This window comes from Halorubrum coriense DSM 10284, from assembly GCF_000337035.1.
Classification (GTDB): Archaea; Halobacteriota; Halobacteria; order Halobacteriales; family Haloferacaceae; genus Halorubrum; species Halorubrum coriense.
On the sequence record NZ_AOJL01000035.1, the window covers coordinates 1 to 54,038 of the forward strand.

Below are 54,038 nucleotides of genomic sequence, written 5' to 3' on the forward strand. Positions count from 1 at the left end.
TTTAGCTCTCGCGGCGAGCGAACGCGAGGTTACCGGAGACGTTCTTGATGTAGGCGGTCACGGTCTCGCCCTCCTGCGCGCCGGGAACGAAGATCGTGTACTCGCCGCGCTCGGCGACGCCGTCGCCCTTGCGACCGGTGCCGACGATCTCGAGTTCGTACGTGTTGCCCGACTCGACGGCGTCCTCCTGTCGCTGGGTGTTCGAGGTGTTCTGCTTCGCCACCGGGCGGAAGGCCCCGCAGGCCTCACAGCGGAGCATCGGCGTGCGGTTCTCGGTCTCCAGCCGGGTGTCGGGGAGGCCGCACTCCGAGCAGGTGACGAACGACTCGATGTACGAGTCGATGGCGGCCTGGAAGTCGCGCTCGCGGAAGTTCCCGCTGTAGCGCGCGCGGCCGTCCTCGTACTGGCCCGCGGTGCCGAGTTCCTGCTGGATCTTCGAGTGGACGTGTTCGGGGTCGCGGCTCAGCGCGTCCGCGATTCCGGAGAGGTTCGTCAGACGGGTGAACGCTCCGTCCTTCTGCGCTTCGGGGTCGGGGACCGACAGTCGCTCGTCGGAACCGCCGAGGTCCGGTACCTCCTCCATCGCGCGGTCGAGGCTCGATTCGTAATCCATACCGGGGAGAACGACAGCGCGACGGAAATCGCTTCCGGGTTCGATGGCGGCGGATCCGGAAGACGGAGACGGTGCTAGAAGAATAGCGGTCAGCCAGAAGTAGCGGGAGGTAGATTTGAACTACCGATCTCCGGGTTATGAGCCCGGCGGAATCTCCTGGCTATCCCATCCCGCTATCGTAGCACAATCGCGTGTGACTGTTAAGGGTTCTGATCCCGCCGCCGGTGTGCGATTCGTCCACGCGTCGACAGCGGCGAAGCTCCCCCGTGCGGCCGGCCGAATCGACCGTCCGCACGTCCGAGTCACGCCTCTTCCTCGTCGCCCTCCGAGCGCGCCGCGACGGCCTTGGTCCGTATCCGCAGCGCGAGGACCGCCACGGCGGCGAAGCCGACCGTCACGGCGACGTCGGCCGGACCGCCGGAGAGCGCCCGCTGCGCGGTGAGCCCGGCCATCAGCGCGAAGGCGAACGCCAGCAGCCCCGCGATCGGAATCACGTACCCCTCGCCGAACGCCGACCCGCCGGACTCGTCGCTCATTCTCCGCATCTCTGCGGGCGACCGACAAAAGCGTCCCGCGACCGCCCCTCCCTTGCGTCGGCCGCAAAGGATATTACACATCATCGATAGTGACAGACGATGTACAAGCCGCTGTTGACGACCGACTTTCTGGACCGGGCGCGGCGACACTACGCCGACGAGGAGGCGGTTCTCGCCGTCGACGGGACGCGGTACACCTACGCGGAACTCGGCGAGCGCGCCGACCGCTTCTCCGCCGCGCTTCAGGCGCGCGGCGTCGAGAAGGGCGACCGGGTCGCGGTGTTGGACCCGAACACGCACTACCACCTGGAGGCCGCCTACGGCGCGATGCAGGTCGGCGCGATCCACGCGCCGCTGAACTACCGGCTCACGCCGAGCGACTTCTCGTACATGCTCTCCGACGCGGGCGTCGACGCCATCTACGCCGACGCCGAGTACGCCGCGAACGTCGAGGCGATCCGCGACGAGGTGCCCACCGAGACGTTCCTCACGAACGACGCCGACGCCGTCGAGGGCGACTGGGAGTCGTTCGACGCGGCGCTCGACGACGCGGACCCCGACGCCTACGAACGCCCGGAGATGGACGAGGACGAGGTGATCACGATCAACTACACCTCGGGGACAACCGGCGACCCGAAGGGCGTCTGCCGCACCCATCGCGCCGAGACGCTCCACGCCTACCTCATCTCGATCCATCAGGAGATCACCGACGACGACGTCTACCTCTGGACGCTCCCGATGTTCCACGTCAACGGGTGGGGACACATCTACGCGATCACGGGGGCCGGCGCTCGCCACGTCTGTACCCGCGGGGTCGACGTCGCCGAGACGTTCGACCGGATCCGCGGCGAGGACGTGTCGTACTTCTGTGCGGCCCCGACGGTCCTCAACATGCTCGGCGACCACTACGCCGACCGCGGCGGCGCGACGGCCGGCGACAACGACGTGCGGGTCGCCACCGCGGGCGCGGCGCCGCCGGAGGCGACCATCCGCACCGTCGAGGAGGAGTTCGGCTGGGACCTCAAACACGTGTACGGGGCGACCGAGACGGGCCCGCTGATCACCACCTCGGACGCGAAGCGCCACTTCGAGGCGGACTCGGACGACCGCTTCGCGGTGAAGAAGACGCAGGGGATCGGCTACCTCGGCACCGACGTGCGCGTCGTCGACGAGAACGGGGAGGACGTGGCCGCCGACGGCGAGACGATCGGCGAGATCGTCGTGCGCGGCAACCAGGTGATGGACCGCTACTGGAACAAGCCGGAGGCCACCGAGCAGGCGTTCTCCGAGCGCTTGGAGGGGTACTACCACATGGGCGACCTGGCCGTCGTCGACGAGGACGGGTTCGTCTCGATCCAGGACCGGAAGAAGGACATCATCATCTCCGGCGGGGAGAACATCTCCTCGATCGAGTTAGAGGACACCCTCTTCGAACACGACGTCGTCTCCGACGTGGCCGTCATCCCCGCGCCCGACGAGCGCTGGGGCGAGACGCCGAAGGCGTTCGTCGTCCCCGAGAGCGGCGACCCCGACGACGCGGGCGCGACGCCGGAGGAGCTCAGGGCGTTCGTCCGCGAGCGCGTCGCCGACTACAAGACGCCCGGCGAGGTGGAGTTCGTCGCCAAGCTCCCGACGACCGCGACCGGGAAGATCCAGAAGTACGAGCTGCGCGAGCGCGAGTGGGACGAGGAGGACCGGATGGTCGGGGAGGGGTAGCCGACGCGAGTCGCACCGCGAAGCGTCCGCGTCCGTCGGCGCGCCGCTCAGGCCTGGTCGGCGTCCGCCTCGTCTCCTCCCTCCGGCTCGCCGCTCCCGCCGTTGCGTTCGATGTCGCCGCCGTCGCCGGAGTCGTCGCCGTCGCCGCGTTCGTCTCCGTCGCCGTCGCCGCCGAGCCGGTCGGTGTCGATGCTCACGCCCGGCGGCGTGACGACGAGGAAGCCGCGGAAGTGCATCAGATCGCCGTCCATGTCCTTCACGTCGCGGGCGAAGCCGGCGGCGAGCTCGTTGAGGTCGCCATCGATCGACAACACCAGCGTGTTCCCGTAGTCGACGCTGCGGACCCACTCCTCCGGGTCGGTCGTGCCGTCCAAGACGCCGAGGACGACGTCGCCGGCCGCCGCGAACGCCTCATCCATCTTCGCCTCGGCGTCCCGCAGGTCGAGGTCCCAGTCGCTCATACGTGGGCGTCGACAGGGGACGGCAAAAGGGTTCGGGAGCGGCGTCACCGTCGGTCGCGGGCCGCGCGAGTCCCGGCGCGTCCCGCGCTCGGTGCCCCCGCTGCGTTCCCGGTCCGGTCTCCCGGCGAACCGGGCGGGTCACGGTGCGGTTAAGTGCGTCCCACCCCCACCGGCGGACATGGAACGCACGCGGCGGTCCCTGCTCGCGGCCGGTGCGACGGTCGGCGTCGTCGGCGCGACCGGCTGTCTCGGCGGCGGCGGTACCAGCCTCGACCTCAGCGGCGTCGAACTCGACACGGGCGAGTACGACTGCGAGTTGGAGGAGTCGTCGGACCCGGACATCGACTACCGACCGACGCTCGGTAACCCCGAGTCGGACGTGGTCGTCCAGGTGTTCGAGGACTTTACCTGTGGCCACTGCGCGAACTACACGCTCAACCACTTCCCGGCGATTCGCGAGGAGTACGTCGAATCCGGCGACGTTCGGTACGAACACTGGGACTGGCCGATTCCGGTCGACGAGATGTGGGCGGTCCCTGTCGCGAGCGCAGCACGCGGTGTCGGCGTCCGCAACGGTGACGAGGCGTTCTTCGAGTTCGCTTCGGCCGCCTACGAGTCGCAGGCAAGCTACAGCGGAGAGGCGGTCGGTGCCGCCGCGGAGGCCGCGGGCGCAGACCCCTGTGCGGCGATGTCGGACGCGCGGTTCGCGTCCTACGGTGAGGCGTCGGCAGCCGACCGCTCGGAGGGCGAGTCGATGGGCGTCGAGGGGACGCCGACCATCTTCGTGAACGGGAGCCCGGTCGAGGGTGGGTACGAGGCCGCGACGATCGCGTCGGCGATCGACGCCGAGCTCTGAGCCGCAGCGCCGTCCTCGCCCGTCCGAGTCGCCACCCCGATCGCGCCGTCCGGAGCGCCGGCCTTTTGCCCGTTCGCGGCCTTTTATAAACTGATGAGCGACGACGAGCGCGCCGAGGCGACCGGCGTCGCCTCGGCGCGGTCGTCCTCGCGGTGCTGATCTCGCAGGTCCTCCTCTACCCCGGCGTGCCGGCCCTCGTCGTCGCGCTCGGCGCGCCCGCGGGCATCGACGCCGGCATGTGGTTCCTCGTCGCGGAGTTCGGCGCGTTCGTCGCGTTCGCGGTCGTCTGGGGCGCGCTCTCGGACGCGCTCGGCAGGCGGACCCCGCTGATCGTGGTCGGCGCGCTCGGCGGCGCGGCCTCGTACATCGCGCTCGCATCGCTGCCCGGGCTCGGGCTCGGCTTCGAGGCCGCGCTCCTCGTCAGGGCCGTCGGGGGCGCGCTCACCATCGGCGCGTTCTCGCTCTCGATCACGCTGTTGATGGACCTCCGCGGCGGCAACGGGCGCAACATGGGGACCGCGGGGCTCGCCATCGGGCTCGGCGCGGCCGTCGGCTCGGTCGTCGGCGGCTCGCTCGCGGACCTCGGCGCGCTCTACCCGGTGTACGCCGGCGCGGTCGTGCTGGCCGTCGCGGGGCTGCTCGCCGCGACCGTCGACGACCGCGCGGGCACGACGAGTGCGAGCAGTTCGGCGACCGAGTCCGCTGACGCCGGCTTCCGCGACGTGCTCGCCCGCGCCCGGACGACCCCCGGCCTCCTCGTGCCGCTCGCGTTCGGCTTCGTCGACCGGCTGACGGCCGGCTTCTTCGCGCTCGTCGGCGTGTACTACTTCCAGGACCCGGCGACGTTCGGGCTGTCGGCGGCCGGCGCGGGCGCGACGCTCGCGCTCTTCTTCGTCCCCTTCGCGCTGCTCCAGTCGCCGTTCGGCGCGCTCTCGGACCGGATCGGGCGCTTCCTCCCGGTGGTGGCTGGGTCGCTGGCGTACGGCGTCGTCACGGTCGGCGTCGGCGTCGCGCCCGTATATCCGCTCGCCGCGGGCCTGATGGTGTGCGTCGGCGTCTGCGGCGCGCTGATGGCCCCGGCGACGATGGCGCTCGTCACCGACCTCGTCGAGCCGGAGGTCCGCGGCGCGGCGATGGGACTGTTCAACGTGTTCGGCTCGCTGGGCTTCCTGACCGGGTTCCTCGTCGGCGGGAGCGCCACGGAGACGTTCGGCTACACGCCCGCGTTCCTCGCCGTCGGCGGGCTGGAGCTGGCCATCGCCCTCGCGCTGTTGCCGGCGGTCCGGTCGATCTCGCCCGGGGCCGGCGTGGTCGGTCGGGTCGGCGCGGATGGGTGAGACGCCGGTCGCGCGTCGTCGCGCCCGAGACCTCGCCGCGTGCGACCGGCCGTCCGCCCCGAGGCGAGTCCTTTTAACCGGCGCGTCACCTGCGTTCGCGTAACTGATGGACCTCCTCGTGGTCGGTGCCGGCGAGATCGGACGCTGGGTCGCCGACACCGTCGTGGCCGACGCCGCGCCGGTCGACGCGAGCGTCGCGTTCGCCGACCGCGACCCCGCCGTCGCGGCCGACGCCGCCGCGGACCGCGACGCGCGGACGGTCGACGCCGACGGGGACAGCACCCACGACGCGGTCTGTCTCGCGGTGCCGATGTCGGCGGTCCCCGCGGCGGTCGAGGCGTACGCCCCCCGCGCTGCGGAGGCGATCGTCGACGTCTCCGGCGAGATGACCGACGCGCTCGCGGCGATGCGCGAGCACGCCGCCGACCTCGAACGCGCGAGCTACCACCCCTTGTTCGCCCCGCCGCGCGTCCCGGGGAACGTCGCGGTCGTCGTCGACGAGGGCGGCCCGACGGTCGACGGCCTCACCGCTTCGATCGAGGCCGGCGGCAACGACGTCTTCGAGACGACCGCGGACGAACACGACGCGGCCATGGAGACGGTCCAGGCGGGCGCGCACGCCGCGGTGCTCGCGTGGCGGCTCGCCGCGGACCCGGTCCGCGAGGAGTTCCACACGCCGGTCTCGGCCGCGCTGGAGGAGGTCGCCGACACGGTCACAGAGGGGTCGCCCGCGGTGTACGCGGAGATCCAGCGCGCCTTCGACGGCGCGGACGGGGTGGCCGACGCCGCGGCCGAGATCGCCGCGGCCGACGACGAGGCGTTCGCCGCCCTCTACGAGCGCGCCCGCGGCGACCGCGAGGGGCGGAAGCGACACGAGTGAACACATGATCGACAGAACCGCGGTCCGGAACAACGCGAACTACCTGCGCAACGTCAGACCGATCGACCCCGAAGAGATCGCCGAGTACATCGAGGGGACGCCGCACCCGGCGGTCGTCCGCGAGACGCTCCGCGAGGAGGCGTTCGACCTCCGGCTCCGGGAGCGCGACGACGGGGCGTTCGTCCCCGTCGAGGAGACATCGGTCGACCCGCCGGGCTGGGGGCCCGAGGCGCTGCCGGAGGCGTACTCGTTCGCGCTTGAGGACCTGCTGGTCCGCGAGTACGGCGCGAACTGGCACCGCGGCGAGTCCGGCGACGAGCTCCGCGACCGAGTCCGCCGGATGAAGACCGACTACCTCTACGAGAACGAGGTCGAGTACAACCGCGTCGCGGCGCTCGGCTACGCGATCTACCACCTCCCCGCGTACTACGCGACGGTCGGCCACGTGCTCGACGACCTGACCCAGAACGGCCTGCTCGACCGGGCGCTCCGCGTGCTCGACGTGGGCGCGGGCGTGGGCGGCCCGGCGCTCGGCCTCCACGACTACCTCCCCGACGACGCGGTCGTCGACTACCACGCCGTCGAGCCGAGCGCCGCCACCGACGTGCTCGACCGGCTCTTGGAAGAGACCGGTCGCAACTTCCGGACGACGGTCCACGAGACGACCGCCGAGGCCTTCCTCGGTACCGACGGGGGCGGCGAGGGAGCCGGCTCCGACGCCGCCGACCCCGCCACCGACGACCCGTTCGACCTCGTTCTCTTCGGCAACGTGCTCTCGGAGCTGGCCGATCCGGTGGCGGTCGCGGACGCCGCGCTCGACGCGCTCGCGTCCGACGGGAGCCTCGTGGCGTTCGCGCCCGCCGACCGGAACACCGCGATCGGGCTCCGACGGGTCGAGCGCGCCCTCGTCGCGGGCGACGGAGACGGCGTCGGACCGGGACGCGACGCCGAGATATACTCGCCGGCGCTCCGGCTGTGGCCCGACGCGGTCCCGACGGATCCCGGCTGGTCGTTCGACGTGGCCCCGGACCTCGCGGTCCCGCCGTTCCAGCGCCGGCTCGACGAGGCCGCGGCGCGCGGCGAGACCGACGAGCCGGGCGAGTTCGTCAACGTCGACGTCCAGTTCGCCTACTCGATCCTGCGTCCCGACGGGCGGCGGCGCGTCGATGTCGAGGCGAGCGCGGAGCGATGCGCGCGCATGGCCGAGTCCGAGCGCCACGTCACCGACCGAGTGAACCTGCTCGCGGTGAAGCTGAGCCACGACCTGAGCGAGGGGGACAACGCGCTGTACCGCGTGGGCGACGGCTCGCAGGCGACCGACCACTACCTCGTCTGTACCCGCGAGACGGCGCTGAACCGCGACCTCCGCGAGGCCGACTACGGGTCGGTCGTCTTCGTCGAGAACGGGCTGGTCCTCTGGAACGAGGACGAGGGCGCGTACAACGTCGTCGTCGACGACGAGACGGTCGTCGACCTCGTGGCGCGCTGACCGACCCCAGCGGTGAACCCGTCGGCGTTCGATTCGCCCCGTCCCCGGTCAACACTTATGACAGTGATCTGAGTACCCGGTAGGCGATGGCGCTCGAACTCACCGAGGCGTTCGTCCGGGTTGCCGGAACGTCCCCGCTGACGCAGGCGCTCCTCGGGGGCGTCGTTATCGCCGCGATGAATCTCCTCGGCGCGTCGCTCGTCCTCGTCTGGAGGCACCCGTCCCGGCGGGCTCTCAACGGGATGCTCGGCTTCGCGGCCGGCGTCATGCTCGCGGCCGCGTTCACCAGTCTCATCCTCCCCGGCATCGAGGAGTACTCGGGAGGGAACCCGGTACCGACGCTCGTCGGCGTGGGGCTCGGCGCGTTGTTCCTCGACCGCGCCGACGCGCTGGTCCCGCACGCGCACTACCTCCTGACCGGCGGCCGCCGACGGGACGCGGCCGACCCGGACGAGACGCTTCCGATCGACGACGAGCGCGTGGCCGGGGTCGTCCTGTTCATCCTCGCCATCACCCTCCACAACATGCCCGAGGGGTTGGCCGTGGGCGTCGGGTTCGGCGCGGCCGCCGCGGACCCGGCACAGCTCGGGAGCGCGCTGTCCCTGATGCTCGCGATCGGTATCCAGAACGTCCCCGAGGGGTTGGCCGTCTCCGTGGCGGCGATAAACGCCGGCCTCGACCGGCGGCTGTACGCCGCGGTCGCCGGGATCCGGGCCGGGGTCGTCGAGATCCCGCTGGCGATACTCGGGGCCGTCGCCGTCACGGTGGTCGAGCCGCTGTTGCCGTACGCGATGGGGTTCGCCGCCGGGGCGATGCTGTTCGTCATCTCCGACGAGATCATCCCCGAGACGCACCGGAGCGGTTACGAGCGCGTGGCGACGCTCGGACTCATGGTCGGTGTCGTCGTCATGCTGTACTTGGACATCTCGCTGGCGGCCTGACGGCGCTTCCGTCGCCCGTCGTTCCGGACGTCGCGTCCGCACCCGACAGGTCAACTCCGGCGGACGCGGCCGCTCAACCGACCGGCTCGATCAGTTCCGGCGCGTCGACCGCGGGGGAGTTCACCCGGGTCGACACCGGAAACGCGCTCAGCTCGTCGGCCGGGTACGGGTCCAACAGCGCGGCGGCCTCGTCGGCGTCGCCGCGGAGCCACGTCTCCTCCTCGCCCGCGTCGGGATCGAGTATCACCGCCATCCGGTGGTGGAGGTCCCCGACGAGGTCGTTCGGCTCGGTGGTCACGATCGCGAACGTCTCCGTCGCGCCCGGGTCGTCGTCCGGGTCGCCGTCCTCGGTCCCGCCGCCGAACGCGCCGAGACCCGTTTGGGTGGTCTCCGGCGTGGGCGGCTCCCAGCGCTCGTATATCCCGGCCATCGCGAACGGTCTGTCGTCGTCGAACGCGACGCGGTAGGGCGTCTTCCCGGAGCCCCGGTCGCCGCCGACCCACTCGTAGAAGCCGTCGGCGGGGACGAGACAGCGTCGGCGCTCGAAGGCGTCGGCGAAGCTCCGCTTCTCGCGGACCGTCTCCGCGCGGGCGTTGATGAGGTCGAACGACTCGTCCGCCCACGACGGGGTCAGCCCCCACTCCATCCGGGTCGCTTCGCCGGGGTCCTCGTCCGCGATCACCGGCAGCGACTGCCCCGGCGCGCAGTTGTAGCTCGGCTCGCGCTCGCCGAAGTCCGCGTCGAACCGGGCTTCGAGGTCGGCGGTCGGCGTGAAGAGGGTGTAGCGGCCGCACATACCGCAACGTTGTGGCGGGAGGTACTTAGTCCCGCGACGATCGCTCCGTCCCCGGGAGCAGGTCCCAGCGGTCGGCGACGATTCCGTCGACCCCGGCGGCGAGGAGTCGCTCGGCGTCGTCCCGGTCGGCCGCGGTCCACGCGTTCACTCGCAGTCCGGCCTCGTGCGCCGCCGCGACGAACCCCGGCTCGGTCGCGAGATCGATCGGCGGATGGAGCGCGACGCAGTCGAGGTCGGTCGCCGCGCCGACCGCGCGCTCGGCGTCTCCGTCCGCGACGAGCAGGGCGCGCGCCGCCTCGGGGGCGCGGTTCCGCAGCGTCGCCATCGCCTCGGGGTGAAACGACGAGAACAGCACGTCGTTCGCCGCTCCCCGGGCCGCGTCGAGCGCGTCGCTCGCGACGGCCGGCTCCTTGATCTCGACGTTGACGGCGAGGTCGTCGGGGGCGGCGTCGAGCGCCTCGTCGAGCCGCGGAATCGGCGCCGCGGAGTCGAGGACCGTCAGGTCGCGGAGCTCGTCCCAGTCGGCGTCCGCGACGGGGCCGGCGGCGTCGGTGAGTCGGCCGAGGTCCGCGTCGTGGACGACGACGACCTCGCCGCTCGCGCACCGCCGCACGTCTATCTCGACGGCGTCGACGTGCGGGGACGCGCGTTCGATCGCTCCGACCGTGTTCTCCGGGTACTGGCCGGCGCAGGCGCGATGCCCGATCAGCGTGACGTCGTCCGGGTCGGTCCGGCTCATCGCGTCGCTCGCACCTCGCGCTCCCGTCGGTTCGTTCGCTCGCTCACGCGCTGCTCTCGGGCCCGGACCGTGTTAGCTCTTCGTCGGCCGCGGCCGTGCGGCCGCTCCCGTCGGCTTTTTCACCGCGCGTCGCTCCGGGACGGACATGCGCATCGAGAACAGCTTCATCCCCGTCAAGGGGGTGGGCGAGACGACCGAACGACGCCTCTGGGAGCGGGGCGTCACCACGTGGGAGGCGTTCGACCCCGGCGTCGACGTCGCGGGCGTCGGCGCGACCACCGCCGACCGGATCGAGTCGTTCATCGCGGAGGCGCTGGCGCGGCTCGACGACGGCGATTCAGCCTACTTCGACCGCGAGTTCCCCTCCGGCGAGCGCTGGCGACTGTACGAGAACTTCCGCGAGGAGACCTGCTTCTTTGACATCGAGACGACCGGGCTCGACGAGCGCCGGGACCGGGTGACCACGGTCAGCTTCCATCAGGGCGGCGAGACGACGACGCTCGTCGCCGGCGACGACCTCACCGCGCGCCGGCTCCGGGAGCAGTTCGCGGACGCGAGCCTGCTCGCGACGTTCAACGGCGCGCGCTTCGACGTTCCCTTCCTCGAGACCTCCTTCAACGTCGACATCGATACGCCGCACCTCGACCTGATGTATCCCGCGAAGCGGATCGGTCTCTCCGGCGGGCTGAAACCGATCGAAAAGCAGCTCGGGATCGACCGCGACCGGCCGGACATCTCCGGCCGCGACGCGGTCCGTCTCTGGCGCGAGTACGAGCGCGGGGACGAAGCGGCGTTGGAGACGCTCGTCTCGTACAACCGCGAGGACACGGTGAACCTCCGGGCGCTCGCGGACGCCGTCTGCGACGCGCTCGATGAGGAGGTGTTCGTCGCCGCCCCGGACGGAGACGGCGACTGAGAGGTATCAGACGGGTCGGAGCGTGTACGTTCCGCTCTGGCGGGGTCTGGACCGCCAGAGTAGTCGCCGCCGAGCCGCTACCGACGCGGGACCGTTCCGCTGGCCTCGACGACGCCCCCGTCGACGTCGACCGCGTTCAGGTTCTCCCCGGTCGGCCTGTCGAGGACCCCGGACGTCCGGTGCGCGCCGTCGTACACGTCGGAGCGATCCCGAATGTCGACGCGCTCAGGTCTCGTCTTCCGAGGCGGACGCCTCCGCCGTCGACGCCGAATCGGCCTTCATCGCCGCGGTCTCCCCTGTATCCTCCTCGTCGGCGCGCTCTCCTTCGGCGGCCTCGTCTTCGTCGCCGTCGACACCATCGGCCTCGGTCTCCGCCGCGTCGTCGGCGGTGACCTCGTCCCCGTTGCCGCCGCCCTCTTCGTCGGCCTCCCGCTCCGTCTCTTGGACCAACTTCATTTCGCCGCGCGCTCTCAGGGTCCCCTGAATCTCCGCGCCGTCGTACACCACGAGATCGCCGGCGGAGACGTCGCCGAGGACGCGCGCGCCGCCCTCGACGGTCACGGTCCCGCCGCGGGTCGTCACGTCGCCGTGGATCACCGTGTCCGCGCCCACGGTGACGTCCTCGCGGGCGCGCAGCGAGCCGAACACCTCGTTGCGCTCGCCGACGCGGATCGACGCCGCGCGGAGGTTCCCGTGGAGCCGACAGTCGTCGCCGACGGTCGCCGGCGTCGACACGCGCCACGCGTCGTCGGCGATCTCGGCGCTCCGCGGGACCAAGAGGGGGTCGCGGACATCGTCGCCGTCGGCGAGCGCCTCGGCCAGTTCGTCGGCCGCGTCGGTCTCGCCGACGCGCAGCAGCTGCGAGAGGACGATGAAGTAGAAGACGATCGTCGGGACCGGGTTGCGGATGACGATCCAGCCGTTGGCCTCGAACCCCTCCTCGATCGTCACGTCGTCGCCGATGTCGAGGTCGCCGGACACCATCAGGCGGCCGGTGACCGTCACTCGCTCGCCGAGGTACGCGTCCTCGCCGACCAACACGTTTCCGTCGACGGAACACCAGGTGTCGAGCCGGCAGTCGCCCTCGGCCTCGATGTCGTTGGCGACGCGCACGCGCTCGCCGATCGCGACGTTGCGGCCGCGGACGCCGAGCTCGACGGTCGACTGGCCGCCCACGAGCACGTCGCCGTCGACGACGAGGTCGTGCTCCTCGACGGTCGTTCCCGAGGGGATCGCGAGCTCCTCTATCGGGCCGTCTCCTCGCAGCGACACACCGGGAGCAGTCGCCCCGCGGGTATAAACGGTACGGGGCGTCGGACGGGCGTCGGACGCGATCGCGAGACCGCGTCGCGCGCGCCGGGCGCTTCGGGGGCCGCGAGTGAATCGCACTCGCACCGAACCGCGGTCGCGGTGCTTTTCAGTGCCCCGCCGAACTGGCAGGCATGGGATTCGGATCGTACGACGAGAGCGAACAGAAGGACCAGGATGTCGACACCGACGAGGATGACGCGGTGAACGTCCACGAGAACGACCACGACGGCGAGGTGTCCATCGAGGGCGACGCCGACACCGACGACCTCGTCGGCCGCCTCTCCGAGATGCGCGACGACGACGACTGAGGCGTCTCTCTCCTGCGGCCCCCTGCCGGCGTAGCGCGACCCGCCACCGCCGGGCCGTTCCGGCCGGTGTGCGTACCGTTCGCACACCCGATTCGGATTTATCCGTTTCCACGGCGTGTAATAATTTATGCCACGGAGGCACAAAATCTCGAACCGATCCAGCCGCTCGACGCGAAGCAGCCGTCGAAAACGGACGCGCGGTCTCGGCCGGCTCGCTGCCGCCGACTCGGAAAGTAGCGACCCCGAGGACTCGGACGGCGAGTCCACCTCGGCCGCGACGGTCGCGCTCGCTCGACGCCTCTGCGCGAACGGGAACGAACAGGCCTGCGAGACGCTCGAACGACTCTGCGAGTCCGGACACGACGCCGCCTGTAACGCCATCTGACCGGGACCGGCGGTCGACCGCCGCGGGTGGTCCGCGGTGACACGTCTCGGAACCGTCGTCTCCCGGTGTTCGTGCCGCTTATCCCCTCACGTCGAGTATCCGAGCGCATGACCACGGAGCTGACGTTCACCGACCGCGGGGTCGACGTCGTCTACGAGGGGACCGAGTTCGAACTGGAGAAGACGCTGATCGAGGAGGCGACCGGGAAGTCGTACCGGGACGTCACCGACCACGAAGTCCTGACCATCGTCGCGGAGGACCCGGAACTCGACGGCGAGCCGGTCCGGATCGGCGACGTGTTGTGACCGGCGGCGACTCGCAGTTCTCTCACTCCGCCGCGACGAGCTTGTAGCCGCCGCCGTCCGTCTCGCCGCCGTCCGGGTCCGGTGCGCGCTCGGCGTAGTAGACGTCGCCGTCGACGACGCGGGGCGCGCTCGTTATCCACCCGTCGTGTTCGACTCGCCACACCTCGTCGCCGGAGTCGGCCTCCAGCGCGTAGAGGGTGCTGTCCTTCGACCCCGTCAGCACGCGGTCGCCGACGACCGTCGCACACCCGGTCAGGGGGCTGCCGGTCCGGAAGCGCCACTCCACCTCGCCGGTCGACGCGTCGAGCGCGTACAGGTGGTAGTCGTGGCTCCCCATGTACACCACGTCGCGCTCGGGGTCGATCGCGGGCCCCGTCATCGAGAGGTTGCCCGTCTCGAAGTGCCAGTCCTCCTCGCCGGTCTCGAGGTCCACCCGGTACACGTTGAAGTCCCACGACCCGAAGAAGGCCGCGCCGTCGTACGTCGCGATCGGCCCCTTGATCTCGCCGTTGTTCTCGCTCGGGGGATCGGTCGCGAACCGCCACTGGAACTCCAGGTCCGGGAAGCTCCAGCAGTAGAGGAACCCGTCGTTCGACCCGCACACCATCCGGCCGGCGTCGAGCGAGATGGCGGGCGAGGAGTGCGGGTGGTCGGTGGGGCGGTGCTCCGGCTCCTCCCACGTCACGTCGCCGGTCTCCGCGTCGACCGCGAACATCCGCCCCTCCGGGTCGTAGAACTCGACGGAGACGTACAGCTCGCCGCCGTAGTACAGCGGGCTCGACCCGATGGCGTCGCCGAGGTCCGTCGACCACTCCAGCTCCCCGGAGTCGAGCGCGAACGCGTAGAGGACGCCGTCGTACGCGCCGATGTACGCGCGACCGTCCGCGACCGCCGGCGTCCCGTGGATCCCGCGGCCGTCCGCCTCGGTCTCCCCGCGCCACCGCACGTCACCGTCGGCCGTTATCGACAGCAGGTCGCCGGTGTCGCCCGGCAGGAGGACGCCCCCGTCGGGGTGCGGAACCGCGCTCGCCTTCGCCGCGCGGTGTTCCCCGGTGTTCACCTCCGGGATCCGCCACGCCTCCTCGACCGCGTCGGGCACCGTCTCCTCGGGGTAGTACCCCCACCGCTCCAGCGATCCGCGGAACTGCGCCACCCCTGGCGGGATCGTCTGCGCGGTCGAGCCGCCGGTTCCGGAGTCGGCCCCGCCGCGGTCGACGTCGGCGTCCACGGGCGGGCCGCTCCGCGAAGCGCAGCCGGCCGCCGCGCCGGTCGTCGCCGCGCCGACCGCAGCGAGCCATTCGCGTCGAGAGAAGGCGTCGGTCATCGGAATAGCGGTCGGACCGGGGTCGCTTTAGTGTGACGACCGCGCCGATCGCGGACGCGGTCGTGCGACCCGACCGGACGACTTTTTCCGACGGTCCGCGAAGCGAGAGTATGGAGATCGGATTCGAACTCGGAGCCAACGCCCCGTCGGGCGTGCTCGCGCTCCACACAGCCGTCGCTGTCGTGTTCCTGGTTCTCGCGGGGTTGAACGGGATGAACGGCGAAGTGATCGGGTTGGCGCTGTACCTCGCGATGGCGGGGATGATCGCGCTCGTCGGCGTGGTGGCCGGCCGGATCGTCTCGCGCCGCTGATCCCGCCGGCCCGGTGCCGGTCGCGATACCGCGGTGGCTCGGACGCGTCACCGAGGTGGCCGTGCGCTCGCGGACCGGTCACCGTGTGCGGCCGCGGCGGGCCGCTCGTCGCTCTCTTCGCGCGCGAACACCCGCGTGACCCGCCAGCCGTCCCCGCGACACCGGACCGGTTCGAGGGCGACCTCGACGGTGTCGCCCGCCCGCAGCTCCGCGACGCGCTCGCGCGCCGCCTCCGCCGCATCGATCGCGTGATACGTCCGCCCGTCCGGACCGCGCAGCGTCACGGCCCGACCGCCGTGCGGTTCCGCCGCGACTCGACACCGCAGCCGAACGTCACTGTTCGCTCCCATCGGTCGGCGGTACGCGCCCGCCGATCATAAAACGAACTATGAGCCCGATAGACGGCCGTTGAGGGCTATAGACCGGTACCGAGACGGCGGGCTCGGGGCCGCGCCACCGACGCGAGCGCACGGTCGCGGAAGACGGCGAAGGGGGTCATCCGCCACGCCGCGTCGAAACGCTCGCGCCGGCGCTCGGTGACCGGTCCGCCGCTCACGGACTCGCGGATCTTCGGCTCTGGATTTACCTCTGGCTCAGGACGGTCTCATGGTGAAGTCGGGCCGGAGAGATTGTGAACCGCGAGGACTTCGCTCCGGTCGTCCTCTGGGGCCAAATCACTCCTCAGCACGTCACCGTCGCTCGCGGTGTTGATCGCGACGGAAGGAAGTGGGGCCGGAGGGATTTGAACCCCCGATCGACTGATATCTCCGGTGCGCCTCGGAACTCCAGAGGGTCGTCAACGCGACCGATGATCAGTCGGCCGCTCGGTATATCAGTCTGGAGTGTCGTCCCGGGCGCAAGCCTCTGGAGTCAGTCGCCATGCCTGGCTTGGCCACAGCCCCGCGTGATCTCGCATCAGACGATTGCCGAAACGCGGATAAAGGGGTTTCGATCGAAGGCGATCGAGGGACGGCGACGCGCTCGTCGCTCCGAGGCGAACGGCTCGTTCGGCGGCTCGCCGGAGCAATCAGCGACCGGCGCTACTCCCGGTCGTCGTCGCTCCAGTCGCAGTCCTGGCATTTGAACCCGGTGACGAACTCGGTCACGCTCGGCATGTAGCCGACCGAGATGACGTCGCCGCCGCACTCCGGGCAGTCGCGGTCGGCGTCCGCGATCGATTCGGCCTCCAGCACGGATTCTCCTTCGACCAGCTCTGCGAGCTTCTCGGGCGTCACCATCCGCCCCTGAACGACGCGGTTAGACATACCGGTCGTTCGGCGTCGAGTGCCTAAACCCCGGCGACACGCGCGGTGAGGGTGAGGGGGTCTCGCGAGCGACGCTCCGGCGACTGTCCCCGAGCTACAGCCACGGCGCGCGGGAGTCGTCGTCGGCGAAGGGGTCCGACCCCTCGTCGTCGGTCTCCCGGCCCTCCCCGCCGTTCGCGAGGACGGCCACGTCGTCGTCGACGACGGGCGACGGCCCCTCTGGCGGCGCGTCGAGAGGGGGTTCGCTCGGCGACGCGTCGTCCGCCTCGCCGGCGTCGGTCGGGCCGTCGTCCGACGGGTCTGGGTCGTCGCCGGACCCGTCCGCCGCTGCGTCGTCCGGCGAGTCGCCGTCCGGTCCGTCGTCGACGTCGGTAACGCCCTCCAGCCCGCCCGCGTCCGGGTCGTAGGCGAAGAGGGTCGTCACCGCGAGCACCGCGAGCGCGACCGGCGCTTCCGTCTGCATGAGGTCGAACGGGCCGAGCAGGATGGGCAGGGCGAGCACGCCCAGCGCGACCGCGGAGCCGAATCGGAACCGGTCGATGTCGACGCGGCCGCGGAGGTGCGGCGACAGCAGCGCGATCGACAGCGCGAACGCGACGCCGACGCCGGCGGCCGCGGTGCCGTTGACGACGTACTCGGTCGACGTCTCTAACGCGAAGCCGGACGGGTTGAAGCTCGCGACGAGCCCGAGCCCGATGATGACGCCCGGGCTCGGCAGGTACTCGCCGATCTCCGAGCTGGCGGTCTTGGCGGCGATGGTCAGGATGACCAGCCCGGCGAACCGCTCGAAGACGGCCAGATCGAGGAGCCCCCTGAGCGTCGGCGCGAGGGCGGCCTCCACGGCGGCGACCGGGATGATGACCGCGCCGATCAGCAGCACGGAGGCGACCATCTCCCGGCGGGAGCCGTCCATCTCCGCGAGGATCACCGCGGCGGTCGCGGAGCCGCCGAAGATCAGGATACCCGTCTCGACGACGCCGGTGGCGGATCCGAGAACGCCGGCGACGACCAACGCGGGGAAGATGCCGTCGACGAGCGGCAGCACCATCACGGTCGCGAGCAGCTTCGTCGCGCTCCCGACCTGCCGTTCTAATCGCAGGGCGACGGGGTGGCGTGACGTGCTCATTTAGGGACGATAGCCCTGACCGTCGGGGTGGCGGTGGGACGCGTGCGACTCGCGGTGGTCGGGTGACCACCACGCGGAGTCCACGCCGAGGGATTTCCGACGGGCCCATGTAAAGAGATTGCGCGGATTGCCGGCTGTAAAGCGGACGCCGAGGTCGGCGTTCGACTGGCCGGCGATGCGCGCGTTCACGGGACTGTCGGAGTCCATACCCAGTATACGTGTTTCGGTCGCGTTAAAGGTTGTGTGAGACGTGTACCCACGACACGAATAATCGGCGGCGAGCGGCCGATTCCGACGACGATACGTCGACGACGGAACCGTATACCTGACTATCTCTCGACTTTCGACCCCGACTACTGCCGATCGATCCCGGCTCGGCGGACGCGCTCGCTCGCTCTCGCCCCGGTCGCGTTCTGCCCAACGACTGAGCACGAACGTGTATACAACAGGCATCCGGATGTGACCAACACACACGTCTGTGCCGTCTCGCAACGCTTTTTATTGGCCGTTCACGACGGTTTATATGGAGACAAATTCTGGCCGGTTCTCGGCGAAACTCGAGGTTCCGGAAGCGCTGACGTTCGACGACGTACTGCTCCGTCCGAAGGAGAGCCGGGTGGAGCCCGACGACGCGGACCTGACCACCCGCGTGTCGAAGAACGTCGAACTCACCGTCCCCGTGCTGTCGGCGGCGATGGACACCGTCACCGAGAGCGACCTCGCCATCGCGATGGCCCGCGAGGGCGGCCTCGGCGTCCTCCACCGCAACATGACCGTCGAGGAGACGGCCGCGGAGGTCGAGCGCGTCAAACGGGCGCACGAACTCGTCATCCGCCGCGAGAACGTCGTCACGGTCTCGCCCGACGACACCGTCCGCGAGGCCGACTCCGTGATGGAGCGGCAGGGCGTCTCCGGCGCTCCCGTCGTCGCCGACGACGACACGGTCCTCGGCATCATCTCGGGGACCGACATCCGTCCGTACCTCGAGGTCGGTGAGGACGACGCCGTCCGCGAGGCGATGACCGATGAGGTCATCACCGCCACCGAGGACGTCGAGGCGCGCGAGGCGCTCGAACTGATGTACGACCACAAGATCGAGCGCGTCCCCATCGTGGACGGCGACGAGCGGCTCGTCGGACTGGTGACGATGCAGGGAATCCTCCAGCGCCGCGAACACGAGGAGGCCGCCCGCGACGACCGCGGCCGCCTGCTGGCCGGCGTCGCGGTCGGCCCCTTCGAGGAGGAGCGCGCCGTCGCCGCCGACGAGGCCGGCGTCGACATCATCTTCATCGACTGCGCGCACGCTCACAACCTCAACGTGCTCGACTCCGCGGAGGCGATCAAGGCGACCGTCGACGCCGACGTCGTCGTCGGCAACGTCGGCACGCGCGAGGCCGCCGAGGCCGCCGTCGACTTCGCCGACGGGCTGAAGGTCGGCATCGGTCCGGGCTCCATCTGTACCACGCGGGTCGTCAGCGGCGCGGGGATGCCCCAGATGACGGCGGTCGCGGAGGTCGCGGACGTCGCGGCCGAACACGGCGTGCCCGTGATCGCCGACGGCGGGATCCGGTACTCCGGCGACGCGATCAAGGCGCTCGCGGCCGGCGCGGACGCGGTGATGCTCGGGTCGTACTTCGCCGGCACGGACGAGGCCCCCGGCCGCGTCATCACGATGCAGGGGAAGAAGTACAAGCAGTACCGCGGCATGGGCTCCGTCGGCGCGATGAAGTCCGGCGGCGGCGACCGCTACCTCAAGGAGGAACAGGAGGACGAGGAGTTCGTCCCCGAGGGCGTCGAGGCGGCCACCCCGTACAAGGGGAGCCTCGCGTCGGAGCTCCACCAGCTCACCGGCGGGATGCGCTCCGGGATGGGGTACGTCGGCGCGGAGACCGTCCCCGACCTCCACGAGCGCGCGGAGTTCGTCCGGGTGTCGTCGGCGGGCCAGAGCGAGAGCCACCCGCACGACGTGATGATCACGGACGAAGCGCCGAACTACAGCCCGGACGAGTAACCGCAGACGGTCGCTCGGGCGGACGCGTCCCGTATCGACCGTCGACCGGACGCCCGTCGGGGCGCGCGTCGAAGAGGTATTTTAATATAGCCAGCGGAGAGACGAAACGTGTGAGCGAACACCCCCTCGCTCCCGTCATCCATGAGTGAGCAACCGCCGCTGGTCCTCGTGGTCGAGGACGAACCCGACTTGGCCGACCTGTACGCCGCCTGGCTCGGCGACGAGTACCGCGTCCGAACCGCGTACGGCGGCCGCGAGGCGCTCGACGAACTCGACGAGGCGGACAACCAGGTCGACGCGATCCTCCTCGACCGACGGATGCCCGGCCTCTCGGGCGACGAGGTCCTCACCGCCGTCCGCGAACGGGGTATCGACTGTCGGGTCGCGATGGTCACCGCCGTCGAGCCCGACTTCGACATTCTGGAGATGGGGTTCGACGACTACCTCGTCAAGCCCGTCACGAGCGACACGCTGCGAGAGACCGTCGAGGGGCTGTTGCGGCGCGGCGAGTACGACACGGAGGTCCAGGAGCTGTTCTCGTTGACCTCGAAGAAGGCGATGCTGGAGTCCGAGAAGAGCGCCACCGACCTCGCCGACAACGACGAGTATCAGCGCCTCACCGAGCGCATCGACGAGCTCCGCGACCGCGCGGACGAGTCGCGCGACGCGGTCGCGACCGACGACGAGGACTACGAGAAGCTCTTCCAAGACTTCGACACCGACGCGTAGCCGACGCCGACCGAGGGGGTGCCGCCGACTCTTTATCACCGGGCGAGCCGAACGACCGGCGTATGCGCGTCCGGGACCTGCCGCTGTCGCCGTCCGTCGTCGACCACTTCGCCGAGCGGGGCGTGCGCGAGCTGTACCCGCCGCAGCGCGCGGCGGTCGACGCGGGCGTCTGCGAGGGGGCCGACGTCGTCGCCGCGGTGCCGACCGCGTCGGGCAAGACGTTCGTCGCGCAGCTCGCGCTGTTGACCGCGGACGGCCCCGGGCTGTACGTCTGTCCGCTCCGCGCGCTCGCCCGCGAGAAGTACGAGACGTTCGCGGCGCTGCCCGGGGTCGACGTCGGAATCTCCACCGGCGACTTCGACGCGACGGGCGAGGCGCTCGCCGGCAACGACGTGGTGGTCGCCACGAGCGAGAAGGTCGACTCGGCGATCCGCAACGGGGCCTCGTGGGTCGACGAACTCGCCTGCGTCGTCGTCGATGAGGTCCACCTGCTCGGCGCGAAGCGGCGCGGGCCGACCCTCGAAGTGACGCTCGCGACGCTCCGCCGCCGGAACCCTGACCTCCAGACGGTGGCGCTGTCGGCGACCGTCGACAACCCCGACGCGATCGCCGACTGGCTCGACGCCGCCCTCGTCGAGTCCGAGTGGCGTCCGGTCGACCTCCGGACCGGCGTCGCCGTCGGCGGGGCGGTCGACTTCGACGACGGCACGAACATCTCCGTCGACGTCGACCGCGACGAGGCGAAGGCGGACGACGAGGGCGGCGGAGACGGCGAGGGCGACGAGGCCGACGAGCCCGATCCGACCGACGTCACGGCCGCGCTCGTCGCCGACGCCGTCGCGGACGGCGGCCAGTGCCTCGCGTTCGTCCGCTCCCGCCGCGAGGCGGTCGACCTCGCGGAGCGGCTGGCCGAGGACGGCCTCGCGGCGGAGCTGGGGATCGGAGACGCGGCCGCCGCGGCGGCCGAGGAGGCGACCGACGTGGACGGCACCCTCACCGGCCGACAGCTCGCGGACTGCCTGCGCGCCGGCGTCGCGTTCCACCACGCCGGGCTCCGGTCCGGCCACCGCGGCGTCGTCGAGTCGGCCTTCCGCGAGCGCGACGTCGCCTGTATCTGCGCCACGCCGACCCTGGCCGCGGGCGTCAACGTGCCCGCGCGCCGCGTCGTCGTCCGCGACCAGCGCCGGTACGGCGAGGGCGGCATGGCGTGGATCCCGACGCTCGAGGTCCACCAGATGTGCGGGCGCGCCGGCCGCCCCGGCCTCGACCCGCACGGGGAGGCGGTCCTCGTCGCCGACGCCGACACCCGGGAGGCGGTCCGCGAGCGGTACGTCGAGGGCGAGCCAGAGGCCGTCGAGTCGCAGCTCGCTGACCCGGGCTCGCTCCGCACGCACGTCCTCGCGGCGGTCGCGACGGACTTCGCCGCGACCGAATCCGAGATCCTCGACGTGTTCGAGGGTACCTTCTACGCGCGGGAGGCGGGCGCGGGCGGCCTCGCGGACGCTGTCGCCGTCGCGGTCGACGACCTCGTCGCGGCCGGGATGGTCGCCCGGGAGACGGGCGGCGTCGAAGACTACCGCCTCGTCGCGACCGCGGTCGGCGAGACCACGTCGAAGCAGTACGTCCGGCCGGAGACCGGCGAGCGCATCGTCGCCGGCCTGCGTGCGGCGGCCGACCTCCCGGAGGCGACGACGCTCACCGCCTTCGAGGTGATCTGCGACACGCCGGACATGCAGGACACGTACCTCGGGAACGCCGAGCGCGCGGAGATCTACCGGTTCGCGCGGACCAACGCCGCGCACCTCACCACGGACATGACCGAGCCGGACGACTTCGAGGGGTGGCTGGAGTCGGTGAAGACGGCGCGGATCTTAAACGAGTGGATCGGCGGGGCGACCGTGGAGGAGCTGGTCGAGGAGTACCGGATCGGTCCCGGCGACCTCGACTCGCGGGTCGAGCGCGCGGAGTGGCTGTTGAGCGCCGCCGAGGCGCTCGGGGAGACGATCGGGGTGCGCGTTCCCGCGGTGTCGCGGGCCCGGTCGCGGCTGTGAAGCAGTGGAGTTGAAAACCGGCGGCGGCGGCGCGGGTCGGCTCAGTCGGCCGACCCGACGGCGCGGTGGAACGGGGTCCGGGCGATCGTCTGCCGCAGCTCCGCGAGGGAGTCGCGGCCCACGTCGCTCGCGGCGGACATCACCGCGAACACCTCCTGTCTGGACACCTTCACGCCGGTCTCGGTGAGCGCGTCCTCCGGGCGGCTCCCGAGCTCGCGGAGGGTGCCGACCGCGAGCAGGTACGGCACGGTCCACGCCTCCATCGTGTTGCCGTTCGAGAGCGGCATCGTCTCCAGGTACGCCTGCGCGTCGTCGAGGAACGAGCGGGCGTAGTCCGCGGTTCGACCGACCACGCGCGCGGACGACTCGCGGTTCTCGGGGTGGACGACGCGATCCTGCTCGACGCCCTCGGCCTCGAGCCACTCGGCGGGGAGGTAGACGTTGTTCTCCTCGGTGTAGTCGTCGTAGACGTCCTTCGAGACGTTGACGAGCTGGAGGAGGAGGCCGAACTCCTCGGCGGTCTCGCGCAGTCGCGTCGCGCGCTCCTCGCCGATGTCGCCGCGTGTGAGCAGGTTCGTGATGAGGTTGCCGACGGTGCCGGCCGCGTAGTAGCAGTACTGCTCCAGCTCGTCGCGGTCGTCGATCCGGAGCCCGCCCTCGGTGGCGTGGCGGTCCACGAACATCGCCATCCCGTCGACCATCTCCAACACCGGGGGGACGATCGCGGCCTGCGCCTCCGGGTCGAGCTCCTCGAACGTCGCGGCGATCGTGGGCGCTTCGGCGACGACCGTCCAGTCGTCGTCGCGCTCCGCGGGCAGCCACTCGTCGACCGCCGAGCGGAACGCGACGATGTCGGTGTCGTCGTCCGGATCGATCGCTCGCCGATACGTCCGCAGCACGTCGCTCTGTGCCTCCGGCGGGATGTGCCCGGCGTCTTCGACCGTGTCGGCGACGCGACAGAGGAGGTAGCCGACGCAGATCTGTGACGACATCGGTTCCTCTAACACGTCGACAGTCAGCGCGAAGGTCCGCGAGACCCCTTGGACCGCCTCGTAACACCACGCGAGGTCGGCCTCAGCGGAGCCGTATTCTCGTCCGCTCATTCAGTTGCTCGACGTTACGTCACAACGCATAAAAAGCCTCGTGGAACGCCGCCCGGGCGCTACTCGCCCCCGGCCCCGGCCAAATCGCACGACGATACCCACCTCGGGCGCGCCCAACGGTCGACCCGTGTACAACCGTGTGGAAACGGCTAAGTCCGCCCGGCCGCACGGGCCCACATGGAGTTCACGCTCACCGAAGAGCAGCGCCAGATCCGCGACACCGTCGCGGAGTTCGTCGACGAGGAGGTCGTCCCGCGCGCGGCGGAGATCGACGAGACCGACGAGTACCCCGCCGATCTGGTCGACGAGATGGCCGACCTCGGGCTCATGGGGATGCCCTTCCCGGTCGAGTACGAGGGCGCGGGCCTCGACTACCACAGCTACGCGATCGGACTCGAAGAGATCTCCCGCGGCTCCGGCGGGCTCGGGACGGTCGTCGCGGCTCACACCTCGCTGGCCGGCAACATGCTCTACGAGTTCGGCGACGAGGCCCAGAAGCAGGAGTACCTCACCGCGTTGAACACCGCCGACGACATCGGCGCGTTCGCGCTCTCGGAGGCCGAGGCGGGCTCGGACGTGCCGGCGATGTCGACCACCGCGGAGCGCGACGGCGACGGCTACGTGGTGAACGGTGGGAAGCTCTGGATCTCGAACGGCTCCGTCGCGGACACGGTCACCCTGTTCGCGAAGACCGACCCCGACGCCGGCCGGAACGGGATCTCGTCGTTCGTCGTGCGCCCCGAGGAGGACGACGGGTTCATCGTCGAGGGGACGGAGGACAAGCTCGGCGACAAGGGGTGTCCGACCGCGGAGCTGCGGTTCGACGACATGTGGATCCCCGAGGACCGGTTGCTCGGCGAGGAGGGCGACGGGTTCGTCCACGCGCTGAAGACGCTCAACGGCGGGCGCATCACCATCGCGGCCCGGTCGGTCGGGATCGCTCGCGCGGCGCTTAACGAGGCGAAGTCCTACGCGCAGCAGCGCGAGCAGTTCGACCGGCCCATCTCCGACTTCCAAGCGATCCAGCACAAGCTCGCCGACATGGACACGAAGGCGCGCGCCGCGGAACTCCTGATGCACGAGGCGGCCGACCTGAAGATGCGCGACGAGGACTACATCAAGGAGGCCGCGCAGGCGAAGCTGTACGCCTCGGAGATCGCCCGCGAGGTCGCCAACGAGGGGATCCAGATCCACGGCGGCTACGGCTACACCAAGGACTTCCCCGCGGAGCGATTCTACCGCGACGCGAAGCTCTCGGAGATCTACGAGGGAACGAGCGAAGTGTTGCGCAACACGATCGCGCAGCAGTTACTCGACGAGTGAGCCGGCGAGGCCGCGCCGGCCACGCCCCTTAGCGGTCGTCGTCGCCCGCGGTGTCGCCGCCGGCGTCGTCGTCTTCGTCGCGGCCGCCGTCCGTGGTGTCGCCCTCTCCGTCGCGCTCCTCGCCGGATCGCGGCCCGTGCGCGACGTCGGCGTCCGACGGGTGCCGGTCGACCGCGTACCCGCCCGTGTCGATCCGCTCCGCGGGCTCCGAGTAGTCGCGGTCGCTCGGCGAGAAGTCCGGGCGGACGACGCCGTCGTCCGGGACGTCGAGGTCTCCCTCGGGCGACGACTCGTCTGCGACGTCGTCGGTCTCCCCGTCGACGGACTCGTCGCCGCCGACTCCGTTCTCCGCGACGGTCGCGTCGTCTGCGCGGTCCCCGTCGGCTCCTTCGTCGATTCCTTCGTCGCCGTCGATCCACTCGAAGGAGTCGCTCCCGGCGCTTCGACGCTCGGCGACGGCGGTCGCGAGGCGCTCCGTGAGCGTCTCCTTCAGCGCCTCCGCCTCGTCGACCTCGAAGTCGACCGCGGCGGCGTCGCTGCCGGTCAGCGACCCGGTCCCCGCCGTGTCGGCGACGACGGTCGCGACGCCCCACCGCCGCTGGAACACGGTCCGGCTGTCGATCACGTTCTGGATCCGGTAGTACGGGACGACGGCGACGGTCCGGCTCCAGAACCCGTTCCGGGTGAGCAGGTGGTCCTCGCCGACCCAGTAGCCGCGGTGTTTCCACTTCAGGTGCGCCGCGGGCGGGACGGCGAGGAGGAGCGCGGCGACGCCGTACCAGGGGATCGACGGCGACACGTACCAGTTCACGCCGTACGCGATCCCGGTGAGGACGCCGACGATCAGCGCGTACCGGATGACGTACCGCCACCGGATCCGCTTCGGCGGGCGGCTGAACTCGGGCGTACCGAACGACTCGATCTCGTGCGCGAGCCGGTAGACGCGGTCGGTCGCGGCGATCGGGACGGCCGACTGGTTGCCGGACTCGGACCCCTGCCCGGGCGCGTATCCCGCGGTCTCGATCGACAGGCTCGCGTAGCCGAGCGCGCGCTTGGCCGGGTTGTCGGTGACCCGCAGCGTCTGGACCTTCTCGGTCGGGATCGACCCGCTGTACCGTCGGAACAGCCCGCGCTCGTAGCGCAGTTCGTCGCCGGCGCGCGAGAGCCGGAAGCCGTAGTAGTTCGAGAAGGCGACGCCCGCGCCGATGAGCCACGACGCGATGAACAGCGCGGCGATCCCGACGAACGCCGTGGCGGTGAGCGCGGCGGCCGAGGTCTCCGGCAGGAAGCTCGACAGCACCGGGAACGAGCCGGAGCTCAGGAACGCCAGGAGCCCGATCAGCCGCCCGTCGAACGACAGCGCCCCGACCAACGCGAGCTCGCTCGGAGAGATGGCGAACAGGTCCTCCTCGTCCGGCGCGAACGCGTCGTCGCGCTCGCCGCCGACGGCGTCGGCGTCCGCGGTCCCCTCCGTGGCGTCCGCCGGTCGATCGGCTCCGGACTTCCGGCGCTGGACCTCGCGCCGGAGCCGCGTCGCCTCGTCCGGCGTGACGAACCGGATCGACCCCTCTGTGCTTGACCCCCCGGCGGTCTCTAAGTCGACCGCGGCGACGCCGATGGCGCGCTGGACCACGCCCCGGCTCACGTCGACGTTCTGGATGCGCCGGTAGGGGATCTCGCGCTCGCGGCGGGAGATGACGCCGGAGGAGATGTCGAGCGTGTCCTCGGTGAGGACGTACTCGAACCGGCGGTAGTACGCGACCTCGTAGGCGAACACCACGAGGAGGATGACCGCGCCGCCGGCGACCGCCAGCGGGAGACCGAACCCGCCGCTGTTCACGATCACGAACAGGGCGACGGCGGTCCCGGCCGCCTTCTGGAGCGCGCGGTACGGGACCGACTGCGGCGCGAGCTTCACACCGCGTCCTCCCCGTCGGCGCGGATCGCCAGTCGCTTCAGCTCCTCGCGGAGGTCGCTCGCGCCGTCCGGCGTGAGTCCCGGGATACGCACGTCCGCGCCGCGCGATCCGGCGGTGTACACGACGCAGGAGGCGAGCCCGACGGTCCGCTCGATCGGCCCGCGGCGGGAGTCGACGTGCTGGATCCGCACCAGCGGCACCGTCGTCCGCACCTGCGTGACCACGCCGCGGTCGAGGTAGATCGCGTCCTCGCGGATCTCGTAGCTCCAGCGTCGGTAGCGGAGCAGCGCGTGCGTGACGGTGAGCGTCAGCGCGACCGCGCCCACGGCGATGGGTACCCACCGCGGGAGGTACTCGAGGGACGCGCCGCCGACGAACGGGGCGGTGACGAGCGCCGAGAGGAGCACCGCGCGGAGGACCCACACGACTTGGATCCGGGGATGAAGCGTCTGCGCCGTCATCGGCGGTCCCCCGTCGCGTGTCCGTGTATCATGGTCGGCGGTTGTCGGCCCCGACGTATAAGTCCGGCCGGAAACGGCCGGAGAAAACGGAGGAAAAACCGTGATACATATTCTCTTGCGATGGCGATACTTGCCGAAACCGATATCAGGGGTGATCGAGTCGTGCCAGCCATGGCCGACGACCCCTTCGAGAACATGCTCGCCCAGATGGACCGCGCCGAGGAGTACGCGGACGTGGACCACGGGGTGTTCGAGCGGCTCAAGAACCCCGAACGAACGCTGAAGGTGACGCTCCCGGTCGAACTCGAGTCCGGGGAGGTCGAGGTGTTCGAAGGGTACCGCTGTCAGTTCGACAGCGCACGCGGGCCGTTCAAAGGCGGCGTCCGCTTCCACCCCTCGGTCACCCAGCGCGAGGTCGAGGCGCTCGCCGGGTGGATGACCTGGAAGACCGCCTTAGTCGACCTCCCGTACGGCGGCGCGAAGGGCGGTGTGATCTGCGAGCCGAAAGAGCTCACGGAGCGCGACCTCGAACGACTCACCCGGCGCTACACCGAGGGGATCCGCCGGATGATCGGTCCCGAGGTCGACGTGCCGGCACCGGACATGAACACGAACCCGCAGACGATGGCGTGGATGATGGACACCTACTCGATGTACGAGGGGTACTCCGTGCCGCAGGTCGTCACCGGGAAGCCGCTGGAGATCGGCGGGACGCCCGGCCGCGTGGAGGCGACCGGCCGCGGGGTCTCGCTCGTCACCGAGCGCCTCTTCGAGTACCTGGACCGCGACCTCTCCGACGCGTCGGTCGCGATCCAGGGGTTCGGGAACGTCGGGTCGAACGCGGCTCGGCTCCTCGACGAGGCGGGCGCCAACGTGGTCGCCACCTCCGACGTGACGGGCGCGGCGTACGACCCGGACGGCCTCGACGTCGCCGCGCTCGCCGCGCACGTCGAGGCCGGGGGGCTGATCGAGGAGTACGTCGCGGGCGAGTACCGCGGGAACGCGGGCGGATCCACTTGGGACGACCCGGACCAGATCACCAACGCGGAGCTGCTCACGCTCGACGTCGACGTGCTCATCCCCGCCGCCGTCGAGGGCGTGATCACTGCGGACAACGTCGACGACCTCCGGGCGTCGGCGATCGTCGAGGCCGCGAACGGGCCGACGACCGTCGCGGCCGACAAGGCGCTCACCGAGCGCGACATTCAGGTCGTGCCCGACATCCTCGCGAACGCGGGTGGCGTCATCGTCTCCTACCTGGAATGGGTCCAGAACGCCCAGGAGTTCTCGTGGCCGCTGGAGACGGTCAACGCCGAGCTGGAGCGGCGCATCGGCGGCGCCTTCGACAAGACCGTCGAACAGTACGACACGAAGGGGCTCCCCGACCTGCGGACCGCCGCGTACACGCTCGCGCTGGAGCGAACGGCGAAGGCTCACGAGTACCGCGGACTGTTCCCGTGAGTCCGGTTCGGGCGAGTTGAGCCCGCCGCCGTCAAGCCCGCCTGATCCGGTCGGCGGTGACCGCGATCGGCTCGGCGTAGTGGAGTATCGGCTCGCCGTCGGGCGCGTCGAAGCCGTTCGCGGCGAACAGCGTGTTCGCCCGGATCTCCGCCTCGGCCGGGCGCAGCGTCCACGGCTCGTGTTCGATCGCGCCGACGTACAGCCGCCCGCTCTCTCCCGCGGTGTAGAACCGGTAGTTCTCCAGTAAAAACGCCGGCAGCGACCCCGGCTCCGGCGTGAACGCCTCGCCGGCCGGCGCGTAGGTCGCGTCGAACCGGGCGTGCGGGACGCCCTCGTGGACGCGGCGGCTCGCGAACCGCACGCCGTCGCCGGCGTCCGCGTCGATATCCACCTGCTCCGCGTCGGCGCCGCCGCTATCGGGGTCGTCGCTCGCCGCGGTGCCCCGGACGTCGGTCTCGGCGCGGTAGTACGGGAGCCGGAACAGGCCGCGGGCGACCGCCACGCCGAGCCGGTCGTCGGCGTCGAGGCTGTGGAAGTAGACGCCCGGGCCGTTCGGCCCCTCGACGTAGGTCCGGAGGTTGAGCTCGGGGAACGACAGCCCCCGCGGGACCCCGCGCGGGCGGATGTCGTCCATCACGAACGGGACGACGCCGAGGTAGGCGTCGCCGTCGTGGGTCGCGACCGTGAGCCCGTCGGGCAGCGCCGCGGCGACTGTCGCCGGGTCGACGGGCCAGTGGGCGAACAGTCCGTCCCGCCACGTCATCTCCAGCCAGCGGCGACCGAGCATATCCGTCGTAAGGGCCGGAGGGGCAAAACCCGCACGACACCGGCGGTCTCGGGCCGCTGTCCGCGGTCGCTCTGGGGGTGTCGCCCGCGTTCACTCCCGAGGACCGGCGTCGCTCCCGAGCGCGGTCGAGGAGTCGGTCGCCTCCGGCGCGTCCTTCCACTCTCCCAGCCCGGAGGGGTCGAGGTGGACGTGGACGTCGCCGACGTCGTCCAGCGCGCGGAGGCTCGTGACGAGGTCCGTCTCCACGTCGTGGGCCTCGCGGAGGGTCATCTCCCCGTCGACCTCGACGTGGACCTCGACCTCCAGGTCCGTCCCGTCGTAGAACACCGTGAGGTCGTGGACCCCCTCGACCGCGGGGTGGTCGCGGAGCGCGGCGACGACGCGGTCCCGGTCGCCCGGCGGCGGGGCACCGCCGACGAGGTAGGTGACGTTCTCGCGACCGATCTCGATCCCTTGGTACACGACGAGGACGCTCACGAACGCGCCGGCGAGAGGGTCGAGAACGGGAACGTCGAGGAACACCCCGACGACGCCCACCAGGGCGGCGACCGTGGTGTAGATGTCGTTGAGACAGTCGACCGCGAGGGCGGTGAGCGCCGTCGAGCCGAGGTCGGCGTTCACCAGTTCCGTGTACCGGTACAGCAGGTACATGTCCGCCATCGCGAACAGCAGCGCCCCGACGAGCAGGGGGCTCGCCCGCACCTCGACCGGACCGACGAACCCGAGCACCGACTCGCGCAACAGGAGCAGCCCGAGGACCGCCACCGTCGCACCGACGAACAGCGCGGTCAGCGGTTCGATCCGCTGGTGGCCGTGCGGGTGCGTCTCGTCGGCGCTCTCGTACCGCGAGCCCCCCCAGACGAACACGACCGCGCTGGCGACGAGGTCGGCGACGGAGTGGGCGGCGTCGGCCAGCAGCGCGACGCTGTTGAACGCGAGTCCCGTCGCGCCCACGACCGCGATCTTCACGGCGTTGCCGGCGACGTTGACCGCCGCCGCCCGCTGGAACCGAGCGCGGTCGTCGTTCCCGAAGGGACTCAACATATCAGCCCGTGTGCCCGCGACCCTGTTAAGCGTCCCGCGTCGCGGCACGACTCGACTCGCCGCGCGCCGCCGTATCGCGTCGCGCCACCGCCCGACCCGTCGCCGGACGCCGCCGTCACCCCGGTGGTCTCCGGCCGAAGACTCCGTCGTAACGCCTAAGACCGAAACGCTCCTCGCCTACGGTAATGAATCACGATCTTTTCTCCCGAGGTGGTCCTCGTGGGCGTCGAAATTAAAGAGACGGAGGTGAGCGACGAGGATTTCGCGGAGATGAAGGGCTTCGTTCGCGACTATCTCGCGGCCAGCGTCGAGAGCGAGGACGACGGCGGCCGCATGCGCTGGTACCCGTGGCACTCGGCGTCGTACCGGTTCAACCACATCCTCAACGTCGTCGATCTGGCGACCGACATCGCCGAGGCCGAGGGGGCCGACGTCGACGTCGTCCGAGTCGCCGCCGTCTTCCACGACGTCGCCAAGCTGGAGGCCGAACAGGACGTCCACGCCGAGGCCGGCGCGCGCGTCACCCGCGAGTACCTCCAGAGCCGCGGTAACTACCCCGAGTCGTTCATCGAGGAGGTGTGCGGCGCGGTCGTCGACCACTCGTACACCGGCGACCTCGACGACGTGTCCCTGGAGAGCCGGTGTCTGATCGAGGCCGACGTGCTCGACAAGGTCGGTGCCAACGGGGCCGTCCTGATGCTGCTGCGGATGGGGTACGAGTCGCGCACGCACATGGACGCCGCGAAGATGGTCGACCGCGTGCTCCAGCGCGCGCACGACCACACCGAGCGCGTCGTCTCCGACACGGCCGAGAGCATCGCGCACCAGCGGATCAAGCGCGTGAAGTGGCTCCGCGAGTGGCTCGAAGAGGAGGTCTCGCAGATGGACGCCGAGGGCGTCACCGACCGCTGACGGAGCGTCCCCTCCGGGTGTGGGCCCGGGACGAGACCGACCGGACCGGCGGTCGATTCAGCTCTCTCCGCCGGAGTCGTCCGTCTCGACGAGCGGCAGCACCGACTCCAGGTACCGGTCGATCCCCGCGCGGGAGTCCGCGACCCACGTCCCCTCGTTCGTCGTCGCCCACCGGAACATCCCGCCGGTCGCGAACGTCTGGAGCGTCGACGCGACCTGCGCCGCGGTGACGGGTTCCTCGTCGCCCGCCGTCCCGGTGCCGTCGCGAGAGGTGCCCGCGGCCGCCTCGCGGACGAGCCGTTCGAGGTACTCGCCGAAGACGCGGTCGCTGCGGTCGAAGTGGTCGCGGTACGCCTCGTCGTTCGCGGCCTGCGAGCGGAGCTCCGTCATCACCGTCACGAACCGCGCGTCGGGCGCGTGCGTCTGATCGAGTGCGGCGGGTTCGACCGCCGCCGTGAGGTAGTCGTCGAGCTGGTCACGCGCCGAGCGGTCGAACGCCGCCTCGGGAGCCATCTCGGTCGCGGCCTCGGCCTCCGGGGTATCTTCGGGAGGGCCGCCGGCGACCGACGCCTCGAACTCGTCGAGCAGGAACTCCAAGAGGTCGATCAGGAGGTCGTCTTTCCCGTCGTAGTGATGGTACACGAGCGACGGGCTCTTGTCGAACTCGTCGCCGATCCGCGCGATCGTGACGTTCGCGTACCCGTGCTCGCAGAGCGCGCGAAACGCCGCGCCGAGGATGGCCTGTCGGGTGTCCGACGGCTCCGCGAACGGGTCGTTCATACGTCGCGTAGACGGGTGGGGTATATAGCGCCCTTGATTGAACGTTCATTCAACACGCTTATTCATCGGGAGGGAAATAGGACCGTATGACTCGACCCGACGCGTCACGGTACGATCGGTCGCACCGCGCGACCAGCCCCTCCGACCGCCCCGCCGGAGGGAGTCGATGAGTCGGCCGACGCGGTTCGCCGCGACCGCCGTCGCCGTCGTCGCGCTGACCGCGCTCCTCGTCGGCGTCTCGCTCGCCGGCGCCGCGGCACCCACCGCGGGCGCGGCCTCGGCCGGCGACGCCGCCGCGCTCTCGGGCGTCGACGGGCCGATCGCCGACGGCGCGGTCGCCCAGACGGGTTCCGAGCCGACGGACAGACAGATCCGCGGATCGCCGGTCTTGGAGCTCTTCGCTTCCCAACGGTCGGTGCCGAGCGGCGCGGAGTCGACCGTGACGGTCGACATCGTCAACACGGGCGAGATGGAGATCGGCAACCAGCTCGACCCCGACGTGACCACCGCGCGCGGGCTCACGCTCGAAATCGACGACGGCGACGTGCCGATCGACGTGGAGGACGGTGAGATCCCGGTCGGCGACGTCGCGACCGCGGCGAGCCCGGTCTCCGTGCCGCTCGACGTGACCGTGCCCGACGACGTGCCGGACGGCAGGTACGAGGTGGAGGCGACCGCCCGCTACCAGTACACCTTCGAGATCATCCCCGAGTTTAACGACCACAAGGACCGACCCGGAGTCGACCGGTTCGACCTGACCATCGTCGTCGACGACGGCGCGCGGTTCGCGGTCCTCGAGACCGACACTGACGCGCAGGTCGGCGGGGGCGGCGACGTGACCGTCACGCTGGCGAACATCGGCGACGAGACCGCCCGCGACGCGGTCGTCTCCGGGAGCACGACCGCGCCGGGCGTCCGCCTCGGCGAGGGCGGCGGCCAGTCGTTCGTCGGCGACTGGGCCCCCGGCGAGAACCGGACCGTCACCTTCGACTCGACGGTCGGCGAGGCGTTCGGCGGCGGCGCGTACGCGCTCTCGTCGACGATCGACTACCGGGACCCGAACGGCGTCGACGCGACCGCGGCGGCCGCGCGCGCCGGCGTCGTCCCGATCCGCGAGCAGTCGTTCTCGCTGGACGACGTCTCCGGCACGCTCGAAGTCGGCTACTCCGGGACGGTCACCGGCACGCTCACGAACGAGGGGCCGCTCCCCGTCGAGGACGCGGTCCTCGTCGCCGACTCCGGGAGCAACCGCGTGAGCCTCGGCGAGAGCCGCTACGCGCTGCCGCGGATTCCGCCGGGCGAGTCGGCCGAGTTCTCCTTCGACGCCGACGTGAGCGGGAGCGCCGACCCCGGCCCGCGGCAGTTCCGCTTCACCACCGAGTACGACAGCGGCGACGCGACGGTGGCGGTCGAGGAGACGCGCCGCGTCGAGGTGGCCCCCCGCCAGCCCGAGTTCGAACTCGCCGTCGAGAACGCCACCGTCTCGGCGGGCGAGACCCGACGGATCAACGCCACGATCACGAACCGGCGGCCGGAGACGCTCTCGTCGATCAACGCCGGGCTCTACGCGGACAACCCGCTGACGGCGGTCAACGACGAGGCGTTCGTCGACGAGCTCGAGCCCGGCGAGTCCGCGAGGATCTGGTTCGAGGTGGCCGCCGCCTCGGGCGCGAGCATCGAGGACCACCCGATCGAGCTCGACTTCCGGTACGAGGACGAGCGCGGCAACGACCGTATCTCGGACGTCACGCAGGTCCCGGTCACGGTGACCGCCGCCGTCGACGACGGCGGGCGACCGATCGGACTGATCGCCGCGGGCGTCCTGCTCGTCGTCGTCGCGATCGGCGGCGCGGTCTGGTACCGACGGCGGTGATCCGATGAGGAGACATCTCACCCCGCCCGCGGCGGACCGTCGCCTTCGCTCGCCGCCGACCGCTCCGCGGCGGACAGCGGGGCGACCGTGACCGCGGCCGATCGCCTGATCGAGGAGATCGACCGCGTCGTCACCGAGCGACCGCTGGCGGTCATCGCGGTCTTCGTGCTCCTCACGGCCGCGTTCGCCGGCGGGCTGACCGGCATCGAGACGAGCGCGGGCGCGGACCAGTTCACGCAGGACATCCCCGCCCAGCGGGCGCTCGACGACATCGACGAGGAGTTCGAGACGTCGATCGGCGGCTCCGCGACGTCGGCGCAGGTGATCGTCTCCGACGACAACGTCCTCTCCCGCGACGCGCTGATCCGGACCCTAGAGACCCAACACCGGTTGGAATCCCGGTCGACGCTCCGGGTCGCGTCGACGTCGAGCCACGCCGACGCGATCGCCCGGCAGCTGGACCCGACCGCCGAGAGCGCGGCCGAGCGACGCGACGCCGTGGCCGAGGCGACGCCCGCCGAGCTCCGGACCGCCATCGCCGACGCCGACGCGACGGGCGCGATCGCGGCGCAGGTGTCCGTCGATTACAATCCCACCGCGCAGGCCGCCGACACCGCCATCGTGGGGATCACCTACGACCTGCCGGACGCCGCGACGACGGCGCGGGTGACGGAGCTCCAGACGCGCAGCGTCGATATCGTCGACTCCGTCCCGGGCAACGAGGCCGGCGAGAACGCGATCCTCTTCGGCGACGGCGTCCTCCAGTCGGAGATCACCGCGCTGTTGACCGACACCGCGATCATCGTCTTCCCGGCGGCGCTGATCCTGATCGTCGGGTTCCTGATCTTCTCGTACCGCGACCCGTTCGACATGGCGATCGGGATCTCCGCCCTGTTGATATCGCTTCTCTGGACCTTCGGCTTCATGGGCTACGCCGGGATCCCGTTCTCGGACTCGCTCGTGACGGTGTTCCCGCTCCTGCTCGCGGTCGGGATCGACTTCGGCATCCACATCGTCAACCGCTACCGCGAGGAGCGGGCGACCGGGGCCGGGATCGAGCGGTCGATGCGGACCACGACCGACCAGCTGCTCATCGCGTTCCTGCTCGTGACGATCACCACCGTGTTCGGGCTCGTCTCCAACGTCGCGAGTCCGTTCGAACCCAACCGCGACTTCGGGATCGTCGCGGCCGCGGGGATCACGTTCACGCTGATCATCTTCGGCGTCTACCTCCCCGCGGCGAAGGTGCTCGCCGACCGGTGGCGCGAACGCCTCCCGATCCCGGAGTTCGGCACGAGCGCGCTCGGCGCGGGCGGATCGCGGATCGCGCGCGTCCTCCGCGTCGGCGTCGACCTCTCGCGGGTCGCCCCGGTCGCGGTCGTCGCGCTCCTCCTCGTCGGCGGCGCGGTCGGCGGGGCGTACGGGACCGGCGTGAACACGGAGTTCTCGGAGGAGGCGTTCTTCCCTGACCAGGACCGCTTGGAGACGTACGCCGACCTCCCGGAGCCGTTCGCGCCGACGGAGTACACGTTCCTCGACGTGCTGACGCTCTTCGAGGAGGAGTTCGAACAGGGCTTCGTCGGGTCGGTGACGCTGTACGTCGACCAGTCGGTCAGGGACGACGACGCCCTGGAGCTGATCGACCGGACCACGCGGAACCCGCCGGACACCTTCGCGACGACCGACGAGCGCCGCGCGCAGGCGACGAGCGTCGTCACCGTGATTGAGGACCGCGCGTCGCGCGACCCCGAGTTCGCGGCGTTAGTCGAGCGCAACGACCGCCTCGGCAACGGCGTGCCGGACCGGAACGTCGACGAGGTGTACGACGCGCTCCTCGACTCCTCGGCGGCGGGGCAGGCGCGCGGCTACGTGGCGGCCGACCGCGGCAGCGCCCGGGTCGACTACACGATACGGCCGGGCGTCGACAACTCCGAGGTGGTCGCGGACGTGCGCGACCTCGCTGATCGCACGCCGCTCGAAGCCGTGCCGACCGGCTCCCTCGTGGTCAACGAGGCCGTGATCGACCTGCTGACCGAGTCGGCCATCCGGAGCCTGTTCGCCGCCTTCGGGCTGACGGCGCTGTTCCTGGCGCTGTCGTACGCGTACCTCGAAGGGAAGGCCGTCTACGGTCTTCTGAACCTCGTCCCCGTCCTCGTCACGGTCGGACTGCTCGTCGGGTCGATGCGGCTGTTCGACATCCCGCTGACGCCGATCAACGCTCCCATCCTCTCCGTCTCGATCGGGCTCGGCGTGGACTACACCGTCCACTTCGTCCACCGGTTCGTCGACGAGTACCAGACGGGGCTCCCGATCGACGAGGCCCTCGACGTCACCATCGCGGGGACGGGCGGCGCGCTCACCGGCAGCATGCTCACCACGGTGTCCGGGCTCGGCGTCCTGTGGCTCGCGGTGATCCCCCTGCTCCGCGACTTCGGCGTCCTGCTCGCGCTGGGCGTGTTCTACGCGTACCTCTGTTCGATCCCTGTCTCTTATACACATCTCTGATGGCGCGAGNGGCGGCCTGATCGGTCTCGGGCTCGACGACGGACTCAGGGAAGCTGGCGCGGACGGCGGTCGCTGACCGGCGGAGCGCTCGTTTTACTGTCCGCGGAAGGAGAGAGGGACGGTCGAGTCAGCCGATGACGCCGACGACCAGCTGGACGGTGACGAGCACGAGGAACGCGGCCCCGGTCGCCAGGGTCCCGGCCGCGACGCCGTGGGCGTTACCGAGGCCGCGGCTCCGCGTCGCGAAGTACGCGCCGAGGAAGACGAATCCGACGAGGAGCAGCCCGACGGCGAGGTACGCGACGTTCACCAGCGTTCCGGCGAGCCCCTCCGGGATCCCGAAACTCCCGACGCCGAGGAGGATGCTCCCGCCGACGAGGACGGTGATTCCGACGAACGAGACCGCCCACACGACCGGGGTCCGGGCGATCTCGCCGAGCGTTTCGACGATCGCCTCGTAGCGGCCGTCCCCCTCGTCGCCGCCGGGAGCGGTCCGCTTCGTTCCGATTCCCGCGACCGCGACGAAGGTGGCGACGACGAGGAGGCCCATCAGGGCCGTACTCAAGAGGGTGAGTGATGTCATGGATATCCGTTGTTAGGGGCTCCGTTCGCGCGTACAAATACCCTTCGACGCGTACGCTTCACCCCGCTCGTTCACCCTTCGACGCGCTCCGTGTCTCCGACGATCGGTCGGGCGACGCGGCACCGATCGGCCGGGATGCGGGGCGTATCGATCCCCAGATCGGCCGCCCCGCTACACAAGAGATAAGTGTGCCATCGCTAAGGGTGATACAAGAGCAGACAGACGAACATGATAGATCCAGTTATCCTACAACAGGGGAGTGACTGGCGCGCACAGGCGGAGATCTTCGACGAGATCTTCTTCGTCTTCCTCGCGCTCGGTACCCTCGTCGGCACTATCGTCGTGGCGTACACGCTGTGGAACGTGTACAAGTACCGCGACGACGGGAACCGGTCGGACGAAGAGTTCGACGCGCCGGTCGTCGGCGAGCTCCCAACGGGACAGGGCGGTCCGAAAGCGAAGAAGCTCTTCCTCTCGTTCGGGCTGAGCGCGATCGTCGTCATCAGCCTCGTCGTGTACGCGTACGGGCTGCTCCTCTACGTGGAGCAGGGGCCCGACGACGGTACCGAGGGAGACATCGAGATCATGGTCGAAGGCTACCAGTACGGTTGGGCGTACGAGTACCCGAACGGCCACACCGAACGGGGTGAACTGATCGTGCCGGCCGACCAGCGGATCGACCTCAACATCACGTCGAGGGACGTCTGGCACAACTTCGGCTCGTCGGACTTACGGATAAAGTCCGACGCCATCCCCGGAGACCACAGCGAGACGTGGTTCGCGGTGAGCTCCGAGGACGTCGAGGCGCAAGGCGGGGAGGCGACTTACCGCGTCGAGTGCTTCGAACTGTGCGGTCCGGGTCACTCACAGATGAAGAGTCAGGTCACTGTCATTCCGCAAGACGAGTGGGAAGAGTGGTACGCTAACACCGGCAACAGCTCCGAGAGCGCGAGCGTTCGGCCCGCCGGAGCCGGCGTGACCGCGCAGAGCGGGGTGGGCGCATGAGCGGACTCCCGCCGACGACGTCCGTGAAGCGGTGGTTCGTCACGACCAATCACAAGGACGTCGGCATCCTGTACACGATCACCGCGCTGTTCTTCCTGCTGTTCGGCGGCGTGATGGCGCTGCTCATCCGCCTCCAGCTGTGGGACCCGACGAGCCAGATCCTCTCCGGACTGGCGTACAACGAGGCCGTCACCGCCCACGGGCTGATAATGGTGTTCTGGTTCCTCTCGCCGTTCGCGTTCGGGTTCGCGAACTACTTCGTGCCGCTCCAGATCGGCGCGGACGACCTCGCGTTCCCGCGGCTCAACGCGTTGTCCTACTGGCTGTACCTAGGCTCGGGCCTCCTGCTCGCGATCAGCTTCTTCCAAGGCGGCACGCTGTCGGCGGGGTGGACGATATACGCACCACTGAACGTGCCGATGTACACGCCGAGTATCGGATCGACCGGCGCGGTGCTCGCGCTCGCGATGTTCGTCACCGGCACCACGGCGTCGACGGTGAACTTCCTCACGTCCATCCACCACTCCCGCGCGGAGGGGATGGGGATCATGGACATGCCGATGTTCACCTGGTCGATGCTCGCGACCGTGTGGATGATGCTGTTCGCGTTCGCCGCGCTGCTCGCGGTCGGCCTCATCCTCGCGGCCGACCGCGTCCTCGGGAGCGTCTACTTCTCGGCCACCGAAGGCGGCTCCCTGCTGTGGGGCCACCTGTTCTGGTTCTTCGGACACCCCGAGGTGTACATCGTCTTCTTCCCGGCGCTCGGCGTCATGCTGGAGCTGTTCCAGACGTTCTCCGGGCGTCGCCTCGTCGGTCGGAAGTGGGTGATCATCTCCATCTGTCTGATCTCCGTCCAGTCGTTCCTCGTGTGGATGCACCACATGTTCCTGACGACGATCAACCTGGAGATCAAGACGCTGATGATGGCGACGACCATCGGGATCTCCCTCCCGTTCGACCTCGTCGTCTTCTCGCTGATCTACACGCTGATCAAGGGGCGGATCCAGTTCACGACGCCGTTCCTGTTCGCGTTCGGCGCGCTGCTGCTGTTCATCCTCGGCGGCATCACGGGCGTCTTCCTCGGTGCCATCGTGCTCGACTACGAGTTCCGCGGCACCTACTGGGTGGTCGCGCACTTCCACTACGTGATGTTCGGCGGCGCGACGGCGCTGTTCGGCGGGGCCTACTACTGGTTCCCGAAGATAACGGGGAAGATGTACGACGAGTTCCTCGGGAAGCTCCACTTCGTGATCTTCTTCATCGGGTTCAACGCCGTCTACTTCTCGATGTTCCTCGGCTGGGAGACCCCCCGCCGGGTGTTCGAGTACAACCCCGAGTTCCAGATCTACCACCAGTTCGGGACGATCGGCGCGTTCGTCCTCGGGTTCTCGTTCTTCATCATGTTCTACAACTTCGCGAAGTCCTACGTCTCCGGCGACCCCGCCGGCGACAATCCGTGGGACTACTCGCGGACGGCCGAGTGGGCAGTCTCCTCGCCGCCGCCGCTGGAGAACTGGCCCGACCGGCCGTCGTACGCCTCCGGGAAACTGGAGTTCGTGAAGGACTTCGTCCCGGACGGCGGGCCCGCGATGAAGACCGACGACAACGGCGATGTCGCCACCGACGGCGGCGACAGCCACTCGACGCACATCTCCGAGTACCCGTACTGGGACAAGCACGCGAGCCACGCCAGCATCTGGCCGTTCGCGCTCTCGCTGGCGCTCGGCGTCACGCTGTTCGGCTTCTCCGGGTTCGCGGACGCGGTCACCGTCGAGCTGGGTGAGACGGCGCTACAGAGCGACGTCGTCATCTCCAACACGATGTACCCGATCGCCATCGTGCTCGGGCTCGTCGGGCTCCTCTACACCGGCGTGAAGTGGGGGCTCGAAGACTTCTACGCGCCGCCGAGCGAGTTCGCGGAGCGCTGGCCGTTCAACGGCGTCGAGAAGGTGAAGCTCGGGATGTGGTTCTTCCTGGCCTCCGACGTGATCGTCTTCGGCGCGTTCCTCTCCGCGGCCATCTTCGTCCGCTACAACGCGGGCTGGATGACGTGGTCGCCGCTCACGGAGTCGCTGCCGGGGCTCATCAACACCTTCGTGTTGATCACGTCCTCGTTCACCGTGATTCTCGCGCTGGTCGCCGCTCGCCGCAAGAGTCGGAAGGGACTGCTGGCGACGCTCGGGTCGACCATCCTGCTCGGGTTCACCTTCATGGCCATCAAGCTGTGGGAGTGGAACCACGAGATCTTCGACCGCGGCGTGACGATCTCCGCGAACGCCCACGGCGACCCGATTCAGGCGTCGATCTACTACGTCACGACCGGGCTCCACGGGATCCACGTGCTGCTCGGCTTAGTGATCGCCATCTTCCTGTTCGTCAGGGCGTACCAGGGTCACTACCTCGACGACGAGCGGCCGATCGAGTACTTCGGCCTCTACTGGCACTTCGTGGACATCGTCTGGGTGTTCATCTTCCCGCTGTTCTACCTCTTCTGAGGCGGTCCGCGGCTCGTTTTTTTGCTCCGGTTCACGCGGTCTCGTTCGCTTCGAGCGGTTCCGCACACCACTGACAGAAGTCGAACGCGGGATCGGTCTCCCTGCCGCACTCCGGACAGCGGACGGTCCCGTCGCCGTCCGTCGACTCCGCGGACGGCGCTTCCGTGGCGGTCGTCGCCGCGTCGCCGGTCGTCACCGCGTCGCCGGTCGACTCCGAGGTGGCGGCCGCGCGGGCCGCGTCGCGCTCCCGCTCGTACGCCCGGTTGTTTCGCCGGGCGACGACGTACGCGTCGATCACGCTCGCGGCGACGACCGCGGCGGCGGGCGCGATATCGCCGATCGCCGGCGGGTCTCCGGTGAACGCGGCGGTGATGGCGGACTCGGGGACGAACACGAACACCGTCGCGGTGACCGCGACGTACCAGCCGAACGCGCGCGCCCACCGGCGCAGGTACGCGTGGCCGAGTCCGGAGACGACGAGCGCGAGCAGGGCGGCGAGCCAGGGTCGCCGGGGAGAGTGGTCCGTCATGGCCGGCCGTACGGCCCCCCGCCCCGAGAACCTACCTCTCTCGGAGCGTTTATGTGCGGGACGCGCCGAACTCCGGTATGTTCGGCGTTCCGCTCGGCGAGTTCCTCTCCGGGGCCGCGTTCGCGGTGTTCGGCGTCGCGACGTGGGGAATCGGCCTCGGTATCGCGTACCTGCTGTACCGCCGGTGGCGCGGCGACGGCCCGCGCGGCGACGACTGAGCCGACGCGCTTAGCGCCGCGCGCGCTCCCGTCCGGACGGTCGGAACGCGTTCCGGTTCGGCCACGCTTATCACGTCGCTCGTTCGATCTCGGGTATGACAGACACGGCGCTCGTCGTCGGCGGCACGCGCTTCATCGGGCGACACACCGTCGAGGAACTGCTGGCACACGACTACGAGGTCGCGATCTTCAACCGGGGGAACCACGAGAACCCCTTCGCGGACGACGACCGCGTGACGCACGTCGAGGGCGACCGCAAGGACGAGACCGCGCTGCGCGCGGCGAAGCTCTCGGTCGAGCCCAACGTCGTCGTCGACTGCGTCGCCTACCAGCCGGCCGACGTGGAGACCGCGACGGAGATATTCGCCGACGTCGACGGCTACGTCTACATCTCCTCGGGCTCCAGCTACGCGGCCGAGGAGATCCCCAAGCGGGAGGGCGAGACGCCGCTGGAGCCGTGTACCGACGAGCAGGCGGTCGACGACTCCCACGAGACGTACGGCAACCGGAAGGCCGAGGGCGACCGCGCGGTGTTCGCGGCCGCCGAGGAGGGCGTGGCCGCGACGGCGGTCCGCCCGTGTATCGTCTACGGGCCCCACGACTACACGGAGCGGCTCGACTACTGGATCGACCGCGTGCTGACGCACGACCGCGTGGTCGTCCCCGGGGACGGACAGAACCTCTGGCACCGGGCGTACGTCGAGGACGTCGCGAGCGCGCTGCGGATCGCCGCGGAGCGCGGGGAGCCGGGCGCGGCGTACAACGTCGGCGACCGTCGCGCGCTCACGCTTCGGGAGACCTTGGAGACGATCGCCGACGCCGCGGACGTCGAGTGCGAGGTCGTCCCCGCGAGCGACGACGCCCTCGCCGCCGCCGGGCTCGAACCCGACGACTTCGTCCTCTACCGGGAGTACCCGCACCTGCTCGACACCTGCGCGCTCGCCGACCTCGGCTGGGAGTCGACGCCGGTAGACGAGGCGATGGAACGGACCGTGGAAGAGCACCGCGAGTCCGACCGCGACGGAGGCGAGTGGGACCCCGGTCGCGAGGCCGAGGAACGGGTCATCGGCGTGAAGGAGACGCTCTGAGGCGGCGCTACCGCCGCGGCGGGAGTCGGCGTCAGTACGCGGCGTCCCAGCGCGTCGGCTTCCGACGGTTCCCGCAGTCCCGGCACTCCATCCGGTCCATCGTGTCGATCGCCACGTCGGTCCCCTCGCAGTTGCCACAGAGGTAGCCGTACCGCCGCTCGTGGTTCGGGTCGGCGTACGCGACGTAGAACGGGGCCCGCGACCCGCGGTCGCTCTCGTCGAAGGCGACGTGGACCCGCTCGCCATCCTCCGTCTCGTAGATCGCCTCGGAGATGCCGGTGAGGCTCCCGACCTGCTTCCGGTACTCCCGCTCCGCGAACAGCTCGCCACCGATGTCGACGTCGCGCTCGCCGGCGAGCTCGTACCCCTCGCGCTGGTAGAACGTCGTGCCGGCCTCGTTGTCGGCGAGGACGCGCGCCTCGATCCGGTCGACCTCCGCCGACCGGAGGGCGGACTCGACCCGTTCGAGGAGCGCGGAGCCGATGCCGGACTCCCTGTGGTCGGGGCGGACGTGAAGCCAGTCGATCTCGCCGACGCGCTCGCGGCGGCCGACGACGTAGCTCTCCGCGAACCCAACCACGTCGCCGTCGACGACGGCCACCGGGAACACCGCGTCGTCGTCGTCGACGTCGTCCCCGAGGTCGGCGGCGTCGTACCACTCTTCGACCGCTTCGTCCAGCAGCTGCTCGCCGACGGCGTGTCCGTACGATGCCACGAGCGATTCGCGGGCGACCGACCGGACCGCGTCGACGTCGTCGGCGGTTGCGTCGCGTAATTCCATGCGGGTAGATCACACCCCGTGTACAAAAAACTCGGTCGGAATTCCGCGCCCCCGGCACCACCTCACTGCGAGGCGGCGGCCCGCACGCCGACGAGGTCACCGAGACGAAGCGGATCTCGATCCACCACGAGCCGCGCGAGTACCCGTCCTGAACGCGCGGAGTCGCCCCGTCGGGTCGCGCGGTCTCACCCCGGCTCAGACATCCCACGTCTCCCGGGTGTAACACATCTCCCAGAAGGCGTGTTCGAGGCGGGCGCTCCGGAGGAACGCCGCCCGCATCGCGTCGCGCTCGCCCGGATACGCCTCGCCGTACCGGTCCACGAGGTCGCGCATCCACGCCACCGTCTCGCGGAAGGCGTCGCTCGTGTACTTCTCGATGAACGGCGTGTACCGGTGCGTCTCGGTCGCGAGGGTCGCCATGTGGTCGGCGACGTCGAGGTAGCCCTGTCCGCAGGGGTAGACGGCGGCGGCGATCTCCGCGATCGACCCCTCGTGCGCCGTGCGGACGAGGAAGTCCGTGTACGCGGCGCAGGTCGGCGACTGCTCGACCGCTTCGAGGTCCGCCGGCGAGAGCCCGTAGTCGGCGGCGAACGAGCGGTGGAGCTCCATCTCGTCGTCGAGCGTCGCGTGTGCGGTCCCCGTCAGCCGCCGCGTCGTCGCCTCGTCGTCGGCCTTCGCCCCGGCGAGCGAGAAGACGCGCGCGTAGTCGAGCAGGTACCGGTAGTCCTGTTTCACCCAGTGGCGGAACGCGGCCTCGTCGAGATCCCCCGCCGCGAGTTCGACGACGAACGGGTGTTCCTTCTGGGCGTCCCAGATATCCGATCCGGCGTCGAGGAGCGTGTCGCTGAAACCCATTTCGTCGGCCGGTCGTTCCGCACCCGGATATAACTAACTAATATTACCTAGTAATCCTCTGAGAGTACGATCGAGGACGCGGACTCCGGACGAACGGAAGAGAAATCGGGGCGGCGACGACGGAACGGCACACTTCGAGAGAGCGTCGGACGGAACGACCGCGGGTCGTTACGAGATGGAGTACGTCGCGGCCGCCATCAGCAGCATGGTGAGCGCGAGCGCGAGCCCCATCAGGTAGGTCAGCGAGCGGTTCTCCCACTTGAGGTGCTGGAAGTACGCGACGATGAGCAGCGTCTTGACCGTCGCGATCACCAGCGTGCCGCCGAGCGCCTGCGCGTACGTGAACTCGACGAACGACGTCTCGAAGAGCGCGAAGTTCAGGGTCGCCGCGACCAGGAGGGCGACGTATATCGCCGAATACAGTTTCACGGAGTCGTGCGCCATCTTACACTCCACTTCGTCCCTGCGCTTAAAGAATTAACCATCCGGGGGTACTCCGCGTCGGGGCGGAGGCGAGGGGCGACCGGCCGCTCGAATCCCGAAACGCCTATCCGCGCGACGGTCGGACCTGTCTCCAGTCGCAGCCCGCGACCGGCACCTCCCGTGACTCCGCTCGAACCGACGGACGACCTGCTCGAATCGCTGTACGTCGTCAACAAGGTCGCGAAGCAGTTCGCCGACGAGGCCACCGCCGCCTACGAGCGCGGCGACGTCACCGAGAGCAACGTCCGCTCCGCGCGTAAGGACGCGCTCTACCGCCTCAAGACCGCCGTCCTCACGCGGGTCGTCGCGTACGACGCCGACGGGGTCACGGGCGAGTACCACGCCATCAACGGCGACGTGTGGCTGTTCCTCACGGTCGGCGACTGGCACTTCCACCAGCCGCCGCACGCGATCGGCGGCGACCTCACCGACGCGATCGCCATCTCGAACTCGCGGGCGGACCCGATCGACGCCCCCTACGTGCGCGACGCCGCCGTCGAGCGCTCGGACCGCACGCTCGAAGAGGCGCTGTCGCGACTCGCCGAGGTCGGTGCCAACGCCAACGACCACCTCGCGCGGCCGACGGTCACCAGCGAGCACGACCGGATCGTCGACGTCCGCTGGTCGTTCCTCTCGTGAGCGCTACGCATTTCAAAAAACCGCGTTCGCGGCCGAGCTGGCCGCCGTGAACCGCTTACGCTTCGACGACTTCGATCGCGGCGAGCATCCCGTTCGCCTGGTGGGGCGTACACTGGTACAGCTGGATCCCGGCGCTGTCGAACGACTGCTCGAAGGTGTACCCCTCCTCGGAGACGGACTCGCCGTTGTCGAACTCCGACGCGGACCCCTCGACGGAGGCCACGTTGTGCGCGCCGCCCTCACCGGTCCACTCCCAGACGACGGTCGTCCCGGCGTCGATGCGGATCGCCGCCGGCGAGAAGGCGAACCCGACGTCGCCGGCACCGACATCGACGGTCACCTCGTCCTGCCCCGTGAAGTCCATGATGGTCCCCTCGTACATCCGGGCCTCGGAGAGGTAGTCGTCGATCTCGCTCGGCACGTCGTCGGCGGCTGCGCCGCCACCGCCGCTGGAGCCGTCAGAGCCGTCGGAGCCGTCGGAACCGTCGGACCCGTCGGAACCGTCACCGCCGTCACCGCCGCCGGAACAGCCGGCGAGCGTTCCGATGGTCAGCGCGGCTCCGGTTCCGGCGAGATACCGCCGTCTGGACAGATTATCAGACATCACCTGACGTAGGAGGTGAAGCCTTACAAACCCCGTGATAGCTCCCGATTATCGGGAACGTTCCGGACCGCTCTCCGTCGCCCCGACACCGGGGGTCGGCGCGACGCCGAGAGTCGGGTTTATCGCCCTCCGCCACCTTGCGGGACGCATGCGCGAAGACGCGCTGGCGACGCGGCTCGTCGAACACTACGAGGCGACGGCCGACGACCCGGCGATCCGGCTCGAAGAGCCGTACGACGCCGACGGACGAGAGGGGGTCGTCGACCTCTTCGTCCGGACGCGGACGCCCGAGCCGGTCGACCGCGTGATCGAGCTCAAGGCCGACGCCGCGGTCCGCCGCGCCACCGGCGCGAACGAGGTCCTCCGGCAGTACCGTCGGATGGAGCGGTACTTCCACGCGGACGCCCGCCACGCCCTCCGACCGAAACTGGGCCGAACCGAGCCGGGCGCTCGGTATCTCCTGTGTTTCGCGCCGACGCCGACCTGCGTCTACCACGTCGCGACCAACCGCACGCTGTACGGCTCCGTCGACCCCGCGGGACGGGCGGGCGACGTGCCCGCGGTCCGCACCGTCGCGTTCCTGACCGGGCTCGACGGCGACCCCGCGGCCCTCGGGCTCGTCTCGGTGAACGGCGACGCCGCGTTCGGCTCTGCGGCCTTCAAGCGGGCGGTCCCCGGGGACTCACGGCTCGCGGAGAGCCTGCGCGCCGTCGACGACGACCTCGTCGAGTTCCCCTGACGGCCCGAGGAGACGGATGGCTGCGGCTGCGGGCGTCGAAACGACCGATTAGAGGCCGAGCTCGCGCCCGATGACGACGTGTTGGATCTCGCTCGTCCCCTCGCCGATCTCCATCAGCTTCGCGTCGCGGTAGAACCGCTGCGGGGCGAAGTCGGTGGTGTAGCCGTAGCCGCCGAGCGTCTGGACCGCCTCTTCCGCCACCTCGCGGGCCGCCTCGCTGGCGTCGAGCTTCGCCAGCGCCGACTCCCGCGTGACCGACTCGCCGGCGTCGTACTTCGCGGCCGCCTTGTGCGTCAGGAGGCGGGCGCGCTCGGTCTGGCGGTGCATGTGGACCACCTTGTCGCGGACCGCGTCGAACTTCGCGATCGGTCTCCCGAACTGCTCGCGCTCGCCCGCGTACTCCTTCGCGGCCTCGTACGCGCCCTGCGCGAGCCCGACGGAGAGCGCGGCGATGGATATCCGCCCGCCGTCGAGCGTCTTCATCGTCTGTGTCCACCCCTCGCCCTCCTCGCCGAGCAGGCGATCCTCGGGGATGCGAACGTCGTCGAAGGCGATCTCGCAGGTCGGCGAGCTGTTGAGGCCCATCTTGTCCCAGACGGTCGTCACCTCGAAGCCGTCGTCGTTCTCGGGGTCGACGATGAACGTCGAGATCCCGTCGTAGCCGGCCCCCGGGTCCGTCACCGCCTTCACGAGCACCGAGTTCGCGACGTTCGCGTTCGTGATGAACTGCTTGGTTCCGTTCAGCACGTACTCGCCCGCGTCGGCGTCGTACTCGGCGGTCGTGTCCATGTCGGAGGCGTCCGAGCCGCTCCCCGGCTCCGTGAGCGCCCACGCGCCGAGCCCTTCGCCCTCCGCGAGCGGGCGGAGCCACTCCTCCTTCTGTTCGTCGGTGCCGAACAGGTCGATCGGCTTCGCGCCCAGCGAGGTGTGCGCGGCGTACGAGAGGCCGATCCCGCCGGAGACGCGCCCGAGCTCCTCCGTGACTAGGGCGTACATCAGCTGGTCGCCGCCGAGTCCGCCGTACCCCTCCGCGACCGGGATCCCCATCATGTCGAGCTCCGCGAGGGAGTCGAACACCTCCGCGGGGAACCGGTGTTCGTCCTCGATCTCTTGGGCGACGGGCGCGATCTCCTCCTCGCAGAACTCCCGGACGGTGTCGCGTATCATCCGGTGTTCGGCGGGTACCTCGAAGTCCATGGGCAAGAATTGCGACGCGCGGACATAAACGATGCGAACGACCGTGACAGACCGTGGCGGGCTGAGCCGACGACTTATGAGGCGTCGTCGCGTGCCGCCGGTATGGAGTTCCGGGAGCTCGTCCGCGGTCGCGTCGACTGGCCCGACGTCGAGCGGGTCGCGCGCGAGCTCGCGACCCGCTACGACCGCGACGGGGTCCGCGTGCGGTTCCTCGACGCCGACAACTGGCTGTCGACGCCGATGGTCGTCGACGGCGACCTCTTCGTGAAGGTCATCACCAGACAGAACACGCTCGTCCACGCGCTGTTCACCACCGGGCGGAACCTCGGGGCCGTCTCCGCCGGCACCGAGGGGTTCTTCGAGCGCCACGAGACGCCCTACGAGATGGCGCGCCACGAGCTCGAAGCGACGCGGCGGGTCCGCGAGCTCGGCGTCAACGCCCCCGAGCCCGTCGAGGCGTTCGAGGTCGGCGACCTCGGCGTGCTCGTGTTGGAGTACCTCCCCGAGTTCCCCACCCTCGGCGAGCTCGACGGCGGCGCGGTGGCCCGGTTCGCGCCCGACCTGTTCGGGACGCTCCGGACGGTCCACGACGCCGGGCTCGCGCACGGGGACCTCCGCGCCGAGAACGTCCTCGTCGCGGACGGGGAGCTGTACGTCATCGACGCGACCCGCGTGAGCGAGGACGGCCGCGAGGCGGCGCGCGCCTACGACCTCGCGAGCGCGCTCGCGGCGCTGGAGCCGCTGATCGGCGCGGCCGACGCGGTCGACGCCGCGCTCACGAGCTACTCGACCGACGAGCTCCTCGCGGCGCGTCGGTTCCTCGACTTCGTCGCGATCCGGCCGGACCACGACTTCGCCGCCGCCGAGCTCATCGGCGAACTGGAAAAGCGGACCGCGTGAGACGCGGCGGAAAGAGGATCGGTCGAGTCGCGTCCGACTCAGCCGCCGAGGTACAGCTGTGAGACCTCCTCGTCGTTCAACAGCTCCTCGGGCGTCCCCTCGAACCGGACGGTCCCCTGGTCGAGCACGTAGCCGCGGTCGGAGATGCCGAGCCCCTTCGTCACGTTCTGCTCGACCATGAGGATCGCCGTCTCCATGTCGTTGACCTCCTCGACGTCCTCGAACACGTCGTCGGCCGTGTTCGGCGCGAGCCCCGCCGAAGGCTCGTCGATCAGGAGCACGTCGGGCTCCATCACCAGCGCCCGGGCGAACGCCAGCACCTGCCGCTGGCCGCCGGAGAGCGTCTTCGCCTTCGCGCTCCGCTTCTCCTCGATGATCGGGAACCGGTCGTACAGGGTCTCGATGACCGCTTCGAGGCCGCTGTCCCGGGCGACGCCACCCATCCGGAGGTTCTCGTCGATCGTCAGCGAGCCGAACACGTTGTCGGTCTGCGGGACGTAGCCGATCCCCTCGCGGACGATCTCCTCGGGCGCCATCCCGCCGATGTCGCGGCCGTGGTAGGAGACGGTCCCCGTCCACGGGGTCAACATCCCGAACGCGGTCTTGAGAACCGTCGACTTCCCGGCCCCGTTCGGCCCGACGAGACAGACGATCTCGCCCGGATCGAGCCGGACCGAACAGTCGTCGAGCACCTGTACCTCGCCGTACCCGCTGTCGACGCCCGACAGCGAGAGCACCGGATCGGCTCCGTCGGTGGCCCCCGCGGGCCGGGTCGTGTCGTGGCTCATGCGCCGCCTCCGAGGTACGCGTCGATGACGCGGTCGTCGTTCCGGACCCCTTCGGGCGTCCCCTCGGTCAGGACGTGCCCCTGGTCTAAGACGACGATCGGGTCCGCCAGGTCCATCACGAACTCCATGTCGTGCTCGATGAGCAGGAACGTCGTCCCCTGCTCGTTGAGCCGCCGGATCTGCGATTTCAACTTCTTCGCGAGCGTCGGGTTCACGCCCGCCACCGGCTCGTCGAGCAGCAGCACCTCCGGCTCGGCGAGCATCGCCCGCGCGAGCTCGACCAGCTTCATCTGCCCGCCCGAGATGTCGGTCGCGGGCTGCGTCGCGAGGTGGTCGATCTCGAACTCCGCCAGGATCCGCTCCGCCTCGGCGAGGTTCGCGGACTCGCTCTCGGCGACCGTGCCGGGCGAGGTGAACAGCCTGTGGAACGACTCACCGGGCTGCTCGCGCGGTCCGACCAGCATCGCCTCGCGGACCGTCATCCCCTCCAGCTTGCGCGGCGTCTGGAACGTCCGGATGAGGCCGTGTTCGGCGACCTCGTACGGCTCCATGCCGGTCACGTCGGTCCCGTTCACCTCGACGGTCCCGCCGTCCGGCTCGTAGAAGCCGGAGATGAGGTTGAACAGCGTGGACTTCCCGGCCCCGTTGGGGCCGATGAGCCCGGTGATCGTGCCGCGCTCGACGCCGAACGTCGCGTGGTCGGTCGCGGCGAGCCCGCCGAACGACTTCTGGAGGTCGTCGACGGCGAGGACCGGGTCCTGCTTGGCGAGCGCGCCCTCACTCATCGCCCCCACCTCCCTTCCGCTCGCGGACGCCGCTGTCGGGCGACTCCGGCGCGCCGCCGCCGTCGACCGCGCTCGGCCAGATCAGTTCGCGCTGCGGCGGCAGGACTCCCTGCGGCCGGTAGCGCATCACGGCGATTATCACGACCCCGATCAGCAGCAGCCGCAGCGGCGCGGGGTCGATCGGCAGCGCCACGTCGTTGAGGAACCGCGTCCCCTCCCGGATCGTGACGATGACGATGCCGCCGAACAGCGCCCCGCGGTTGGAGCCGCTGCCGCCGAGGATCACGGCGACCCACGCGTAGAACGTCGTGATCGGGTCCAGATCGCCCGGCCCGACGTAGAGGTTCAGGTGCGTGTAGAACACGCCCGCCAGCGCCATGACCAGGCTGCCGAGGACGAACGACTGCATCTTGAACGAGTAGGTGTCCTTCCCCAGCGCCCGCGCGAGGTCCTCGTCGGAGCGGATCGTCCGGAGGACGCGCCCCCACGGCGACCGGTGCGCGCGCCGGAGGACGAAGTAGACGCCGCCCGCGAACGCCAACACCAGCAGGACGTTCAGCGACGCGCGCCAGAACGCCGTCTCCAGCAGCACCGGCGACCCCGGAATGACCTCCAGGCGGAGCCCGGGCATCGCCTCCGGGAACGTCCCCAACACCGGCCACCCGGCGAAGAAGCCGGGGATGCCGCGGACCCCGGCGCTCCCGTTCGTCAGCCACCGCTCGTTCAACACGATCAGTCGAACGACCTCCGCCAGTCCCAGCGACGCGATGGCGAGGTAGTCCGCCCGGAGCCGGAGCGTCGGGATGCCGATCAGTATCGCCAAGACGAACGCCACGGCGAGCCCGACGACGAGCCCGACGACCGGGAGCCCGAGCAGGGAGGGGATGAGCGGGACCCCCTCGAACAGCTCCGCGAGCGGCGACCCGCTCGCGGTGAACAGCGCCGCGCCGTACGCGCCGACTCCGAAGAACGCGGCGACGCTGAAGTTGATCAGCCCGGCGAACCCCCACTGCGAGTTCAGCCCGAACGACAGCAGGGCGTACATCCCCGCGAGGCCGACGAGGAACAGGAAGTACGTCGGCCCGAGCGCGCCGGTGAGCAGCGCGACGAAGAGGAAGAGCAGGAACGCGACGCTGACGCCCAGCACCCACCCCTCCGGGCGGGTCAGCTCCTCGACCGCGCCCCTCGGGTCGGTGAGGGCGCTCACGTCGCCCCCTCCCCGGCGATCCCGTTCGGCCGGACGAGCAGCACGGCGACCATGATCACGAACGCGATCGCGTTCGCGTACTCGATGCTGACCAGGCTCTCGAGGAGGCTCGCGAGCCACCCCGGCCAGATCGGCAGCGCCTCGACGACGTCGGAGAAGAACGGTGTGAGCTGATTTATCATGCCGATGAGGAAGCCGCCCGCCATCGCGCCGTAGACGGAGCCGATCCCGCCGAGGATCACCGCCGCGAAGATTACCAAGAGCAGGTTGAATCCCATCCGCGGCGAGAGTTGGTTGAACAGCCCGAGGAACACGCCGCCGGCCCCGGCGAGGCCCGCGCCGATGACCCACGTCCAGAGCTTGACCCGCCGCGTCCGGATGCCGCTGACCCGCGCGAGGTCCGGGTTGTCCGCCATCGCGCGCATCTTCCGGCCGAGGTCGGTGTACTGGAGCAGCACGTGGAGCCCGACGACGAGCACCGCGGCCGAGGCGACGATCGCGACGTCGTGGAGCGTCACCCGGACGCCGTACGGTACCAGCGACTCGATCGGCCGGAGCGGCTGGATGTCGAACCGCGTGAAGTCGGAGCCGAACCGGATCTGGATCAGCGCCCGGTAGACGAACGCGATCCCGATCGACGTGATCAACAGGCCGATCGAGTCGACGTCGAGCGGCTCGTAGATCACCCGCTCGGTGACGACCGCGACGACGGCGGCCGCGGCGATCCCGACGACGAGCGCGAGGAAGAACCCGTACGGGAGCCCCAGCACCGCGCCGCCGAGTCCGCCGACGACGCCGAAGGTCACGAGCGCCGTGTAGGCCCCGATCGTCATCGTGTCGCCGTGGGCGAAGTTCGCGAAGTCGGCGATGCTGTACACCAGCGACAGCCCGATGCTGCCGAGGACGATGATACTACTGAAGACCAGCCCGTTGGCCAGGTATCCGATGACGGTCATCGACCCGGGTTAGCCTTCGACGAAGTCGATGCCTTCGTACTCGTGGTCCTGTACCTCGAGGACTTGGAGGAAGCCGACCGGGTCGCCGTCCTCGTTGAAGTCGATGGGACCGCTGACCCCCTGGTAGTCGACGTCGTCGGGACCGCCGCCGTCCGCGAGGATTTCGCTCGCGGCCGCGAACGACGTCACGGTCTCGCCCTCCGGTCCGGAGACGCGCCGGACGGTGTCCTGAAGCGCCGCGCCGGCGAACTCGTCGGCCGCCTGGATCGCGAGCGCGGCGTTGATCACGCAGTCGTACGCGTACGCCGCCCACGAGGTGGGCTGGCGGTCGTACTCGGCCTCGAAGTCGGACGCGAACGACTGGTAGTTCTCCTCCTCGACCGGGGCGGACGGGACGACGATGTTCATCCCGTCGATGCTCCCCTCGGGAGTGTTCTCCAAGACGTTGTCACCGGAGACGGAGTCGGCCCCGTAGAACTGCGCGTCGTAGCCCGAGGAGAACACCTCGTTGACCATCGTGGCGAACTCGGCCTGGTAGGTGACGAACAGCCACGCGTCCGCGCCGGAGCCGTTCATCTCCGAGATGACGCCGGAGTACGACTGCTGGTCCTGGTCGTGGGGCGTGTTGTAGACGACCTCGCCGTCGTACGCGTCGACGAACGCGTCGGTGAGGCTCTGCCCGTAGTCGTTGTTGACGTAGGTGACCGCCACCTCGTCGTAACCGTCGTCGGCGATGATGTTCGAGAGCGCGAGCGACTGGCTGCGCCCGGACGGCGACATCCGGAGCAGCCCCGGGAACTCGGTGAGGTTGAGCCCGGTGGAGTTCTGACTCAGCTGGACGACGTCGGTCCCCTCGACGACGCTCTCGTAGATGGCCAGCGAGACGCCGGACCCGACCGCGCCGATGAGGAACGGGACGCCGTCTTGGTTGACGAGCTTCTGGGCGGCCGCGATCCCGCCCTGGTTCTCGCTCTCGGAGTCCTCGACGACGATATCGAGCTCGCGCCCGTCGATACCGACCTCGTTGACCCGCGACAGGGCGAGGTCGACGCCGCGCTGGTTCCGCTCGCCGAACGCCGACAGCGACCCGGTCTGCGAGTCGACCATCCCGATCTGGAACGCCTCGGTCGAGTCGCCGCCGTCGCTCCCGTCGTCGCCGTCCATCCCGTCTCCGCCGTCGTCGCCGTCGCTTCCGTCACTGCCGTCGCTTCCGTCGCTTCCGTCCCCGTCGTCGTCGGTCGTGCTGAGACAGCCCGACAGGGCGACGAGCCCCGCGCCGCCGGTCAGTTTCAGGAGCGTTCGCCGGTCCGCCGCATCTGTGGTATCTCGTGACATGCGTATCCGGTAGTCCCGAACACATCTGGGTATCTGAACCCCGGCCCGCCCATGGTCGGTGCGGCGGGCGCGGGCCCGCGACCCGCGAACGCGGTACTCTCAGGGTTTCATGCGGAGAATTCTCTTCGGAACAATTGGTCGGGTGCCAATATATCCCGGTCCCGGATCGAACTGTTCGTATGATCCCGCCCATCGCGAGTAATTTCGTCGCCGGGGAGACCCCGGAGGCGGCGCTCGCGCACGTCGAAGCCCTGTCTCTTATACACATCTCTGATGGC

The 54,038-nt window shown here is 70.1% G+C and carries 54 protein-coding genes, 2 tRNA genes and 1 pseudogene; 26 read left to right on the plus strand and 31 right to left on the minus strand.

The window, feature by feature from the left end; genetic code table 11:
* Nucleotide 1 precedes the first annotated feature (1 nt).
* The 3 genes from C464_RS08530 to C464_RS08540 all read right to left on the minus strand — a co-directional run bounded on the left by C464_RS08530 (nucleotide 2) and on the right by C464_RS08540 (nucleotide 1,149).
* Nucleotides 2-613 carry a translation initiation factor IF-2 subunit beta gene (locus C464_RS08530; protein WP_006113267.1) on the minus strand — a complete coding sequence of 204 codons (612 nt, stop codon included), beginning with the start codon at nucleotides 611-613 and terminating at the stop codon, nucleotides 2-4.
* Nucleotides 614-713: 100 nt separating this feature from the next.
* Nucleotides 714-788 (minus strand) — tRNA-Met (locus C464_RS08535).
* Between the two features lie 127 nt (nucleotides 789-915).
* Entirely contained in the window at nucleotides 916-1,149 is a 234-nt protein-coding gene (locus tag C464_RS08540) for a hypothetical protein (protein ID WP_006113268.1), read from the minus strand.
* A gap of 99 nt (nucleotides 1,150-1,248) precedes the next feature.
* On the opposite strand from C464_RS08540, the gene C464_RS08545 reads away from it, so the two are divergent.
* Nucleotides 1,249-2,865, plus strand: a complete 1,617-nt coding sequence (locus tag C464_RS08545; protein ID WP_006113269.1) for a long-chain-fatty-acid--CoA ligase — start codon at nucleotides 1,249-1,251, stop codon at nucleotides 2,863-2,865.
* A 47-nt stretch (nucleotides 2,866-2,912) separates the two neighbouring features.
* Here the strand turns inward: C464_RS08545 and C464_RS08550 are convergent, their stop codons facing one another.
* Entirely contained in the window at nucleotides 2,913-3,326 is a 414-nt protein-coding gene (locus C464_RS08550) for a DUF5779 family protein (RefSeq protein ID WP_006113271.1), read from the minus strand.
* A gap of 178 nt (nucleotides 3,327-3,504) precedes the next feature.
* Here C464_RS08550 and C464_RS08555 point away from each other — a divergent pair, with 178 nt between their 5' ends.
* From C464_RS08555 to C464_RS08575, 5 genes are all read left to right on the plus strand, one after another.
* Nucleotides 3,505-4,182 (plus strand): DsbA family protein, encoded by a 678-nt coding sequence (locus C464_RS08555; protein ID WP_006113272.1) that lies wholly within the window; start codon nucleotides 3,505-3,507, stop codon nucleotides 4,180-4,182.
* Nucleotides 4,183-4,334: 152 nt separating this feature from the next.
* Nucleotides 4,335-5,519 carry an MFS transporter gene (locus C464_RS08560; RefSeq protein ID WP_006113273.1) on the plus strand — a complete coding sequence of 395 codons (1,185 nt, stop codon included), beginning with the start codon at nucleotides 4,335-4,337 and terminating at the stop codon, nucleotides 5,517-5,519.
* 106 nt (nucleotides 5,520-5,625) lie between these two features.
* On the plus strand, nucleotides 5,626-6,399 hold the full coding sequence (locus C464_RS08565) for a prephenate dehydrogenase (protein ID WP_006113274.1): 774 nt from the start codon (nucleotides 5,626-5,628) through the stop codon (nucleotides 6,397-6,399).
* 4 nt (nucleotides 6,400-6,403) lie between these two features.
* Nucleotides 6,404-7,888 carry a small ribosomal subunit Rsm22 family protein gene (locus C464_RS08570; RefSeq protein ID WP_006113275.1) on the plus strand — a complete coding sequence of 495 codons (1,485 nt, stop codon included), beginning with the start codon at nucleotides 6,404-6,406 and terminating at the stop codon, nucleotides 7,886-7,888.
* An 86-nt stretch (nucleotides 7,889-7,974) separates the two neighbouring features.
* Nucleotides 7,975-8,829, plus strand: a complete 855-nt coding sequence (locus C464_RS08575; protein WP_006113276.1) for a ZIP family metal transporter — start codon at nucleotides 7,975-7,977, stop codon at nucleotides 8,827-8,829.
* 73 nt (nucleotides 8,830-8,902) lie between these two features.
* On the opposite strand, the gene C464_RS08580 is transcribed toward C464_RS08575, so the two are convergent.
* Both C464_RS08580 and C464_RS08585 read right to left on the minus strand, forming a co-directional pair.
* Nucleotides 8,903-9,625 (minus strand): SOS response-associated peptidase, encoded by a 723-nt coding sequence (locus C464_RS08580; RefSeq protein ID WP_006113278.1) that lies wholly within the window; start codon nucleotides 9,623-9,625, stop codon nucleotides 8,903-8,905.
* 25 nt (nucleotides 9,626-9,650) lie between these two features.
* Entirely contained in the window at nucleotides 9,651-10,364 is a 714-nt protein-coding gene (locus C464_RS08585; protein WP_006113279.1) for a glycerophosphodiester phosphodiesterase, read from the minus strand.
* Nucleotides 10,365-10,509: 145 nt separating this feature from the next.
* Between C464_RS08585 and C464_RS08590 the strand changes: the two genes are divergently transcribed.
* Nucleotides 10,510-11,280: a ribonuclease H-like domain-containing protein gene (locus C464_RS08590; protein ID WP_006113280.1), complete on the plus strand. Its 771-nt coding sequence runs from the start codon at nucleotides 10,510-10,512 to the stop codon at nucleotides 11,278-11,280.
* A gap of 225 nt (nucleotides 11,281-11,505) precedes the next feature.
* Here C464_RS08590 and C464_RS08595 read toward each other — a convergent pair whose 3' ends face one another.
* The gene (locus tag C464_RS08595) at nucleotides 11,506-12,552 is read right to left on the minus strand and encodes a polymer-forming cytoskeletal protein (protein ID WP_006113282.1); all 1,047 of its coding nucleotides are present in this window, start codon (nucleotides 12,550-12,552) and stop codon (nucleotides 11,506-11,508) included.
* Nucleotides 12,553-12,722: 170 nt separating this feature from the next.
* Here C464_RS08595 and C464_RS08600 point away from each other — a divergent pair, with 170 nt between their 5' ends.
* The 3 genes from C464_RS08600 to C464_RS08610 all read left to right on the plus strand — a co-directional run bounded on the left by C464_RS08600 (nucleotide 12,723) and on the right by C464_RS08610 (nucleotide 13,589).
* Entirely contained in the window at nucleotides 12,723-12,899 is a 177-nt protein-coding gene (locus C464_RS08600) for a DUF5786 family protein (protein ID WP_006113283.1), read from the plus strand.
* A 127-nt stretch (nucleotides 12,900-13,026) separates the two neighbouring features.
* Entirely contained in the window at nucleotides 13,027-13,284 is a 258-nt protein-coding gene (locus C464_RS19215; RefSeq protein WP_006113284.1) for a hypothetical protein, read from the plus strand.
* A 107-nt stretch (nucleotides 13,285-13,391) separates the two neighbouring features.
* Nucleotides 13,392-13,589: a DUF5800 family protein gene (locus tag C464_RS08610; protein WP_006113285.1), complete on the plus strand. Its 198-nt coding sequence runs from the start codon at nucleotides 13,392-13,394 to the stop codon at nucleotides 13,587-13,589.
* Nucleotides 13,590-13,611: 22 nt separating this feature from the next.
* Here C464_RS08610 and C464_RS08615 read toward each other — a convergent pair whose 3' ends face one another.
* A complete protein-coding gene (locus C464_RS08615) occupies nucleotides 13,612-14,913 on the minus strand; it encodes an outer membrane protein assembly factor BamB family protein (protein ID WP_006113286.1) in 1,302 nt (433 codons plus the stop codon).
* Nucleotides 14,914-15,023: 110 nt separating this feature from the next.
* On the opposite strand from C464_RS08615, the gene C464_RS08620 reads away from it, so the two are divergent.
* Nucleotides 15,024-15,224: a hypothetical protein gene (locus tag C464_RS08620; protein WP_049910991.1), complete on the plus strand. Its 201-nt coding sequence runs from the start codon at nucleotides 15,024-15,026 to the stop codon at nucleotides 15,222-15,224.
* Between the two features lie 47 nt (nucleotides 15,225-15,271).
* Here C464_RS08620 and C464_RS08625 read toward each other — a convergent pair whose 3' ends face one another.
* From C464_RS08625 to C464_RS08640, 5 genes are all read right to left on the minus strand, one after another.
* Nucleotides 15,272-15,574 (minus strand): hypothetical protein, encoded by a 303-nt coding sequence (locus C464_RS08625; protein ID WP_006113288.1) that lies wholly within the window; start codon nucleotides 15,572-15,574, stop codon nucleotides 15,272-15,274.
* Between the two features lie 377 nt (nucleotides 15,575-15,951).
* A tRNA-Trp gene (locus C464_RS18500) sits at nucleotides 15,952-16,126 on the minus strand.
* A gap of 138 nt (nucleotides 16,127-16,264) precedes the next feature.
* Entirely contained in the window at nucleotides 16,265-16,489 is a 225-nt protein-coding gene (locus C464_RS08630) for a DUF5795 family protein (RefSeq protein ID WP_006113289.1), read from the minus strand.
* Between the two features lie 94 nt (nucleotides 16,490-16,583).
* Nucleotides 16,584-17,615 carry a DUF5794 domain-containing protein gene (locus C464_RS08635; protein WP_006113290.1) on the minus strand — a complete coding sequence of 344 codons (1,032 nt, stop codon included), beginning with the start codon at nucleotides 17,613-17,615 and terminating at the stop codon, nucleotides 16,584-16,586.
* Nucleotides 17,616-17,822: a hypothetical protein gene (locus tag C464_RS08640; protein ID WP_006113292.1), complete on the minus strand. Its 207-nt coding sequence runs from the start codon at nucleotides 17,820-17,822 to the stop codon at nucleotides 17,616-17,618. It abuts the gene before it with no gap.
* Between the two features lie 316 nt (nucleotides 17,823-18,138).
* On the opposite strand from C464_RS08640, the gene guaB reads away from it, so the two are divergent.
* The 3 genes from guaB (at nucleotide 18,139) to C464_RS08655 (ending at nucleotide 22,406) form a co-directional block, all read left to right on the plus strand.
* Complete coding sequence (gene guaB, locus C464_RS08645) at nucleotides 18,139-19,626, plus strand: IMP dehydrogenase (protein ID WP_006113293.1); 1,488 nt, start codon at nucleotides 18,139-18,141, stop codon at nucleotides 19,624-19,626.
* Between the two features lie 141 nt (nucleotides 19,627-19,767).
* The gene (locus C464_RS08650) at nucleotides 19,768-20,355 is read left to right on the plus strand and encodes a HalX domain-containing protein (RefSeq protein ID WP_006113294.1); all 588 of its coding nucleotides are present in this window, start codon (nucleotides 19,768-19,770) and stop codon (nucleotides 20,353-20,355) included.
* A gap of 62 nt (nucleotides 20,356-20,417) precedes the next feature.
* Nucleotides 20,418-22,406 carry a DEAD/DEAH box helicase gene (locus tag C464_RS08655; protein WP_006113295.1) on the plus strand — a complete coding sequence of 663 codons (1,989 nt, stop codon included), beginning with the start codon at nucleotides 20,418-20,420 and terminating at the stop codon, nucleotides 22,404-22,406.
* Between the two features lie 41 nt (nucleotides 22,407-22,447).
* Here the strand turns inward: C464_RS08655 and C464_RS08660 are convergent, their stop codons facing one another.
* Nucleotides 22,448-23,509: a phytoene/squalene synthase family protein gene (locus C464_RS08660; protein ID WP_006113296.1), complete on the minus strand. Its 1,062-nt coding sequence runs from the start codon at nucleotides 23,507-23,509 to the stop codon at nucleotides 22,448-22,450.
* 177 nt (nucleotides 23,510-23,686) lie between these two features.
* Here C464_RS08660 and C464_RS08665 point away from each other — a divergent pair, with 177 nt between their 5' ends.
* A complete protein-coding gene (locus tag C464_RS08665) occupies nucleotides 23,687-24,832 on the plus strand; it encodes an acyl-CoA dehydrogenase (RefSeq protein WP_006113297.1) in 1,146 nt (381 codons plus the stop codon).
* A gap of 28 nt (nucleotides 24,833-24,860) precedes the next feature.
* On the opposite strand, the gene C464_RS08670 is transcribed toward C464_RS08665, so the two are convergent.
* Entirely contained in the window at nucleotides 24,861-26,750 is a 1,890-nt protein-coding gene (locus C464_RS08670; RefSeq protein WP_006113298.1) for a PH domain-containing protein, read from the minus strand.
* Entirely contained in the window at nucleotides 26,747-27,211 is a 465-nt protein-coding gene (locus tag C464_RS08675) for a PH domain-containing protein (RefSeq protein WP_006113299.1), read from the minus strand. The genes C464_RS08670 and C464_RS08675 overlap by 4 nt, the downstream gene beginning before the upstream one ends.
* 171 nt (nucleotides 27,212-27,382) lie before the next feature.
* Between C464_RS08675 and C464_RS08680 the strand changes: the two genes are divergently transcribed.
* Nucleotides 27,383-28,672, plus strand: a complete 1,290-nt coding sequence (locus C464_RS08680; protein ID WP_006113300.1) for a Glu/Leu/Phe/Val family dehydrogenase — start codon at nucleotides 27,383-27,385, stop codon at nucleotides 28,670-28,672.
* 31 nt (nucleotides 28,673-28,703) lie between these two features.
* Here C464_RS08680 and C464_RS08685 read toward each other — a convergent pair whose 3' ends face one another.
* Nucleotides 28,704-29,459 (minus strand): YqjF family protein, encoded by a 756-nt coding sequence (locus C464_RS08685; RefSeq protein ID WP_006113301.1) that lies wholly within the window; start codon nucleotides 29,457-29,459, stop codon nucleotides 28,704-28,706.
* Nucleotides 29,460-29,549: 90 nt separating this feature from the next.
* On the minus strand, nucleotides 29,550-30,503 hold the full coding sequence (locus C464_RS08690; RefSeq protein WP_006113302.1) for a cation diffusion facilitator family transporter: 954 nt from the start codon (nucleotides 30,501-30,503) through the stop codon (nucleotides 29,550-29,552).
* Nucleotides 30,504-30,713: 210 nt separating this feature from the next.
* Here C464_RS08690 and C464_RS08695 point away from each other — a divergent pair, with 210 nt between their 5' ends.
* Nucleotides 30,714-31,415: an HD domain-containing protein gene (locus C464_RS08695; RefSeq protein WP_006113303.1), complete on the plus strand. Its 702-nt coding sequence runs from the start codon at nucleotides 30,714-30,716 to the stop codon at nucleotides 31,413-31,415.
* A 57-nt stretch (nucleotides 31,416-31,472) separates the two neighbouring features.
* On the opposite strand, the gene C464_RS08700 is transcribed toward C464_RS08695, so the two are convergent.
* Nucleotides 31,473-32,195 (minus strand): TetR/AcrR family transcriptional regulator, encoded by a 723-nt coding sequence (locus C464_RS08700; protein WP_006113304.1) that lies wholly within the window; start codon nucleotides 32,193-32,195, stop codon nucleotides 31,473-31,475.
* 166 nt (nucleotides 32,196-32,361) lie between these two features.
* Here C464_RS08700 and C464_RS08705 point away from each other — a divergent pair, with 166 nt between their 5' ends.
* A complete protein-coding gene (locus C464_RS08705) occupies nucleotides 32,362-34,068 on the plus strand; it encodes a COG1361 S-layer family protein (protein WP_006113305.1) in 1,707 nt (568 codons plus the stop codon).
* An 87-nt stretch (nucleotides 34,069-34,155) separates the two neighbouring features.
* Nucleotides 34,156-36,649 (plus strand): annotated as a pseudogene (locus C464_RS08710) (efflux RND transporter permease subunit).
* A 51-nt stretch (nucleotides 36,650-36,700) separates the two neighbouring features.
* Here the strand turns inward: C464_RS08710 and C464_RS08715 are convergent.
* A complete protein-coding gene (locus C464_RS08715; protein ID WP_006113307.1) occupies nucleotides 36,701-37,123 on the minus strand; it encodes a hypothetical protein in 423 nt (140 codons plus the stop codon).
* A gap of 261 nt (nucleotides 37,124-37,384) precedes the next feature.
* Here C464_RS08715 and coxB point away from each other — a divergent pair, with 261 nt between their 5' ends.
* Both coxB and C464_RS08725 read left to right on the plus strand, forming a co-directional pair.
* A complete protein-coding gene (gene coxB, locus C464_RS08720; protein ID WP_006113309.1) occupies nucleotides 37,385-38,161 on the plus strand; it encodes a cytochrome c oxidase subunit II in 777 nt (258 codons plus the stop codon).
* Nucleotides 38,158-40,656, plus strand: a complete 2,499-nt coding sequence (locus C464_RS08725; protein ID WP_006113310.1) for a cbb3-type cytochrome c oxidase subunit I — start codon at nucleotides 38,158-38,160, stop codon at nucleotides 40,654-40,656. Before coxB ends, C464_RS08725 begins: the two co-directional genes overlap by 4 nt.
* Before the next feature lie 31 nt (nucleotides 40,657-40,687).
* On the opposite strand, the gene C464_RS08730 is transcribed toward C464_RS08725, so the two are convergent.
* Nucleotides 40,688-41,185: a zinc ribbon domain-containing protein gene (locus tag C464_RS08730; protein WP_006113312.1), complete on the minus strand. Its 498-nt coding sequence runs from the start codon at nucleotides 41,183-41,185 to the stop codon at nucleotides 40,688-40,690.
* Nucleotides 41,186-41,262: 77 nt separating this feature from the next.
* Between C464_RS08730 and C464_RS19220 the strand changes: the two genes are divergently transcribed.
* Nucleotides 41,263-41,403, plus strand: coding sequence for a hypothetical protein (locus C464_RS19220; protein ID WP_167539337.1), 141 nt, complete (start codon nucleotides 41,263-41,265; stop codon nucleotides 41,401-41,403).
* 95 nt (nucleotides 41,404-41,498) lie between these two features.
* Nucleotides 41,499-42,491 (plus strand): NAD-dependent epimerase/dehydratase family protein, encoded by a 993-nt coding sequence (locus tag C464_RS08735; RefSeq protein WP_006113313.1) that lies wholly within the window; start codon nucleotides 41,499-41,501, stop codon nucleotides 42,489-42,491.
* Between the two features lie 31 nt (nucleotides 42,492-42,522).
* On the opposite strand, the gene C464_RS08740 is transcribed toward C464_RS08735, so the two are convergent.
* The 3 genes from C464_RS08740 to C464_RS08750 all read right to left on the minus strand — a co-directional run bounded on the left by C464_RS08740 (nucleotide 42,523) and on the right by C464_RS08750 (nucleotide 44,571).
* Nucleotides 42,523-43,272: a GNAT family N-acetyltransferase gene (locus C464_RS08740; protein ID WP_006113314.1), complete on the minus strand. Its 750-nt coding sequence runs from the start codon at nucleotides 43,270-43,272 to the stop codon at nucleotides 42,523-42,525.
* Between the two features lie 195 nt (nucleotides 43,273-43,467).
* Nucleotides 43,468-44,127: a thiaminase II gene (tenA, locus tag C464_RS08745; protein WP_006113315.1), complete on the minus strand. Its 660-nt coding sequence runs from the start codon at nucleotides 44,125-44,127 to the stop codon at nucleotides 43,468-43,470.
* Nucleotides 44,128-44,295: 168 nt separating this feature from the next.
* Complete coding sequence (locus tag C464_RS08750; protein WP_006113316.1) at nucleotides 44,296-44,571, minus strand: cytochrome C oxidase subunit IV family protein; 276 nt, start codon at nucleotides 44,569-44,571, stop codon at nucleotides 44,296-44,298.
* Nucleotides 44,572-44,730: 159 nt separating this feature from the next.
* Between C464_RS08750 and C464_RS08755 the strand changes: the two genes are divergently transcribed.
* Nucleotides 44,731-45,249 carry a hypothetical protein gene (locus tag C464_RS08755; protein ID WP_006113317.1) on the plus strand — a complete coding sequence of 173 codons (519 nt, stop codon included), beginning with the start codon at nucleotides 44,731-44,733 and terminating at the stop codon, nucleotides 45,247-45,249.
* A gap of 55 nt (nucleotides 45,250-45,304) precedes the next feature.
* Here the strand turns inward: C464_RS08755 and C464_RS08760 are convergent, their stop codons facing one another.
* The gene (locus C464_RS08760; protein WP_006113318.1) at nucleotides 45,305-45,853 is read right to left on the minus strand and encodes a halocyanin domain-containing protein; all 549 of its coding nucleotides are present in this window, start codon (nucleotides 45,851-45,853) and stop codon (nucleotides 45,305-45,307) included.
* Nucleotides 45,854-46,001: 148 nt separating this feature from the next.
* On the opposite strand from C464_RS08760, the gene C464_RS08765 reads away from it, so the two are divergent.
* Nucleotides 46,002-46,592 carry a hypothetical protein gene (locus tag C464_RS08765; protein ID WP_006113319.1) on the plus strand — a complete coding sequence of 197 codons (591 nt, stop codon included), beginning with the start codon at nucleotides 46,002-46,004 and terminating at the stop codon, nucleotides 46,590-46,592.
* 48 nt (nucleotides 46,593-46,640) lie between these two features.
* Here C464_RS08765 and C464_RS08770 read toward each other — a convergent pair whose 3' ends face one another.
* Entirely contained in the window at nucleotides 46,641-47,789 is a 1,149-nt protein-coding gene (locus C464_RS08770; RefSeq protein WP_006113320.1) for an acyl-CoA dehydrogenase family protein, read from the minus strand.
* Nucleotides 47,790-47,891: 102 nt separating this feature from the next.
* Between C464_RS08770 and C464_RS08775 the strand changes: the two genes are divergently transcribed.
* Nucleotides 47,892-48,689 (plus strand): RIO1 family regulatory kinase/ATPase domain-containing protein, encoded by a 798-nt coding sequence (locus tag C464_RS08775; protein WP_006113321.1) that lies wholly within the window; start codon nucleotides 47,892-47,894, stop codon nucleotides 48,687-48,689.
* 38 nt (nucleotides 48,690-48,727) lie between these two features.
* Here the strand turns inward: C464_RS08775 and C464_RS08780 are convergent, their stop codons facing one another.
* The 5 genes from C464_RS08780 to C464_RS08800 are packed head-to-tail and all read right to left on the minus strand — an operon-like array spanning nucleotide 48,728 to nucleotide 53,760.
* Complete coding sequence (locus C464_RS08780) at nucleotides 48,728-49,477, minus strand: ABC transporter ATP-binding protein (RefSeq protein WP_006113322.1); 750 nt, start codon at nucleotides 49,475-49,477, stop codon at nucleotides 48,728-48,730.
* Nucleotides 49,474-50,262 (minus strand): ABC transporter ATP-binding protein, encoded by a 789-nt coding sequence (locus C464_RS08785; protein ID WP_049910995.1) that lies wholly within the window; start codon nucleotides 50,260-50,262, stop codon nucleotides 49,474-49,476. Before C464_RS08785 ends, C464_RS08780 begins: the two co-directional genes overlap by 4 nt.
* Nucleotides 50,255-51,469, minus strand: coding sequence for a branched-chain amino acid ABC transporter permease (locus C464_RS08790; protein ID WP_006113324.1), 1,215 nt, complete (start codon nucleotides 51,467-51,469; stop codon nucleotides 50,255-50,257). The genes C464_RS08785 and C464_RS08790 overlap by 8 nt, the downstream gene beginning before the upstream one ends.
* On the minus strand, nucleotides 51,466-52,425 hold the full coding sequence (locus C464_RS08795; RefSeq protein WP_006113325.1) for a branched-chain amino acid ABC transporter permease: 960 nt from the start codon (nucleotides 52,423-52,425) through the stop codon (nucleotides 51,466-51,468). The genes C464_RS08790 and C464_RS08795 overlap by 4 nt, the downstream gene beginning before the upstream one ends.
* Before the next feature lie 9 nt (nucleotides 52,426-52,434).
* Nucleotides 52,435-53,760, minus strand: a complete 1,326-nt coding sequence (locus C464_RS08800; RefSeq protein ID WP_006113326.1) for an ABC transporter substrate-binding protein — start codon at nucleotides 53,758-53,760, stop codon at nucleotides 52,435-52,437.
* Between the last annotated feature and the right edge of the window lie 278 nt (nucleotides 53,761-54,038).

Coding starts and splice junctions, on each gene's coding strand:
- C464_RS08530 (WP_006113267.1), bottom strand. CDS start 613: ATGGATTACGAATCGAGCCTCGACCGCGCGATGGAGGAGGTACCGGAC.
- C464_RS08540 (WP_006113268.1), bottom strand. CDS start 1,149: ATGAGCGACGAGTCCGGCGGGTCGGCGTTCGGCGAGGGGTACGTGATT.
- C464_RS08545 (WP_006113269.1), top strand. CDS start 1,249: ATGTACAAGCCGCTGTTGACGACCGACTTTCTGGACCGGGCGCGGCGA.
- C464_RS08550 (WP_006113271.1), bottom strand. CDS start 3,326: ATGAGCGACTGGGACCTCGACCTGCGGGACGCCGAGGCGAAGATGGAT.
- C464_RS08555 (WP_006113272.1), top strand. CDS start 3,505: ATGGAACGCACGCGGCGGTCCCTGCTCGCGGCCGGTGCGACGGTCGGC.
- C464_RS08565 (WP_006113274.1), top strand. CDS start 5,626: ATGGACCTCCTCGTGGTCGGTGCCGGCGAGATCGGACGCTGGGTCGCC.
- C464_RS08570 (WP_006113275.1), top strand. CDS start 6,404: ATGATCGACAGAACCGCGGTCCGGAACAACGCGAACTACCTGCGCAAC.
- C464_RS08575 (WP_006113276.1), top strand. CDS start 7,975: ATGGCGCTCGAACTCACCGAGGCGTTCGTCCGGGTTGCCGGAACGTCC.
- C464_RS08580 (WP_006113278.1), bottom strand. CDS start 9,625: ATGTGCGGCCGCTACACCCTCTTCACGCCGACCGCCGACCTCGAAGCC.
- C464_RS08585 (WP_006113279.1), bottom strand. CDS start 10,364: ATGAGCCGGACCGACCCGGACGACGTCACGCTGATCGGGCATCGCGCC.
- C464_RS08590 (WP_006113280.1), top strand. CDS start 10,510: ATGCGCATCGAGAACAGCTTCATCCCCGTCAAGGGGGTGGGCGAGACG.
- C464_RS08600 (WP_006113283.1), top strand. CDS start 12,723: ATGGGATTCGGATCGTACGACGAGAGCGAACAGAAGGACCAGGATGTC.
- C464_RS19215 (WP_006113284.1), top strand. CDS start 13,027: ATGCCACGGAGGCACAAAATCTCGAACCGATCCAGCCGCTCGACGCGA.
- C464_RS08610 (WP_006113285.1), top strand. CDS start 13,392: ATGACCACGGAGCTGACGTTCACCGACCGCGGGGTCGACGTCGTCTAC.
- C464_RS08615 (WP_006113286.1), bottom strand. CDS start 14,913: ATGACCGACGCCTTCTCTCGACGCGAATGGCTCGCTGCGGTCGGCGCG.
- C464_RS08620 (WP_049910991.1), top strand. CDS start 15,024: ATGGAGATCGGATTCGAACTCGGAGCCAACGCCCCGTCGGGCGTGCTC.
- C464_RS08625 (WP_006113288.1), bottom strand. CDS start 15,574: ATGGGAGCGAACAGTGACGTTCGGCTGCGGTGTCGAGTCGCGGCGGAA.
- C464_RS08630 (WP_006113289.1), bottom strand. CDS start 16,489: ATGTCTAACCGCGTCGTTCAGGGGCGGATGGTGACGCCCGAGAAGCTC.
- C464_RS08635 (WP_006113290.1), bottom strand. CDS start 17,615: ATGAGCACGTCACGCCACCCCGTCGCCCTGCGATTAGAACGGCAGGTC.
- C464_RS08640 (WP_006113292.1), bottom strand. CDS start 17,822: ATGGACTCCGACAGTCCCGTGAACGCGCGCATCGCCGGCCAGTCGAAC.
- guaB (WP_006113293.1), top strand. CDS start 18,139: ATGGAGACAAATTCTGGCCGGTTCTCGGCGAAACTCGAGGTTCCGGAA.
- C464_RS08650 (WP_006113294.1), top strand. CDS start 19,768: ATGAGTGAGCAACCGCCGCTGGTCCTCGTGGTCGAGGACGAACCCGAC.
- C464_RS08655 (WP_006113295.1), top strand. CDS start 20,418: ATGCGCGTCCGGGACCTGCCGCTGTCGCCGTCCGTCGTCGACCACTTC.
- C464_RS08660 (WP_006113296.1), bottom strand. CDS start 23,509: ATGAGCGGACGAGAATACGGCTCCGCTGAGGCCGACCTCGCGTGGTGT.
- C464_RS08665 (WP_006113297.1), top strand. CDS start 23,687: ATGGAGTTCACGCTCACCGAAGAGCAGCGCCAGATCCGCGACACCGTC.
- C464_RS08675 (WP_006113299.1), bottom strand. CDS start 27,211: ATGACGGCGCAGACGCTTCATCCCCGGATCCAAGTCGTGTGGGTCCTC.
- C464_RS08680 (WP_006113300.1), top strand. CDS start 27,383: ATGGCCGACGACCCCTTCGAGAACATGCTCGCCCAGATGGACCGCGCC.
- C464_RS08685 (WP_006113301.1), bottom strand. CDS start 29,459: ATGCTCGGTCGCCGCTGGCTGGAGATGACGTGGCGGGACGGACTGTTC.
- C464_RS08690 (WP_006113302.1), bottom strand. CDS start 30,503: ATGTTGAGTCCCTTCGGGAACGACGACCGCGCTCGGTTCCAGCGGGCG.
- C464_RS08700 (WP_006113304.1), bottom strand. CDS start 32,195: ATGAACGACCCGTTCGCGGAGCCGTCGGACACCCGACAGGCCATCCTC.
- C464_RS08705 (WP_006113305.1), top strand. CDS start 32,362: ATGAGTCGGCCGACGCGGTTCGCCGCGACCGCCGTCGCCGTCGTCGCG.
- C464_RS08715 (WP_006113307.1), bottom strand. CDS start 37,123: ATGGGCCTCCTCGTCGTCGCCACCTTCGTCGCGGTCGCGGGAATCGGA.
- coxB (WP_006113309.1), top strand. CDS start 37,385: ATGATAGATCCAGTTATCCTACAACAGGGGAGTGACTGGCGCGCACAG.
- C464_RS08725 (WP_006113310.1), top strand. CDS start 38,158: ATGAGCGGACTCCCGCCGACGACGTCCGTGAAGCGGTGGTTCGTCACG.
- C464_RS08730 (WP_006113312.1), bottom strand. CDS start 41,185: ATGACGGACCACTCTCCCCGGCGACCCTGGCTCGCCGCCCTGCTCGCG.
- C464_RS19220 (WP_167539337.1), top strand. CDS start 41,263: ATGTTCGGCGTTCCGCTCGGCGAGTTCCTCTCCGGGGCCGCGTTCGCG.
- C464_RS08735 (WP_006113313.1), top strand. CDS start 41,499: ATGACAGACACGGCGCTCGTCGTCGGCGGCACGCGCTTCATCGGGCGA.
- C464_RS08740 (WP_006113314.1), bottom strand. CDS start 43,272: ATGGAATTACGCGACGCAACCGCCGACGACGTCGACGCGGTCCGGTCG.
- tenA (WP_006113315.1), bottom strand. CDS start 44,127: ATGGGTTTCAGCGACACGCTCCTCGACGCCGGATCGGATATCTGGGAC.
- C464_RS08750 (WP_006113316.1), bottom strand. CDS start 44,571: ATGGCGCACGACTCCGTGAAACTGTATTCGGCGATATACGTCGCCCTC.
- C464_RS08760 (WP_006113318.1), bottom strand. CDS start 45,853: ATGTCTGATAATCTGTCCAGACGGCGGTATCTCGCCGGAACCGGAGCC.
- C464_RS08765 (WP_006113319.1), top strand. CDS start 46,002: ATGCGCGAAGACGCGCTGGCGACGCGGCTCGTCGAACACTACGAGGCG.
- C464_RS08770 (WP_006113320.1), bottom strand. CDS start 47,789: ATGGACTTCGAGGTACCCGCCGAACACCGGATGATACGCGACACCGTC.
- C464_RS08775 (WP_006113321.1), top strand. CDS start 47,892: ATGGAGTTCCGGGAGCTCGTCCGCGGTCGCGTCGACTGGCCCGACGTC.
- C464_RS08780 (WP_006113322.1), bottom strand. CDS start 49,477: ATGAGCCACGACACGACCCGGCCCGCGGGGGCCACCGACGGAGCCGAT.
- C464_RS08785 (WP_049910995.1), bottom strand. CDS start 50,262: ATGAGTGAGGGCGCGCTCGCCAAGCAGGACCCGGTCCTCGCCGTCGAC.
- C464_RS08795 (WP_006113325.1), bottom strand. CDS start 52,425: ATGACCGTCATCGGATACCTGGCCAACGGGCTGGTCTTCAGTAGTATC.
- C464_RS08800 (WP_006113326.1), bottom strand. CDS start 53,760: ATGTCACGAGATACCACAGATGCGGCGGACCGGCGAACGCTCCTGAAA.